Here is a 54908-nt window from a genome sequence, read left to right on the forward strand (position 1 = left end):
CAGGGTTCGCCACCGCACCCGAAAAGGATTGGAACGCATCTACTTCGTTACCCCGCCGTGACCTTCACCCCTCCCGATCTGGCTCATCCGGCGAGGAACTCGTCGGTGTCCGCGGCGATGCGGGTCGCCTGCGTGTGGTGCAGGTAGTGGTCTCCCTCGAGCGCGACGACCTGGCCGCGGACCACGCTCGCGGCCTGGTTCTCGTGCAACTCGAGCCAGCCGCCGGCGTCGGGGTCGGCGTCGTCCTGCGCGACGAAGAGGAGGACGGGAAGGTCCGCCGGGAACGTCCGTCCGCTGACCGACGCGAAGTTGCTCGCGGTGTGGTCCATCTCGTCGAGCAGGGTCGGAGCGGTCGAGTTCTTCGTGGTGAGGAAGCGCATCTGCTGTTTCGTGCCCTCGTCGTACGGCAGCCCCGCGTAGGCGTCGCCGGCGAGAGCGCTCGCCACGCGGAGCACACCGAGGCTGCGAAGCAAGGCCGTCCCGTCGGTCGGCACGGGGTCCTCCGCGCCGGGCTGGTCGGGGACGCTGCTGTCGATCCCGATGAACGCGGTGACCTCGCTCGCGAAGAGCCGGCTGTATTCGAGGGCGTAGACGCCCGAGATCGAGTGCCCCATGAGCGCGTAGCGGTCGATGCCCAACTGGCCCAGCGCCTCGTGCACCTCGCCCGCGATGTTCTCTGCCGTCCGGGGTGAGTCGGTCTGGTCGCTCAGCCCGGAGCCGAACGGCTCGACGGCGACGACGCGATGGGTGTCGTCGAGCTCGGAGACGAGCGGCCCGAAGTCCAGGCCGGGTGCCGCCGTGCCGAGGCCCGGCAGCAGGACGATCGTGTCCGCTCCGGACCCGCTGATGACGACGTTCATCTCTTTCCCGTCCACGGGCACGAGCTCGCCGTACGGCGTGATGGCGGCCAGCTCCGACCTCGTGGCGACCAGGTCGACGATCGACGTCGTCGTCAGCGTCAGGACGGGCACGGCCACGAGGGCGCCGACGGTCCACAGGGTCACCTTCAGGGATGTCCGCACGAGGTCCTCTCTCCGGGCGTTCGAGTCGGGTCCGAACGCTCCTCCGGAAGCACACCAGAGGGCGACGTCCTCGAGAAGTGCCGAGGCGTCACCACATCCCGTGACGGATGTCATCGACGGTCCTCTTCTCCCTCGCGGGTCGTCGCTCTCCGTTACTTTCGTGGGGTGATTGACTCCCGTGGCTCTCGTTCCCCCGACGGTCGTGGACGGACGGGTCTCGACTTGACCGGCCGCGATCTGACCCGCAACCCCGACGTCGTGGTCCGGGACGTCGAGGTGACCTCGGACGGGTGGCACGTGCTCCGCCGCACCACCTTCGACGTGAGGGGTCGTGACGGGCGGTGGTCGACCCAGCAGCGCGAGACGTACGACCGCGGCAACGGGGCGACGATCCTCCTGTTCGACCCGCATCGGGGCACGGTCCTCCTGACTCGGCAGTTCCGGTTCCCCGCCTACGTCAACGACCATCCCGACGGCATGCTGATCGAGACCGCCGCCGGCCTGCTCGACGAGGACGACCCCGAGACCGCGATCCGCCGCGAGGCGCAGGAGGAGACGGGCGTCGAGGTCGGTGACCTGATCCACGTCTTCGACGCCTACATGAGCCCGGGCTCGGTCACCGAGCGGGTGCACTTCTACGCCGCCCCCTACTCTGCGGCGGATCGCACCGGTGACGGGGGTGGTGTCGAGGAGGAAGGGGAGGACATCGAGGTGATCGAGCTGCCGATCCGGGACGCGCTCGACATGATCACCGACGGGCGCATCGTGGACGGCAAGACGATCATGCTGCTCCAGTGGGCCGCCCTGAACCCGGGCCGACTCGCCTTCCCGTCCTGAGCGGGTGGCCGCGGGTGGTCCGGATCACGTCTTCGGGAGCCACTCCCGGATCGTGGCCGCGACCAGATCGAGGTGTGACTCGAGCAGGAAGTGTCCACCGTCGACGAGCTCGACGCGAGCGTCCGGGGCGTCGCGGGTGAAGGCACCCGCACCGGCGGCATCGAAGATCTCGTCGTTGCGGCCCCAGATCGCGAGGACCGGGACGCGGGAGGCGCGGAGCCAGGAGTGAACGGCGGGGTACAGGGCGCGGTTGGTGGCGTAGTCGCGGAAGAGTGCCAGTTGGACGTCGTCCTGTCCCGGCCGGGCGAGGAGCGCGAGGTCGTGTTCCCAGGCATCGGGGTCGACGGATGTGGGGTCCGGCACGCCGTGGGTGTACTGCCATTCGACCGCCTCGCGGCCCAGGGCGGGTCGGAGCGCGTCGCGCGTCTCGGACGTCCGTTCGGCGGCGTCGGCCCAGATCGGGTCCCAGAAACTCGGCACGAAGCCTTCTCCGTACGCGTTGCCGTTCTGCGAGACGACAGCGGTGACCGCATCGGGCTCGGCCAGCGCGAGGCGCCACCCGACGGGGGCGCCGTAGTCCTGCACGTAGATCGCGTACCGCGCGACGCCGATGGTCGACAGGAAACGACCGGTCACCCGCGCCAGGGCCTCGAAGGTGTACTCGAACTCGTCGACCGACGGAGCGGAGGAGCGGCCGAAACCGATGTGGTCGGGGGCGATGACGCGGTACCGGTCGGCCAGAGCGGGGATGAGGTGGCGGAACATGTGCGAGCTCGTGGGGTAGCCGTGGAGGAGGACGAGAACGGGCGCGTCGGCGGGGCCGGCATCGCGGTAGAAGACGTCGAGCCCGTCGACAGAGGCGGTGCGGTGGTGGACGGTGACCATGTCTAACCCCTTTGGATTGTTTTAGTGGTTATCCCGACGGTAGCATGGTCGAGATGCGCCGGACGGTGCGAGAGAGCAGGGAGACGTGTTTCGCGACGAAGAGCTGCTCCTGGCCGTGCTGAACAGCGCACCGGTGGTCGACGGCGTCCCGACGGACGCCCTCGAGGGCGCGGCAGGGCGAGATCTGGTGCGGACCTGGGGTGGCACGGGCTCATCGGGCGAGGTCGCCCAGCTCAGGCGCGTGCGAGAGGCCCTGCACGCCGTCGTCCGCGGTGGCGACGACGGGGCCGTCGCCGAGCTCGCCGACGTCATGGACCGGACCGTGCAGATCCCGCGGACGACCCGGGACGGCGTCGTCTGGGAACTCCGGGTGCCCGGCGACGACCGACTCGCGGTCGCAGCCGTGTCGGCGTGGTCGAGCGTGACCTCGACGCTGCCCGGGCGCCTCCGTGCCTGCGCGAACGACGAGTGCAACCTGTTCCTGGTGGACCACAGCCGTCCCGGCACGGCGAAGTGGTGCTCCATGGCGACTTGCGGCAACCGGATGAAGGCGCGGGCCCACGCACGCCGCGCGAAGGACTGAGCGTGCCTCCTGAGGGCTGCGCGCGTAGCGTCGCCCCGGTGGATGCACCGGCCCTCGGCGCATCCCTCGATCGAGGGAGCGCGTCGTGAAGGTCGTCATCACGGGATCACGGGGCAAGGTCGGCCGTGCCGCCGTCGGGCGGTTCGTCGAGGCCGGGCACGACGTCCTCGGCGTCGACCTCGTCCGGCCCGTCTTCGACACGGGCGTCGACGAACCCGGCCGCTACGTGATGGGCGACCTGACCGACGCGGGGACCGCCTTCTCGGTGGTGGCAGGGGCCGACGTCGTCGTCCACGTCGCGGCCATCCCGCAGCCCACCGCGAACCCGGCCCACGTCGTGTTCCACACCAACCTGATGTCCACCTTCAACCTGGTCGAGGCGGCCGTGCGGTTCGGCGTGCCCCGCTTCGTCAACGTGTCGAGCGAGAGCATCGTGGGCAACTTCTTCCCCGAACGGCCCTTCCTGCCCGACTACGTGCCGGTCGACGAGGAGCACCCCCTCCACCCGCAGGACCCCTACGCCCTCTCGAAGGCGTTCGGCGAGCAGCTGATGGACGCCGCCGTCCGGCGTTCCGACCTGCGCGCGATCTCGATCCGCCCGAGCACTGTCCACGACGACGGCAACTACGAGGCCAACCTCGGCCCTCAGGTGCGCGAGGCTGATCCCGAGAGTGCGAACTTCGGCAGCTACGTCGACGCCGACGACCTCGCCGACGCGCTCCTGCTGGCCGCCGAGTCCGACCTGCCGGGTCACGAGGTCTTCTACATCGCCGCAGCCGACAACGCCGGCGGCCACGACGTCGCCGCCACCCTCCGAGAGCACCACGGCGACCGCATCGAACTGCGCGAGCTCGACCGGGTCGACGCGTCGGGCATCTCGACCGCCAAGGCGGCCCGCATGCTCGGCTGGAGGGCGAAGCGCTCCTGGCGGGACCACCTCGACACCGAGGGTCACGCCCTGCCGAAGGCCTGACCGCCGACGAGCGTCAGAGCAGCTCGGCCAGCAGCGCGAAGGTGCGGTCGGGTGCCTCGAGCTGCATGTCGTGGTGGACGCCCGGCAGGCGGCGGATCTGCCAGCCGGCCCGCTGGTAGCCCGACACGAGACGCTCGGGCAGGACGGCGGAGGAGTCGTCGGACAGCACGATGACCGAGGGCACCGTGGGCTCCGTCGTCGCGACGGGGTGGAAGGCGACGTCGCGGAACACGCCCACCGCCATGCCCGAGTCGAACCGGGCGTGGGCCTGATCCAAGGAGGCGCGGGTCGCGTCGTCGTACCCGGCGCGCAGTCGCGCGCTCTTCCGCGCCTGGGCGAGGGCCGCGACACCCATCGTCACGGTGGGGGCGGCCCAGAAGAGCCGGCCGGCGAGGCCCGTCGTCGGCAGGGCGAGGGAGAACCCGGGGTCGAGGTAGACGGCCGTGCGGGGCTGCAGCCGTTCGACGGCGCGGACGAGCGCGGAGCCGCCCAGCGAATGCCCGACGACACCGTGCAGTCCCTGGGGCAGGGCCGAGGCGACGTCGTCCGCGAACTCGTCGAGCCGGTACGACGACGCCCGGTCGCTCTCACCGTGACCCCGCAGGTCGAGGGTGGTGACCGTGTACGAACCGGTCGCGACGAACCGGTCGACGATCGGCTTCCAGGTCGCACCGTCGGCGCCGAGCCCGTGGACGAGGGCGACGTGGCGGTCGCCGTCGCCGATGGTCGTGACATCCAGGTGCATGACGACCATCCTGCCTGTCACCATGGGGCGTACGCCGACCCGACCGAGCCGACGCACGCACGAGAAGGGCACGATCATGGCCGACACCGGATTCAGCAAAGAAGAGAAGGCCGCCATGAAGCAGCGCGCCGCCGAGCTCCGGGCCGAGGCGAAGCGCCAGAAGTTGGCCGACAAGTCGGCCGCCGAGGCGCAGGACGCCGCGGACGCCATCGCGGCCATGACCGACGTCGAACGACCGATCGCCCAGATGGTGCACGAGGTCGTCGCCGAGCACGCCCCGAACCTCGCCCCCAAGACCTGGTACGGCTTCCCCGCCTACGCCCGTGAGGACGGCAAGGCCGTCGTTTTCTTCCAACCCGGCGCCAAGTTCGGCACTCGCTACTCGACCCTCGGGTTCCAGGACGGTGCCCAGCTGGACGACGGCACCCTCTGGCCGACCTCGTACGCGGTGACCGGCGCCGACGACGCGACCCGCGCCTCCGTCGCCGCCCTCGTCCGGAAGGCCGCCGGACTCTGACGCGTCAGTACGCGTCGGCCGACAGGGCGATCAGCGGGTAGGCGACCGGCCCGGCGAACGCGAGGAGCACCGCCAGGGTGACGGCGGTGATCGGCAGCCCCATCAGGCGCTGTCGGAGCGCGAGGGACAGCACACCGACGACGAGGGTCACGATCGCGAGGACCCAGCACAGCACCGACGCCACCGTCGCGACGCCGAAGGCGTGGATGCCGTACGCCGCCGCCTCGCCGCGGTAGGAGTGGATCATCGGCTGGAGGACGACGAAGGGGACGACCCCGGTGACGACCGCGAGCACCACCGAGGTGATCGGCAGGACGAGACGGGCGGGGTGAGGTGGCCGACGGCGAACCGGAGCCGGCGGGGGCGCCGGAGGTGCGGGTGGTGCGACGGGAGGCCGACTCATGCCGCCACCCTAGGCGGACCGATCGGTCGATGCCGCCGTGACCGTGACCCTCGGCCCGGCGCTATGATCGTCCCCACAACACACGGGAGTCCGGTGAGCCGGGCTGAGAGGAAGCGAACCACGCTTCGACCGTCGAACCTGATCTGGGTCATGCCAGCGCAGGGAGGAGAAGAACAGATGTCCACGTCCACGCCCGAAAACCGTTCCACGGCGGCTCGCGACAGCTCGACCGGCTTCACGCCGAAGGCCCCCATCACCCCCACCCGGCGCTGGCGCGTCGTCGACATCGTGATCGCCAGCGTCATCGGCGTCGCCGCCGGCGTCGTGTTCTGGGCCTGGGGCCTGGCCTACACGCCCATCGACAGCGTCCTGAGCTTCTCGGGCGGCTTCGAGGGCATCCTCAACGGCGGCTGGCTCTTCGCCGGCGTGCTCGGCGGCATCGTCATCCGGAAGCCCGGCGCCGCCGTCTACACCGAGGTCGTCGCGGCGGTCGTCTCGATGTTGATCGGCACCCAGTGGGGCTTCTCGGTGCTCATCTGGGGCATCGTCCAGGGCCTGGGCGCCGAGATCGTGCTCGCGGTCTTCCTCTACAAGTCGTGGCGGATCGGCACGGTGCTGCTCGCCGGTGCCGTCGCCGGCCTCGCCGTCGGCCTGATGGACACGAGCTTCGCCTCGGCGGCCGCCTACGCCGCCGGGTCGAAGACGATCTACGTCGTGACCTCGGTCGTCTCGGGCACCGTCCTCGCCGGTCTGCTCTCGTGGCTCGCCGCCCGCGGCCTCGCCCGCACGGGCGCGCTCTCGCGGTTCGCCTCGGGACGCTCGGCGGACGCCCGGGTCTAGGCGCGCCTCCTCGTGGTCCTTCCCGTGAGCAGGGCGAGCGGCGGACGGTGGGCGCCGGAGGACGGTGCCCGCGTCACCGCCCGGGGCTGGGGGTGGCGGCACGCCGGTCGTCGCCGGCCCGCCGTCTCGCAGCTCGACCTCGACGTCGCCCCCGGTGAGCGCGTCCTGCTGCTCGGCGCATCCGGTGCGGGCAAGTCGACGTTGCTCGCCGGTCTCGCCGGTGTGCTGGGCGGCGACGACGAGGGCGACGAGGCCGGCGACCTGCTCGTCGACGGCCGCGCCCCCGCCGAGCAGCGCGGACGGATCGGCCTCGTCCTGCAGGACCCCGACTCGCAGGTCGTCCTCGCCCGGGTGGGCGACGACGTCGCGTTCGGGTGCGAGAACCTGGGCGTGCCCCGCGACGAGATCTGGCGCCGCGTCGGCCACGCCCTCGATGCCGTCGGGCTCGACCTGCCGCTGTCCGCGTCGACCTCCGAGCTGAGCGGCGGCCAGAAGCAACGGCTCGCGCTCGCCGGGGCCCTCGCCATGCGGCCGGGCCTGCTGCTCCTCGACGAGCCCACGGCCAACCTCGACCCCCGAGGGGTCGTCGAGGTGCGCGACGCCGTGGCCCGCGTCGTCGCCGACACCGGGGCGACGCTCGTCGTCGTCGAGCACCGGGTGTCGGTCTGGCTGCCCGTCGTCGACCGGGTCGTCGTGCTCGACGCGGGCGGGGGAGTCCTGGCCGACGGCCGACCCGACGACGTGCTCCGCGCCGAACGCGACCGCCTCGTCGACGCGGGGGTGTGGGTCCCCGGTGCCGCGCCTCCTGCGCCCGTCCGGTCGCGCACGACCGGTGAGCTGCTGCTGACGGCCGGGGGCCTCGACGTGGGCCACAAGGGGCCCAAGGGTCGCGCGGTCGCCGCGGGGATCGACCTCACCGTCACCGAGGGGCGTGCCCTCGCGGTGACCGGCACGAACGGCTCGGGCAAGTCGACGCTCGCCCTCACCGTCGCGGGGCTGCTCGCCCCCGTCGCGGGCGCCCTCGAGGCCACGCCGTCGTTCGCCCACGGTGCCGGCCCGTCTCCGATCCGCTGGAAGCCCCGGCAGCTGCTCACCCGGGTCGGCACGGTCTTCCAGGACCCGGAGCACCAGTTCCTGACGGCGACCGTCCGCCGCGAGCTGGCGGTGGGTCCGGAGGCGCTGGGCGCGTCCCCGAGAGAGGTCGCGTCGCGCGTCGACCACCTCCTCGACCGGCTGCGGCTCGACCATCTCGCCGGCGCGAACCCCTTCACGCTCTCGGGTGGTGAGAAACGCCGACTCTCGGTCGCGACCGTGCTCGCCTCACGCCCGTCGATGCTCGTGCTCGACGAACCGACCTTCGGGCAGGACGCCCGCACCTGGCGAGAACTCGTGGCCCTTCTCGCCGAGCTGCTGGACGAGGGCCGGGCGGTCGTCGCCGTGACCCACGACGCCGAGTTCGCGTCGACCCTCGCCGACGACGTGCTCGACCTCAGTGCCCACGCTCGCCGCACCGACCCCGCCGAGCTGCGCCGATGAGCGTCCTCACCCCGGTCGTGGCGACCGGCGTGGTCGGGCGCGTCAATCCCGTCGCCAAGCTGCTCGCCGCCGTCGTGCTCGCGATCGCCCTGCTGCTCTCGATCGACTGGGTCTCGGCCGGCACCGCGCTGCTGCTCGAGGCCCTGCTGCTGCCCTTCGCCGGTCTGTCCGCCCGGCAGCTGCTCGCCCGCACGGCACCGCTCTGGATCGCCGCCCCGACGTCGGTCGTCGCCATCGCCCTCTACGGACGCGACGGCGGGGCGTCCGTGGTCGAGTGGGGGTTCCTCTCGGTGACCGAAGGGTCGCTGGCCCTCGCCGGGGCGATCGGCCTGCGCATCCTCGCCGTCGGCGTGCCCGGCATCGTGCTGTTCGCGACGACCGACCCGACCGACCTCGCCGACGGTCTCGGTCAGGTGTTGCGACTGCCGGCACGCTTCGTGTTGGGGGGCCTCGCCGGGCTGCGTCTGGTCGGGCTGTTCATGGACGACTGGCGGCAGCTCGCCCTGGCCCGTCGCGCCCGGGGCGTCGCGGACTCGGGCGGGCCGGTCGGGGCGCTGAGGCGGTTCGGGCAGCAGGCCTTCTCGCTGCTCGTGCTGTCGGTCCGACGCGGCAGCAAGCTCGCCACCGCCATGGAGGCCAAGGGCTTCGGCGGCGACGCCCCGCGCACCTGGGCTCGTCCGTCGTCGTTCGGACTGCGAGACGGCGTGCTCGTCGCCCTCGGCGTCGTCATCGCCGCCACCTCGGTGACCGCGGCCGTCCTGGCCTGCACGTGGGAGTTCGTCCTTGCCTGAGCAGGTCATCGTCGACGACGCCGTCGGGGCCCTGCTCCGCCGAGCCGAGGAGGCGCGGGTCGGGTCGCGTCGCGTGGTCCTGTTGATCGACGGCCGCTCGGGCTCGGGCAAGACCACGCTCGGCCGTGCGGTGGCCGCCGCGTGGCCCGTCGACCGGCTCGGACCCGTGCGCCTGGTGCACCTCGACGACGTCTACCCGGGCTGGCACGGGCTCGAGGCGGCGTCCCGCGCGGTCGAGACGTCCATCTTGTCGCCGGTCGACCCGGGATGGCGGCGGTGGGACTGGGAGCACGACCGCGCGGCGGCATGGGAGGTGCTCGACCCGGCCGTCTCGCTGATCGTCGAAGGGGCCGGGGCCTTGACCCGCGCCTCCTCGGCGCTGGCCGACGTCCGCGTGTGGCTGGAGCTCGACGCCGACACCCGTCGGCGACGGGCCCTCGACCGCGACGGTGCCGCCTTCGAGCCGTGGTGGGACGTCTGGGCTGCCCAGGAGGATCGGCACCTCGACCGGTGGTCGCCGACGGGCCTCGCCGACCTGGTCGTCGAGGCGCGGTAGCGCCCAGGCGTCAGAGCACCTGCCGAGCGCGCAGCAGGTCGCCCAGCACGGGCGAGACGGCGAGCGCGAAGGCCGTCGTGAGGTGCACGCGGTCCTCTTTCACGGGGACGGTGCCGACGAACGCCGGACAGAGGTCGCTCACGCAGGTCAACACCCGCAGGTCGACGAACGTCCCGCCGACCGCGTCGAGGACCTCGCGGTCGGCCGCCGCCCGGTCGAGCCACGTGCGGGACGTCCGCGAGATGCAGTCGACCGGGCTGCCGCCTCGCCGGAAGCACGACGCGATGTCGGCGTCGTCCGGTGGCGGGGTCAGGACCACGACCGACCCGGCGGCGGCGGCCGCGCGTCGAGCGTGGGCGCCGAACCCCTCGGACCATCGATCAGGTGTGATCGTGCCCGCTCCGTCCTCGGAGAGCGTCTGATAGGAGTTGGTCACGAGGACGACGTCGGGGCGCGTGTCGTCGATCAGGGCGAGGGTCTCGTCGTTGTGCGCGCGACAGGACTCGAGGATGCCGGCGACGTCGTTCTGGACGCGGATGTCGACGAACGGGCACGCGAACTTGGCCCGGTTGATCAGCGTGAATCCGCCGTCGGTCGACTCGGCGAGGGGGACGAGTGCATCGAGGTGGTGCATGGCCGTCGAGTCCCCGACGAGCAGGACCGTGGTGGTCGCGGTAGGGGAGGACCACGTGCAGTCGTCGGGTGTCCGCCCCTGGGCCTCGGCGTCCCCGCAGGCGAGGTGGGGGCTGCCGGGTCGCGTCCGGTCGAGGACGGACTCGATGCCGGGGTCGAGGTCGGGCCACGAGGTGGCCGAGAGGGCTCGTCCCACCTCGGCGGACCACTCGTCGAGTGCCGGCAGGTCGAGGTCGTCGGTGCCACCGGCCCCACCGGCGTCGCCGTCACCGTCGTCGACCCCGTCGTCGGGGCGTCCGTCGGCCGATGTGGCGGGCAGGACGGGAGGAGCGGCCGTGGGCCGCACGGCATCGACGGCCAGGGCGGTGGCCGTGACGGCGGCCACCGCGAGGAGCGCGACCCCGCCGCGCCGGTACGTCGACCGATGGTCTCGTCGCCATCGTCGCCAGGCGCGTCCGGGTGGTCCCGGCTCGAGGAGGGGGGAGGCGATGAACGGTCGCTCGACGAGGTGGTACGTCAAGGCCGACAGGACGAGTGTGGCGACGAAGACGGTCGGCCAGAGCCTGGCCGGATCGTCGCCCAGCAACGAGGTGCCGACCACGAGCACGACGAAGTGCCACAGGTAGATCGAGTACGAGAGGTCCCCGACGATCGTCACCGGTCGGCTGGCGAGGGGCCCGAGCCACGGTGTGCCGACGCAGCCCGTTCCCGAGGCGAGGACGAGCAGCGTGGCCGCCACGGGCAGCAGGGCTCCGGGAGCCGGGAACGGAACGGTGCTCGTCGTGACCCAGGCCGAGGCCACGACGCCGACGAGGCCGATCCACGCCAGGGCCGGACGGAGGACGACGGGGAGCCGGGTCATCGTGGGGGCCGCCGTCGCGAGGAGCGCTCCGAGGGCGAGCTCCCATGCGCGGGTCAGGCTCGAGAAGTAGGCGACGGTCGGCGATGCCGTGGACTGCTGCCAGGCCCAGGCGAGCGATGCCACCACGAGCACCAGCAGCAGCGTCCCCAGGGCCACCCTCGGGACGGCCGGGCCGGGCCGTCGCCGGGCGACGGCGACGGCGGCGACGACCACGAGGGGCCAGACGAGGTAGAACTGCTCCTCGACCGCCAGGGACCAGTAGTGCTGGAAGGGCGACTCGGGGCCCTGGGCCGCGAAGTAGTCGGTGCCGGTGGCCGCGAAGTGCCAGTTGGCCAGGGACGCGGCGGACCACAGGGCGTCCACCGCGGCCGAGGTGCCCCGGGCCGGGCCGACGGCGGACCAGGTGACGAGCGTCCCCACCAGGAGGACCAGGACGCTCGCCGGCACGATGCGGCGGACGCGGCGTCGCCAGAAGTCGGCGAGGGAGACCCGCCCGTGCCGGTCGGCCTCGCGCAGCAGCAAGCCCGTGATCAGGAATCCCGACACGACGAAGAACACGTCGACCCCGACGAATCCACCGGCGGGCCGACCCGTGACGTGCTCGACGACGACCATCGCCACGGCGAGGGCCCTGAGCGCCTGGACGTCGAGACGGTGAGCGCGGGCACGGGCGGGACGGCGCGGCGCGATGTTCTTGTCGATGGTGTGCACCCGATCTTCTGACGACATGTGGTGAGGCATATATTACCCACGCTCGTGTACCCTGACGCCATGACCGATCCCCTCGCCGAGACTCCGACCCGTTCGCGTCGCGGATTCCTGTTGGTCGGCGCGGCGGGCATCGCCGCGGCCGGTGCCGCGGCGGTCGCTCCCGCCGTCCGACCGGCTCGTGCCGCCGACGGGCCCTCCGCCGACGCGCCTCCCACCGACGGGGCCGGTGCGGCACCGGCAGCCGGTGTCGCGGCATCGGACGATCGCACGGGAGTCGACGTCCGTGACCACGGCGCGGTCGGCGACGGTCGGACCGACGACACCGCCGCGTTCGCCGGGGCCGTCGAGGCGGCCAGGGCGGTCAGGGGGCGTGTGCTCGTACCGGCCGGCACGTACGTCGTCGACTCGGTGACGGTGCCGCTGCTGGTGTCGATCCGGGGCACGGGGGCCGACGTCAGTCGGTACGGGGCCTCTACCGACGGCGGTGTCACCATCCGGCACCTCGCCCGATCGACGAAGCCGATGTTCGTCGTCGACGGCAACGGCGTCACCCTCGAGGGGCTGACGCTCCAGGGCAACGGCTCGACGGCACCCCTCGTGCAGGTCGTCAACGGTTTCGAGTCCCGTTTCGACCGGGTGCAGTTGGCCGGCGTGACCGGCACGGCCCTGCTCGTCGAGCGGGTCAACAACAATCTCTGGTCGGACCTCTTCGTCAACAACTGCGGGTCGGCCGACGCGGCCGCGGTCGTCGTCCGGTCCCCGGCCTCGGGTGGGTCGAACACGAACACGTTCACCTGCGTGAACCTCCACATCGAGGGCAGCGCGAACGTCGCGCTCGATCTCGCCTGGGGTTCGACCGCCGAGTACTTCGTCGAGTTCGTCCGGCTGATCGCCCCGCACATCGAGACGCTGCAGCGGGCGGGCTCGGGCACCGACGCGACCGTGCGCATCGGCAACGTCCGGCAGGTCGAGTTCGTCGCCCCGACGATCTACGGCGGGCCGGGACCGTTGATCGAGCACGACGAGAGACGACGTCGGGGCGTCGACCTCGACGGGGGCATCCGATTGCTCGGCGGTGCGCTGCTGGGGGCCGACCCCGCCCAGGTCGGTGCGTCGAGCGTGCTCGTGCGGCTCACCAAGGGCGACGACTTCGCCCTGGTGGGCACCCGTCTCGGTCGCTTCACCCAGGCAGGGGTCGAGTTGGGGGCGGGGTACGGCTCGCGGTTCGCCGTCGATCCGACGACGCGGATCGCCACGACCGGCTCGGCCGTCGACGTCGTCGACCGACGAGAGGTCGAGGCTCGGCCGCTCTGGGCCTGGGGTGGCGACCTCGCGGTCGGGCGTCGGTTGCTGGGGGCCCTCGGCGGCCCCTCGCCGGTGGCGTCGGCCATGGGGCGGAACGGCGACGGCGCACCGGCTCCCACCCTGGCGGGTTCCGATCTGAGGGGAACGGTCGGCTTCGGTTCGGGTCGGGCCCGTCGTTCCGGTACGCAGGTGCGGGTCCGGTATTCGAAGCCCTTCGCCACGGCGCCGGTGGTCTCCATCTGTCCGGCCTCGAACGCGGCGGCATCGGCCCAGTTCTTCGTCGTCTCGCGTCCCGACGCCTTCGACGTCGAGATGGTCGGCGACCTCGCGGACGGCCTCCCGGCCGACGCCTACCGGTTCACGTATCAGATCATCGGGTGACGGCGGCCTCCGTCAGGCCCAGCCGAGTTCGTGCAGTTGGTCGTCGTCGAGGCCGTAGCAGTGGGCGATCTCGTGGACGAGCGTGACGTGGATCTCGTCGGCGAGCTGGTCGAGGTCGTCCACGGCGGCGAGGTGCGGTTCGCGGTAGAGGATGATCCGGTCGGGTAGCTCGCCGAAGCCGTACTGGCCACGTTCGGTGAGGGCGACGCCGTCGTACAGGCCGAGCAGGTCGAGCGTGCCGTCCTCGGGGCGGTCTTCCGTGACGAACACGACGTTGTCGAGCCCGTCGACCATGTCGTCCGGCAGCAGGTCGAGTTGGTCGACGACCATCGCGTCGAACGCCTCGGCGCTCACCTCCGCCGGGTCGATCCCGGTCGCGTGTCGTTCGTCGGCATCCAGCGCGTCGTCGCCGTTCTCGGGGGAGTCGTCCACTCGCTCACTCTCGCACGCCCACACGGCCTGTCGCTGGGCGCTTCCCCGAGCCCCCTGCCGCGACGAGCGCAGCGATGTCGCACACCCCGCGATGCCGTGACCGCGACGAGCGCAGCGAAGTCCTGACCCTCGACGTCGTGGATGCGCTCGCGCATCCGCGACCAGAAGGCCCTGGAGCCCGATAAATCCCCTGCCCGTCGGAGGGCAGGGGTTTCCACTCAGGTGAGTAACGGGGCAGGAACCAGTCTGCGAGACTGCCCACCCCGCCCTCTTTCTCTTTTTAAACATGGCAGGCGGGCCGGCTGATGCTGCTGTGAGGGTAGGCCGAAAAGTGCCGAGAAACGCTGGCTTATGTAGCCGCGGCCACATTTAGCTACGCGCTCGCCGAGGCCTAGCCGGCAGCATCGGGGCCCTCGTTCACATCTTCCTGCCGGACCACTAGGGGCATCGTAATGCCCAGCTCGGGACGGGGCACGAACGCATCCATGAGCTCAATGTTGGACTGGTAACGGCCACGTCCTACCTCGCGGATGAGCTTTAACTCGAGCAGCTTCGAAATGTCGCGGCTGAAGAGTCGGTCGCTTGCTGTCGCGTACATGACGGCGATGTCCGCATTGAGGCGCTTGATGTCCCTCTTGGTGTACTCAACATCGGGGAGCAGAGCAAGAACAACGGCGCGGCGCCGTTTGGCGATCTCCGTCGAGGGCTCACTCTGAAAAGCCTCGTGGACATAGTTGATCCAGGCCACCCGTCTCTGCTGGGTCTGGACCTCTTCGATTTGCTCGCGGAGCTCATCGCGGAAGCCGATCGCGCTGTAGGCAATGAACCCAGGCAGGTCCATGGCGCGGGAAGCAGCTTCAAGGCGCTGGTAGTAGCGAGGCTTGGTCTTGTTGTAGTAGTTGGACAGGACCGTGGTGCTGACCCAGGGGACAGTACTGGAGTGCGCGAGGATTGCTGCCTCCACAAGCCTCGCCGTCCGGCCGTTGCCGTCGCCGAAGGGATGGATCCAGGCGATGTAGATATGAGCAAGCGTCGCCGCAAAGAAGCTAAGGAAGAACCGCTGGTCCAGGGTGCGACTCTTCTCGGCCTGCTCGATAATGCTGTTGATCCAGGTCGACATCTCCTCCATGAGGTAGGGCACATCCTCGGTCGGAGCGCCCTTGTAGGTGCCGACGCCAACAGCGACGGTGCGCAACTCGCCAGGGACAACGTGGTCTTCGAGTTCGAGGTCGCGCATCAAGAGGGCATGCTTGGACAGCATCCATTCTGTGGACAGTCGGAAGGTACCTGACGCGGTTATTTCACCTCTGACATCGATGAGAGCGTCGACGACGTTCCGCACTTCCTGCTCCTGGTAGCGCTGCGACTCAGGGAGCGAGCGATTGTTGACGAGGATGTCTTCGACTTGGTCCTCGTTCAAGGTGTTGCCCTCGATGGCGGCCGAGGCCAGGGCTCCGCGACGCAGGAAGACCTCGGACAGATGCATGGCAAGGGCAGGCTGCAGCGGCGTGCCGATCAAGTGCTGGCACTTGGAGAACGCCTCGCCGAGATGGGCCCAGGCAATGGAGCCGAGAGATTGCGGATCGAACTTGAAGGTCAGCCACTCATGCGTCGTCTGGTAGGTCCGGGTGGGGGTCATGGGATAAACACTACCTGTTTTTGTCCACATCCGTGTCGCGGAACGTGTCCAGGATTCCGTCCTCGAACTGGTGATTAAAGGTGCCGACTTCTAAGCGGTTGCATCTCGAGCGCTATCGCCCCCGGTTCCCTCGCCCGCCTCGGTCGAGCCGCTCGCTGATGCCCCGGCGGCACCCTTGGCCACGTCGCTCTTTGACGGCGTGTACAGGGTGGTGAAGGCCGCCGCCGTGATGACGGTAAGGAAGAGCGCCACGATGACTAAGACCGCCACGGAGACGACATAGAGCCAGGCTGGCCCATCTTCGCTGAGGCGCCGAACCCAGGTCCAGGTGTAGTAGATCGCCAGTGTGGTGCCGGCGAAGAGAATCAGCGTCAGTATTAAGTTGCCGACGTTCAGCTTGCGGCTGTGACGCCGTGCCTCGCGCTCGGCCAGCCATCTAACCTCATCTGCGAGGAGAGCCTGCATGCCGATCTCCGCGGCGCCAGAATCTTTGAGCTTCGCCAACAGATCCGCGTGGTGATCCACCCTCTTCGACAGCCGACTGGTTCCCTTGAACAGGGTGGCGATGACGCCAAGAAGAGGGACGGCGATGGCGCCAAGTGCTTGCCACATTCCGGTGGTCCTTTCAGTTCGCGGGCGCTCGCCGGTCAGGCGGCTATGAGGTTGAAGCGGTGGAGGTTCCAATAGACGCTGATCAAGCGGGTGGAGACTCCCATCTCGTGGGCCCACCTCGACGTACCGGGTGACCATCGCATGAGGTCGACCGAGTCGGGGTGGACGTACTGGTCGACCCAGTCGCGGAACGTGGGCCCGTCACCGGCGGAGGGCTGCCGGGCTTCCCACATGGCGAGCGCCGCAGCTGCGCCGACGCGGTCGATGAGGCCGCCGAATTGGCGTGCGCCGGCCTCGTGCTTGAAGGACTTCGATCGCATGGCGGCACCGAGTCGGAATTGGACCCGCCGGCAGATGCGTCCGTCCTTCATTCGACACGGTAAAACAGCGGCCAAGATGCCTCCAAGAGTGGGCATCCGCCGGGAACGAAACAAGCGGATGTAGCCCTAGCTAATGACCTTGGCTTACATCCGCTTGCTTTTTCGGGTGAGTAACGGGGCTTGAACCCGCGGCCTCCTAGACCACAACCAGGCGCTCTACCAGCTGAGCTATACCCACCATGCGCGACTGCCGAGGCGATCGCAACGAGAAGACTCTACTACAAGCGGGGGGCCCATTCGTCCACGACGGCCTTCGAGATCGCCTGGACGTCGTCGGTGGTGGGGCCGGGGTCGGCGACGAAGCCGGCGCGACGGTAGTACTCGAGTTCGCGGATGGATTCGAGGATGTCGGCGAGGGCGCGGTGGCCGCCGTGCTTCTGGGGGGCGTTGAAGTACACGCGGGGGAACCAGCGGCGGGCGAGCTCTTTGATGGAGGACACGTCGACGCTGCGGTAGTGCAGGTGGCCGTCGACGCGGGGCATGTACTTCGCGAGGAAGGCCCGGTCGGTGCCGATGGTGTTGCCGGCGAGGGGGGCGTGCTGCTCGGTGGGGACGTACTTGAGGATGTACTCCAGCACCTCGAACTCGGCCTCGGCGAGGCTGACGCCGTTCGGGATCTCGTCGATGAGCCCCGACGAGCGGTGCATCTCGGTGACGAACTCACCCATGTTGTCGAGGGCGGACTGGTCGGGTTTGATGACGATCGTGAAGCCCGGGTGCACGGGCGTCAGGTCGAAGTCCGTGACGACCACGGCCACCTCGACCAGTTCGTCGACCGAGAGGTCGAGCCCGGTCATCTCGCAGTCGATCCAGACCAGTCGGTCGTTGCTCGTAGCCATTGGGCGAGTCTAGTCCGGTGCCCTTCCGGCACCGCGCCTCCTGCGGTGGTCGGGTGCAGGAGGCGCGGTGGCGGTGGATCAGATCGCCTCGCCGGCTCCGATGGCCTCGGCTTCGACGCGAGCCGGTTCGGGGCCGTCGTCGACCCGGCGCAGGGCGCCGCGCGCGGCCACCACGACGACGAAGGCGACGGCGACGCTCGCGGCGGCGAACACGTAGGCGGCGCTCGGGGCGATCGTGTCGGCGAGCAGGGTCGCCACGGGCGGGGCCACGGCGCCGCCGAGGAAGCGCACGCCCGAGTAGGCGCTCGACGCGACCGAGCGGGGCAGGTCGGTGGCCTCCATGACGGACTCGGTCAGCACCGTGTTGAGCACACCGAGCACGAGGCCGCCGACCACCACGCAGACCACGAGGGCGGCCGGCGTCCGGACGACGACCGCGGCGGCGACGAGGTCGAGCGCGAGCAGGGGGAGGGCGATGCGCAGCACGGTCGTCCGACGCAGGCGTGCGGTCAGCAGCGGGGCGACCCAGACCGAGGTGATCGCGAGGCCGACGCCCCAGCCGAAGAAGGTGAAGCCGATGCCGAGCGCGCCGAAGCCGAGCGGGTAGGGCGTGTAGGCGAGCAGGACGAAGAAGCCGATGTTGTAGAAGAGCGCCGTCGCGGCGAGGGCACCGAGCGCCGGGTTGCCCAGGGCGCGGAACGGTGCCGAGAGTGCCGTCGGCGTGGGTTTCTCCGTGGCGCCGCCCTTCAGGAACAGCACGATCGCGATGAAGGCGATCGCCATCAGCGTGGTGACGCCGAAGAACGGGCCGCGCCAGCTGACCGAGCCGAGGAGGCCGCCGATCAGGGGGCCGATGGCGATGCCGAGACCGAGGGCCGCCTCGTAGAGGATGATCGCCGAGGCCGTGCCGCCGGACGCCGCGCCGACGATGGTCGCGAGGGCGGTCGAGATGAACAGGGCGTTGCCGAGCCCCCAGCCGGCGCGGAAGCCGATGATCGACCACACGTCGCCGCTGGTGGCGGCGAGCAGGGCGAAGACGACGATCAGGGCGAGCCCGATCAGCAGGGTGCGCTTGGCGCCGAGTCGGCTCGACACCCAGCTGGTGAAGAACATCGCGACGCCCGTGACGGCGAGGTAGCTGGTGAAGAGCAGCTCGGTCTGCGTCGGGCTGGCCTTCAGCGACTCCGCGATGGCGGGGAGGATCGGGTCGACGAGGCCGATGCCCATGAAGGCGACGACGCAGGCGAAGGCGATGGCCCACACGGCGGTCGACTGCTTCAGGATGCTCGGCTTCGGTTCGGGCGTGGTGCGGGCGGAGGCAGAGGCAGGCGCGCTCACGCGAACACCGCCTCGGCGGCGTCGAAGCGGACGTCGGCACGGGTGCCGACCCGCGAGGCCAACAGGCGGGTGGCGTGCTCGAGCACGGTCCACTCGCCGTCGTCGAGGTCGGCGAAGAGGCCGCCGAGCGAGTCGGCGAGTTGCCCCCGCCACTCGGTGAGCGCCGCCGTGCCCTTGTCGGTGATGGCGATGAGCCAGGCCCGGGAGTCGTCGGTGTCGGCGATGCGCTTGACGAGCTCGTCCTCGGCGAGGCCCCGGAGGAGCTTGGTCATGGTGGGCTGCGACACGCGGCTGGCCCGGGCGAGGTCGCCGACACGGAGTTCGCCGTCGGTCGTCAGGATCGAGAGCGTCCGCCAGACGGCGGGCGAGGTGGTGCGGCCGGTCTCCTGCGCGGCGATGCGCGTCAGGCGATGGGTCGACGTCAGGAGTGATTCCAGGATGTCTGTCGGCTGTGAAGTCATCCGTCGAGTGTATAGCCAAGCTATATAGCTTGGCTATGTTTTTCGGACCGGCGAAGCTGGGCGCCGACTCCGCGCCTCCTGGTAGACCTGTGGGCATGACAGACAGCAAGCCCACCGTGGCCGAGGGTTCCGAGTACGTCGTCTTCTTCGACGGCGGTCCGAGCGACGGCTCCACCGACACCCGCATCAGCACCGACGGCTCGTACGACGAGCAGATCACCGACTTCGTGTTGATCGACGGCATGGAGACCGGCATCGTCTACACCGCGACCGAGGCGAAGATGGTCGGCGAGCAACTGCAGGTGCACTACTCGCTCGACGCGAAGGACAGCGACCCCGTCGACGACCCCGAAGACCGCAACGACGACCGCGACAACTGACGTCGGCGGCTCCGGCCGCGACGACGCACGAGACCGCAGGAGGCGCGGGGGAAGTTTCCCCCGCGCCTCCTCGTTGTCCCCGGCATGATGCTCGAGCTGTACACGTCCGCCTTCTGCGGGCCCTGCCACGCGGCCAGGGCGGTCGTGGCCGAGGCGAGGGGACTCGTGCCCTCCCTCGTCGTCGACGAGGCCGACGTCGCCGCCCGGCCCGAGGCTGCCGAGCGGCGTGACGTCCGCAGCACGCCGACCATCGTGATCACCCGGGACGACGGCGAGGTCGTGTTCCGCTCGCCGGGAGTGCCGACGTTGGACCGCCTGCTCGGGGCCCTGTCCCTCGCCATCTGATCGCGGCGCCCCGTCATGGAAGGCTCATAGGATCTCCACGGCGTCGCCATCGACCGGTGCGAGGCCGCTGATGGCGTGGCGACCGATCGTGGTCCCATGCCTGACACCGACATCCTGCGTCTCGACATCGTGGTGCCCGTCTTCGACGAGGCCGCCACCCTCGAGGCCAGCATCACGAGCCTCCATGACCATCTGACCCGCCACGTCACCGAGACCTGGCGCATCACCGTGGCCGACAACGCCAGCACCGACGGCACGCCGGCCCTCGCCGACGACCTCGCCCGACGCCTGCAGTGCGTGACCGCCGTCCACCTCGCCGAGAAGGGCCGAGGCCGTGCCCTCAAGCAGGTCTGGGCGGCCTCGCCCGCCGACGTGCTGGTCTACCTCGACGAAGACCTCTCCACCGACCTCTCGGCGCTCGGCCCGCTGGTGGCACCGCTGCTCTCCGGCCACTCCGACCTCGCGATCGGCACCCGGCTGAGCCGATCGTCGCGGGTCGTTCGCGGCGGCACGCGAGAATTCGTCTCGCGAAGCTACAACTTCCTGCTGCGGCGCACGATGGGGGTCGGGTTCAGCGACGCCCAATGCGGCTTCAAGGCGATCCGGCGCGAGGCCGCCGAGCGACTGCTGCCCCTCGTCGAGGACACCGGGTGGTTCTTCGACACCGAACTGCTGATCCTCGCCGAGCGCTCGGGCCTGCGCATCCACGAGGTGCCGGTCGACTGGGTCGACGACCCCGACAGCTCGGTCGACATCGTCTCCACGGCCGCCGCCGACCTCAAGGGGATGCTGCGCGTGGGCACGGGCATCGCCCGGGGCGCGATCCCGGTCCAGGCGGTGTACGACGCGATCGGGAGGCGCCCGTTCGAGCCGCCCGCGCCTCCGACGTTCTTCTCGCAGGTCGTGCGGTTCGGGGTCGTCGGGGTCGCCTCGACCGCCGCGTACGCGCTGCTCTACCTCGTCGCGCAGCAGGTGATGCCGGCCCAGGCGGCGAATTTCGTGTCGTTGCTCGTCACGGCCGTGGTCAACACGGCCGCCAACCGGCGGTTCACGTTCGGGGTACGGGGGGCGTCGGGCGTGGCGCGACACCAACTGCAAGGGCTGATGGTCTTCGTGCTCGCCTGGGTGCTGACCTCGGGGTCGCTCGTCGTGTTGCACGCCGCGGCTCCCGCGGCCGGCGCGCAGGCCGAGCTGCTGGTCTTGACGGCCGCGAACCTCGTCGCGACCGTCCTGCGCTTCGTGCTCTTGCGCGTCTGGGTGTTCCGGTCGGAGGCGACGCACGTGACGCCGGGACCGGCCGACGAGCGGGGCGGTGTCGCCGACCCCGTGTCCGACCTCGCCACCCGCGTCGCCGCCGTGGCCGGCGACGACGACGTCACGGTGGTCGGTCGATGAGCGCCGGGACCACGCCGGTGCCGCTGACCGATCGACGCGCGCCGTCCGGGTCGGCCGGCCCGCGCCTCCGTTCGCTCGCCCGTCGCCTGGTGCGCGGGCGTGAGGACGCGGCACGGTGGGAGCGACCGGCGTTCCTCGCGCTGCTGGTCGCCACGGGGGCCTTCTACCTGGTGAACCTGTCGGCGAACGGCTGGGCGAACTCGTTCTACTCGGCCGCGGTGCAGGCCGGTTCGCAGAACTGGGAGGCGTTCCTCTTCGGTTCGTCCGACGCCGCCAACTCGATCACGGTCGACAAGCCGCCCGCGAGCCTGTGGATCATGGCGTTGTCGGTCCGGGTGTTCGGGCTGTCGTCGTTCAGCATCCTGCTGCCCGAGGCGCTGATGGGCGTCGCGACCGTCGGACTCGTCTGGGCCACGGTGCGGCGGCACTTCTCGGGCGTCGCCGCGTTCGTCGCCGGTGGAGTCCTCGCCCTGACCCCGGTCGCCGTGTTGATGTTCCGCTTCAACAACCCCGACGCGCTGCTCGTGCTGTTGCTGACCCTCGCCACGTACCTGACGCTGCGCGGCGTCGAGACGGGCCGCGTCCGCTGGGTCGTCTGGGCCGGCGTGGCGATCGGCTTCGGCTTCCTGACCAAGCAACTGCAGGCGTTCGTCATCCTGCCCGTGCTGGCCGGGGTGTACCTCGTCGCGGCGCCCGTCCTGCTGCGCCGGCGGGTGCTGCACCTGCTGGCCGCGCTCGGTGCGGTCGTGGTGTCGGCCGGCTGGTGGGTCGCCCTCGTCGAGCTGGTGCCCGCGAGCATGCGGCCGTACGTCGGTGGCTCGCAGACCAACTCGTTCCTGGAGTTGACCTTCGGCTACAACGGCCTCGGACGGCTCACGGGTGACGAGACCGGCAGCGTGACGGGCGGGGGCGGCGGCACCGGCGCTGCCACGACGGGCATGTGGGGCGAGACCGGCATCACCCGGCTCTTCACGGGCGAGTTCGGTGGCCAGATCACCTGGTTGCTTCCCGCCGCCCTCGTGATCGGCGTCTCGGCACTCGTGCTGCTCGGCTGGCGACACCGGACCTCGGCCCGTCGGGCGACCCTGTTGCTGTTCGGTGGCTGGACGGTGCTGACCGCCCTCGTCTTCAGCTTCATGTCGGGCATCTTCCACGCGTACTACACGGTGGCGCTCGCCCCGGCCGTCGCGGTCACCCTCGGGGCTGCGGCCGACGTGTTGTGGCGACGACGGACCCGGTTGTGGGTCCGGATCGTGCTGGCCGCGTCGGCTCTGCTCACGGGCGTCTGGGCCTGGGTGCTGCTCGGTCGGGCGGAGTCCTGGCAGCCGTGGCTCCGGTACGTCGTCGTCGCGCTCGCCGTCGTGGGCGCCGTGCTCGTGCTGCTGCCGCGACGGGGTCGGACGCTCACGGCGGCGACCCTCGCCGTGCTGCTCACGGGCGGCCTGCTGGCTCCGGCGGCCTACTCGGTCGAGACCGTGTCGACGGCCCACACCGGTTCGATCGTCACGGCCGGCCCGACCGTGTCGGGTGGCACGGGCGGGTTCGGCGGTGGTGGCGCAGGCGGCGCCGGTGGCTTCGGCGGTCGCGGTGGAGCCGCTGGTGGCGGGCCCGGTGGCGCGGCTGGCGGAACGCCCCCGCAGCTGCCGGGCGGCACCGGCGGGGGAGCGGGCACCGGCACCGGCACCGGAGCGGGAACCGCGGGAGGCGCGGGTACGGCCACGCGCGCACTCCCCGGTGGCGGGGGCGGAGCCGGCTCGCTGCTCGGCTCGGGCTCGGTCAGCGACGAGCTCGCCGCCGTGGTCGGCGCGGACTCGGACCGCTACACCTGGGTCGCTGCGGCCGTCGGGTCGAACAGCGCGGCGGGCTACCAGCTCGCGACCGGCGACCCGGTCATGGCGGTCGGCGGGTTCAACGGCAGCGACCCGTCACCGACCCTGGCGCAATTCGAGCAGTACGTCGCCGACGGGCAGATCCATTGGTTCGTCGGAGGGACCGTCGGGCAGTCGAACGGCGGCAGCTCGTCCTCGAGCGAGATCGCGGCCTGGGTCGAGGCGAACTTCTCCTCGACCGAGGTCGACGGGGTCACGCTGTACGACTTGACCAGCTGACCGACCGGACGACGCCACCGGTCCGCCCGGCCGTCCCGCACCTCCGGGGCGCGCGAGACACCGGGTTTCGTGCACCGCACCGCGACGAGTCGGGGCGCGGTGCACGAAACCCGGTGCGGAGCCTAGGTGGACCGCTACCGGGACGGAGGGGCGGGCACGGTATCGTGGACGGGTTCGCCCCCGTAGCTCAGCGGATAGAGCAGGAGCCTTCTAATCTCTTGGTCGCAGGTTCGATTCCTGCCGGGGGCACCACGCCACCGATGATCTACGCGGTGCTTCTCGTCTCTTCGTACATTGTCGGTACCGGCTTAGCTGCGATGCCTGACACCACTGCAGTCCCGAAACTTCAATCTGTCCACTAGGTTGTCGAAGGCGGCTCAGTTTTATGGATGCTGCGCAATGTCTATTAAGACCACTCACAAGCCGGGGGGCTTCATGGCTCAAATAATTTCGATGTTTAACCACAAGGGTGGCGTGTCGAAAACCACGACAACGTTCAACCTTGCGTGGATGCTGGCAAACAAGGGGAAACGCGTCCTCATGGTCGATGCTGATCCCCAATGCAACCTCACGGGCGTAGTGCTTGGGCTTAATCCAGAGTGGCCCGACGATGACCTTGAGGACGGCTTAGGGCTCCTCGAAGGGGACGAAGAGAGCGAGGATTTCGACAAGACTCAGTCAGCAGCAGAGGACTTTTGGACTACGAACTTTGAGAAGACCCTATTTGGGGCATTGAAGCCTGCGTTCGACTCAGAGCCGAGAATGTTGGAGGCTGTCGACTGTATTCCCGTAGAGGGTCGAGATGGCCTATTCCTCCTGCCGGGGCATCTGCGCCTTGGGGAATATGAAGTGTCACTTGGAATTGCACAAGAGTTGGCGGGATCGATGCCAGCCCTTCGAAACCTTCCCGGAGCTATGCACTACTTGCTGACGCAAACGGCAGAAAAACTCGACATCGATTACGTCGTGATCGATATGAGTCCTAGCCTTGGTGCCCTTAATCAGAATCTCGTGTCGATTAGTGATCAGCTAATCGTTCCAACGTCACCAGATTTCTTTTCGATAATGGCGCTCCAATCGCTGGCCCGCGTATTGCCTCGATGGGGCCGATGGGCAAAAACAGCCAGCCAGAACGAGGTTCTGGGCGAAGCTTCGTACCCCTTCCCTGAGCCGCGACTCAAGCTAGGCGGCCTAGTCATTCAGCGCTACCGGCTCTACCGATCCGCAACTGACGATGAACCGTATGGAACTCCCACGGGCCCATTCCAATCGTGGATTGAAAAAGTAGAGGAGGCTTCTCGAGATCAGTTTGTACCCGCGTTGGCTGCATCTGGATTAACATTTGACATGGATGCTTATGAAGCAGCCGGTATTCCGTCCTCTCTTGTCTTAGCCCAAGTTCAAGAATTCAACAGCCTCCTACCGAAGTCGCAAGACTTCCACGTGCCTGTCTACGAGTTGTCGGACGTTCAGCTTGGCCAGGCCGGAATCGTTCTCGAAGGGTCGAGAGCGCAAATCGAGTCCCTAAACAGAATTTTTTCCCAGTTTGCGGATCGCGTACTGGAACTTCTAAGTAGGGAGTCCTAGGTGTCTGCTGAGGCACTAGGCGTCTTCGAGCGCCTGATGGCTCAGGTAGAACAAGTTGAGGAGGCGGCCCTTCGAGCGGAGCGAGATGGGTACTTAGAGTCTGCGCCCATCCTGCGTAGAAGCGCGTTTGTTCTGGCCGTGGCCAGTGTAGATACGTACTTCCACGAACGCGTGGTGGCGATGTTGTCGTCTCGCATCCGCCGGGGCCCGGACGAAGTGACCGCCATTGTTAGTTATCTTCGCCGTGGTACTGATCAGGAGCTTTCAGGATCAGACGGGCTGGGGCACATCCGGCTTGCTCTTTCGTACAAGACTCTGGTATCCCCGGACATGATTGATAAGGCTCTACTGGCCGGAGGTGTCGATCCGCAAGCCATTTGGTTGAGTGCTGCTCTCAAGATCGGCTCCAGACCAGATCGAATTCGGCTACAGCTCCAGTTGTATTACGACCGTCGCAACCAGATCGCGCATGAGGGCGATTGGGACGCTATCCAGCTCGAGTTTCGTGCCATGCAACAGGCGCATCTTGAGGACTGTACGAAACAACTTGCAATGATCATTAGAGCTGTTGAAGACGCATTAGCTTTGGCGGAACGGAGCTAAGGCGTGTCATAAGACGCGTGCACCCGGAGGGACGCGTCGAACAAGAAGGTTGTATAGCCCCGAATTGATCAGGCTCGATTATCTTGCGACAGTTCGGGTGCCGTGCGGCGGCGGACCTGGCTCGCACTGACCGGCTGCTCGTAGCGCTCGTCGTCCATCGGGTCGTCACGCGTGTCGTCGTGGGAGGCGTCACCCGACGTGACGGCGGGTGCCTCGGGCGCGGACATCGGCGACGGTCCGGTCAGCGGGGCGGGAGCCGTGGGTGCTCGGTAGGCCTCGTCGCCACCCCGGACCGGGGCATCGTCGAGGGCCGCGGGGCGGAGCGTCGCCGAGGGGGCGGCACCCGTGGGCGCGGAGGCCTCGGTGCGTCGCTGCTCGGTCGCCGACGCGGCGCGCTGCTCGGCCTCCCAGGCTTTCTGCTTCGCGGCCGTGTCTCGGTCGACGTCGGCCTCTTCGTACTTCCAGCGGGCGAGATCGTCGCGGAAGAGCTTCTTGGCCCGGCCGGGGCGGTTCTGCCACTCGACGAGGCGGTCGCGGAGTTCACCGAGCGTCTGCTCGGACTGGAAGCTGAAGGACGCCGAGTTGCGCTTGATCTCGGCCAGTTCGTGAGCCGCCCAGTCGGCGGCGAGGGTGCTGCCGGTCGCGGGCAACAGCCGCAGGCGGACGTCGGCTTCGTGGCCGAGGTGATCGGCGTAGGCACGCTCCTCGACCCCGAGCGAGGTGTAGACGGCACCCTTGCGGGCCGCCGAGACGAGGGCCGCGACGGCCGCGGCTTTCGCCTCGTCCTCGTGCGACGACACGACTCGCCGCGTGCTCGCCCGGCCGATGAGGGCTGCGACGACGCCGGCCACGACGATGGCGACGAAGGGGATCACCGCATCGGTGACGACACGCCACCCGTTGTCCGAAGAGAGCCATTCGACGAGATCGTTCCACCACTGCATGGGGCGAACACTACAGCCGAGGTCGAAGGTTGGACGGCTGCGACATGCTGTCGGGGAGGCCGTCACGGTGCCCGGGCGGAGGCATCGGGATCAGGCGAACCGGAAGCAGTCGGTGGCGTCGTCGCGACTCCAGAACTCACCGATCTCGACGAAGCGACGCTGACGGGGCAGGAACCGCTTGGCGCGGTAGCGATCGCCCTGCGGGTCGTCGAAGCGCTCGACGTAGCCCACGATCTCACCGCCGGGTCGGGTCACCCGAGCGAGGTCGTCGTGCACCTGGACGAGGTGCAGGCCGCCCCGGGTCGAGCGCAGGGAGGGCAGGGGAACGCCTGCGTGAGCGTGCGGGGCAGACGGGACGATCGCGTGGTCGAGGGTGCTGCTGGTCATGAGGTGCTCCTGAGGTCATCCGGCCGATGCTGTCGAGAACACCCTTGACGCTAGGGGTGACCACCGACATCGACCTCGGGCACCTCGGACCTCGGAGAGCGCGGTGCCCCGTCGGCACCGCGCCGTCCGGTCAGCGGCCCGTGCCGTCGACCGCCAGCGGCTCGATCGCCGCGAGCTCGTCCTCGGTCAGCTCGGCACCGTCGAGGGCGTCGAGGCTGTCGTCCAGCTGGGCCACCGACGAGGCGCCGATGAGGGCGCTGGTCACGGCGGGCTGACGCAGCACCCAGGTGAGCGAGAGCTGCGCGAGCGACTGGCCCCGCGCCTCCGCGATCTCGTTCAGGCCGCGGACGCGCGAGAGGTAGGTCTCGTCGAGGGCGTCCTCGGAGAACCACCGGCCCTCGGCCGCGCGCGAGCCCGCGGGAGCACTGCCCGAGAGGTAGCGGTTCGTCAGGAGGCCCCCGGCCAGGGGCGAGAACACGATCGAGCCGACGCCGCGGGTCAGCAGGGTGTCGAAGAGCCCCCGCTCGGGCCGGCGGTCGAACATGTTGTACCGCGGCTGGTGGATCAGCAGCGGCACGCCCTCTGCCGCCAGGGCGTCGATCGCGGCCTCGGTCTGCGCCGGGTCGTAGTTGGAGATGCCGGCGTAGAGCGCCTTGCCCTGCCGGACGGCCGTCGCGAGCGCCCCCATCGTCTCGTCGATCGGGGTCTCGGGGTCGGGGCGGTGCGAGTAGAAGATGTCGACGTGGTCCATGCCGAGCCGCCCGAGGCTGGCCTCGAGCGAGTTGAGCAGGTACTTGCGCGACCCCCCGTCGCCGTACGGCCCGGGGGTCATGTCGTAACCCGCCTTGGACGACACCACGATCTCGTCGCGGTAGGGGCGCAGGTTCGCCGCGGCGATGCGGCCGAACTGTTCTTCGGCCGAGCCGTAGGGCGGGCCGTAGTTGTTCGCCAGGTCGAAGTGGGTGACCCCGCGGTCGAACGCGCGGAGCACGATGTCGCGCTGGGTCTCGAGTCCGCGGTCGGAACCGAAGTTGTTCCAGAAGCCCAGCGAGATGCGGGGCAGCTTGAGCCCGCTGCGGCCCGTGCGGACGTAGTCGAGTCGTGAGTACCGTGCGTCGTCGGCGACGTAGGGCGTGAAGGGTGATCTCATGCGGTCAGCCTAGGGCGGGGCCCCGAGTCGGGAGTAGGTTCACGGGCATGACGACATTCGTTCTCGCCGGCGGTTGCTTCTGGTGCCTCGACGCGGTCTACCGCACCCTCGACGGCGTCACCGAGGTGGTCTCGGGCTACACCGGCGGAGACACCGTGGAGCCGAGCTACGACGACGTGTGCACCGGCCGGACGGGGCACGCCGAGGCCGTCGCGGTCACCTTCGACCCCGAGAAGATCCCCGCCGACGTCGTCCTCGACGTCTTCTTCACCCTGCACGACCCGCGTCAGCTGAACCGGCAGGGCGCGGACGTCGGCACCCAGTACCGTTCGGCGATGTTCTCCGCCGACGACGAGCAGGCGGTGCTCTTCCGGGCGGCCCGCGACCGCGCCTCCGAGGCCTGGGACGGCGGTGTCGTCACGACCATCGAGCCGCTGCCCACCTGGTACGACGCCGAGGAGCACCACCAGGACTTCTTCGCCAAGAACCCCGGCCAGGGCTACTGCACGGCCGTCGCTCTGCCGAAGGTCACCAAGATCCGCAAGTCGTACGCGAAGTACGTGCTCGCCTCGTAGACGGGCCGCGCCGACCGGCGCGACCGACCGAGAGAAGAGGAAAGGGGCGCTCGACGATGAGTGACCAGAACACCTTGCACCGACAGACCTGGGTGGCCGTGGGCCCGGCAGGCGCGGTCGGCACCATCCTGCGGAGCGACGGCGACTTCACCGTGCGCCTCTCCGCGAAGGGGACCGACGGCGGCGTCTATCCGACCCTGGCCGTGGCCAAGAGCGCCCTGTTCGCGGCGTTGGGCCCGGGAGCCGAGTACCCCGAGTTTCACGAGCACTGAGGCGTCCGCGGACGACCTCGCGTCGCGTCGTCCCCCGAGCGGCCCCCGCCGTCCTTCTCCACAAGGAGGCGCGGGTGCCGTCCCGGGGGAGTCCCGCCTTCGCGAGACTCCCGTCATGACAGACACCATCACCCTCACAGGGATCATCGCGACCGACCCCCGGGCCCTCGTGACGCAGTCAGGCCTCTCCATCTCGAGCTTCCGGCTCGCCTCGTCGCAACGCCGCTACGACCGCGTCAAGGGCGAGTGGGTGGACGGCGAGACGAACTGGTACACCGTCACGGCCTTCCGCCAGCTCGCCGACAACGTGCTCGCCAGTCTCCGCAAGGGGCAGCGGGTCGTCGTCACCGGGCGGGTCCGCATCCGCTCGTGGGAGTCCGGTGAACGCAGCGGCATGACGGTCGAGGTCGACGCCGACGCGATCGGTCACGACCTCGTCTGGGGAAGGTCGACGTTCGAACGACGGGTCGCGTCCGCCCCGGCCGTCGGACCGGTGGCGCCGACTGCCGCGGGTGGTGACGACCCGGCCGCGACCTCCGGCCTGGACGGGGTGGCACCCCGGACGGAGGGCGACGGTGGGGTCGGTCACGGAGGTCCCTCGGACGGTTCCGCCTCGGATGCGTCCTCGTCGGACCCCGACCGGGTGGCGGTCCCGGACGAGGGTGCGGACTGGGGTGCTCCACCGGCCATCGGTGCCGACGAGGCGCCGGCCCCGTTCTGAGCTCCGGAGCGCCCCGTGCTCCCGGCCCGCGGGTCGGCACGCCGTAGACTCGACACGGCTCGCCGACCCGCGGCCGCCACCCGCGACGAAGGGCACCTGTGCACGGTTCGAGACCCCCACGCGGCCTGGGGCTCGCCGCGATCCTGCTGGCCGTGGCGGTCCCCCTCGCGGGCTGCACCTCGTCCCCCGAGCCGACGCCGACGACGCAGCCCACGGCGACGTCGACGGGCGCTCCGGCGTTCTCGTCCGAGTCGACGACGGCCGAGGCGCTGGCCCACTTCGACGAGGTGAACGCGGCGACCGTCGCCGCGAACGCCCGCCCGGGCGGGCGCGCGGTCGTCGACGCGCTCGTGGCTGCGGGCTTCGACAAGTCGTCGATGCAGGTCACCGCCGACACGACCTCGATCGGCCGCGACGCCGACAGCGTGCAGTTCTCCGTGCTCTGGGGTCAGGACTGCCTGATCGGGCAGGTCTCGGGCGCGGGGTACACGAGCCAGACGGCGCCGGTGCTCGGCACGGGCGCCTGCCTCGTGGGGTCGACCCGAGCCATCGACTGGTGACGTCGGGGGCGGGGCCCCGCCCGATAGACTCGCTGCCATGGCCGAATACATTTACTCGATGGTGCGCGCCCGCAAGGCGGTCGGCGACAAGCTGATCCTCGACGACGTCACCATGTCGTTCATCCCGGGGGCGAAGATCGGTGTCGTGGGGCCGAACGGCGCCGGCAAGTCGACGATCCTCAAGATCATGGCGGGGCTCGACACCCCCAGCAACGGCGAGGCGAAGCTCAGCCCCGGTTACTCGGTCGGCATCCTCATGCAAGAGCCCGAGCTCGACGAGACCAAGACCGTCCTCGAGAACGTCCAAGAGGGCGTGGGGCCGATCAAGCAGAAGCTCGACCGCTTCAACGAGGTCTCGGCCGCCATGGCCGAGCCCGACGCCGACTTCGACGCGCTGCTCGCCGAGATGGGCACCTTGCAAGAAGAGATCGACGCCGCCGACGCGTGGGACCTCGACTCCCAGCTCGAGCAGGCCATGTCGGCCCTGCGCACGCCTCCGGGTGACGCCGAGGTCGCGAACCTCTCCGGCGGTGAGAAGCGCCGCGTCGCGCTGTGCAAGCTCCTGCTGCAGAAGCCCGACCTCCTGCTCCTCGACGAGCCCACCAACCACCTCGACGCCGAGAGCGTGCTCTGGCTCGAGCAGCACCTCAGCAAGTACCCCGGCGCCGTGCTCGCCGTGACCCACGACCGGTACTTCCTCGACCACGTCGCCGAGTGGATCGCCGAGGTCGACCGCGGCCGTCTCTACCCCTACGAGGGCAACTACTCGACCTACCTCGAGAAGAAGGGCGAGCGCCTCCAGGTCCAGGGCAAGAAGGACGCCAAGCTCGCGAAGCGCCTCGCGTCCGAGCTCGAGTGGGTCCGAAGCAACGCCAAGGGCCGCCAGGCCAAGTCGAAGGCGCGTCTGGCCCGCTACGAAGAGATGGCGAACGAGGCCGAGCGCACGCGCACCTTGGACTTCGAAGAGATCGTGATCCCCGTGGGCCCGCGCCTCGGCTCGCAGGTCATCGACGCCAAGAAGCTGCACAAGGCGTTCGGCGAGCGGGTGCTCATCGACGACCTGTCGTTCACCCTGCCCCGCAACGGCATCGTCGGCGTCATCGGCCCGAACGGCGTCGGCAAGACGACCCTCTTCAAGACGGTCGTCGGCCTCGAGCCGCTCGACGGCGGAGAGCTGAGGGTCGGCGAGACGGTCGACATCTCGTACGTCGACCAGAGCCGTGGCGGCATCGACCCGAACAAGAACCTGTGGGAGGTCGTGTCCGAGGGGCACGACTACATCCAGGTCGGCAAGACCGAGATCCCGTCGCGGGCCTACGTGTCACAGTTCGGCTTCAAGGGTCCCGACCAGCAGAAGAAGGCCGGCGTGTTGTCCGGTGGTGAGCGCAACCGTCTCAACCTGGCGCTGACCCTCAAGCAGGGCGGCAACCTGCTGCTGCTCGACGAGCCCACCAACGACCTCGACGTCGAGACCCTGGGCAGCCTCGAGAACGCGCTGCTCGAGTTCCCCGGCTGTGCCGTGGTCATCACGCACGACCGGTGGTTCCTCGACCGAATCGCGACGCACATCCTCTCGTGGGAGGGCCTGAACGACGACGGCACCCCCAACTGGTACTGGTTCGAGGGCAACTTCGAGGCGTACGAAGAGAACAAGGTCGAGCGCCTCGGTGCCGACGCGGCGAAGCCGAGCTCGGCCACGTACCGCAAGCTCACGCGCGACTGACCGGCACCCCACCGTCATGACCCGCCTGCACGTGCCGACCCGAGTCCGCTGGAGCGATCTCGACGGGTACCGACACGTGAACAACGCGTCGATGCTGCGCCTCCTCGAGGAGGCGCGCATCGACGCGTTCTGGTCGGCCGACGGGGCGATCGACGAGCGGTCGTCGGCCGCCGTCCTCGACGGCAGCCCGAACGCCACGACGATGACGCTCATCGCCCGTCAAGAGCTCGAGTACCTGATCCCCATCCCGTACCTGCGGGCCCCACTCGACGTGCAGATCTGGGTCGGACGTCTCGGCGGAGCGAGCCTCGAGGTCTGCTACGAGGTCTGGTCGCCCGAGGGCGTCGAACCCCGGCAGCTGTTCACGAAGGCCGCCACCACGATCGTGCTCGTCGACTCGGCGACCGACCGGCCACGACGCATCTCGGACGTCGAGCGCGACGCCTGGTCACCGTTCGTCGAAGAGCCCCTCGCCTTTCGCCGGCGCTGACCCGGCACGCGTCCCGTCAGCCTCGCGGCACCCGAACCATGCCCTCTTGCGCGACGCTCGCCACGAGCGTGCCCGCGCGGTCGTAGATGCGACCGAGCGAGAGCCCGCGGCCACCGACCGCGTTGGGGCTCTCTTGCACGTAGAGCAGCCACTCGTCGACCCGCGCGGGGCGGTGCCACCACATGGCGTGGTCGAGGCTCGCGACCTTGAGGCCGGGGGTGACGAACGCGACGCCGTGGCGGCGGTAGATCGGTTCGAGCAGGGTGTAGTCGCTGGCGTAGAGCAGGGCGGCGCGGTGGAGGTCGGCGTCGTCGGGCAGCGGTCCCGTCGCCTTGAGCCAGACGGCCTGGTGGGCGACGTGGTCGCCCTCGACGCTGAAGAACACGGGCGACGGCACGTGACGCATGTCGAACGGGCGCCGCGCCCACGACTGGGCGACGGGGTTGTCGACGGCCGACAGCAGTTCGGCGTCGCTCGGGACGTCCTCGGGGTCGGGCAGCCCGGTGGGCATGTCGACCTGGTGGTCGAGCCCCTCGTCGGGGGTCTGGAAGGACGCGATCATCGAGAAGATCGGCACCCCGTCCTGCGAGGCCTGGGTGCGCCGGGTCGCGAACGAGCGGCCGTCGTGGATGCGGTCGACCGTGAACGTGATGGGGATGGTGAGGTCGCCGGGCCGCAGGAAGTACGAGTGCAGCGAATGGACGTCGCGTCCACCGCCGACGGTGCGCTGGGCGGCCACGAGGGCCTGTGCCGCGACCTGTCCGCCGAACACGCGACCGAGCGGCTCGGGTTGTGACCCCCCGGTGAAGACGTCCTGCCCGCCGACGTTGCCCGCTGGCGAGAGGTCGAGGGTGGACAGCAGGCTCTGCAGCGGATCGACGGTCACCCGATGTAGTTTAGGGGGCCGATGAACGACGCATTCACCCTCCCCGACTCCCTGTCCCTCAGCGATCTCGCGACCTATCTCGGGCGTGCGGGCCGGGTCGAGGACGGCTCGGTCCGGCTCATCGCCGGCTCGGGCGTCCTCGCCGTCTACGTCGCCGTCTTCTACCCGATGGGGCTGCTCGACTCGAGCCCCACGGTGCTCGGACTGCGCACCTTCCAGCTCGACGACCGTCCCGAGTTCGACGCCGTGGTGCCGGTCCGGTCGTTGAAAGAGCGCCTCGTGCGCCTGCAGAACGACGTCGTCGACCCGACCGCGCCCGTCACCGTGTCCGTGCCCGCCACGGTCAACACGGTGACCTGGGCGGCCATCTCACCGCCGCGGGGCGGCTGGGCACGGCTCGAACCGATCGAGTCCGACCGCCTCCGCTCGACGGCCGAGGCGGGCATCGCCCGCGTCGCCGAGGCGATCCCGACGGGCACGGGCGAGCAGATCGTGCACCGGGTGAGGGCCGACGTGTGGTCGGCACCCGTCGAGGGCGCCGAGGGAGTCCCCGCCGGTGCCGGCTTCGGTGCGCTCAGCCTCGGCTTCCTCGACGGCGAGGACGAGGTCGCCGTCTTCGAGACGGGCACCTGGACGCGCCTCACGACGCCCAAGGGCCACGTCCTCGTCAAGCGGCGGTCGTCCCTGCTCTGACGCGGTCCGCGGTCGTCAGCGCTCGAACGTGTTGACCATGGCCTGGGCGGCGCGGTCGAGGTAACCCCAGAGCATCGCGTCGTCGAGGGGTGCGAGTTCGAGTTCGTCGACGGCCACCCGCATGTGCTGCAGCCAGTGGTCACGCGCCTCGGGCGTCACCCGGAACGGCATGTGCCGCATGCGCAGGCGGGGGTGCCCGCGCTCCTGGCTGTAGGTGGTGGGCCCACCCCAGTACTGCTCGAGGAACCCCGTCAAGCGCTGGATCGCGCCCTCGAGATCGGCCTCGGGATACATCGGCCAGAGCACCTCGTCGGTCCGGACGCCCTCGTAGAAGCGACGGACCAACTTCTCGAAGGTCGGCCGCCCGCCGATCTGCTGCCAGAAGTTGCCCTGGGCGGCGTCGTCACCGAGACCCCGCCGGACGGTGACCGGCACGGCCGACGGCGGGGGAGTCACGGGCTGCGCGGTGGACGGGCGTGGCGTCAGCGGGATGTCGGTCACTTGCGCTTGCTCCGCGGCACGTGGGGCGTCGGCACCGTGCGCGGCGCCCGGGCGCCCTGGACCGAGGAGGCGCTGTCGAAGCCGGTCAGGACGACGCTCGTCAACGAGGGCAGCACGATGTCCATGGCGTCCAGGGTCTTCTTGAGGCGCGACCGCAGCTCGCGGTCGACGTTGTCGCGATCGGAGGACCTGGTCTTGGCGACGATGCGGATCACCACGTGTTCCTCGGAGATCGACTGGATGCCCCAGACCTCGGGCTGGTCGATGATGGCGCGCTTCCACTTGGGGATCGCCGCGAGCTCGTTGGCCGTGTTCAGCATGGCGTCCTGCACCTGGTCGACGTCGGCGGAGTACGGGACGGCGAGGTCGATGACCACCCGCGTCCAGCCCTGCGACATGTTGCCCACGCGCAGGATCTCGCCGTTGCGCACGAACCACAGCACGCCGTTGACGTCGCGGACCTGCGTGACGCGGATGCCGACGGCCTCCACGACACCGGCCGCGGGCCCGACGTCGACGACGTCGCCCACCCCCAGCTGGTCCTCGGCGACCATGAAGATGCCGTTGAGCATGTCTTTCACGATGTTCTGGGCACCGAATGCGAGACCCGCCCCCACGACCCCGGCGGCGCTGACGATGGCGACGGCGTTGAAGTTGAGCTCGCCGAGGATCAAGACGAGCGCGATGCCCGCGACGACGACCGTGACCACGTTGTTCAGCACGCTGCCGAGCGTGCGAGTGCGCTGCACGACCCGGACCGCCTGGAGGGGAGAGGCCATGAGGGCCTGCGTGTCGTCGACGTTCTGCTTGCGTTTGATGCCGTTCACGACCTGGTCGACGACCCGACGGATCGTGAAGTGCAGGGCGACGCGCAACAACACCGCGACGAGCAGGATCGCGACGATCCGGATGGGAACGCGCCACATCGTCCAGAACGCCTCCCAGTCGAAGGCGATCGGGGCGGCGGGGTCGGTGGCAGCTGCGAGGAGGAGGTCCATATGAGCGACAAGTCAAGCACGCCGCCGCGACCCCACCCGGGAGGCGCCTGGACGCCGGAACGGCGGGCCCTGTGAGAGGGCCCGCCGTCCGGGTCGTTCGTCGGGTCGTCGTGCGACCCGGGGCGCGACTACTGCTGGTCGACCGCCTGCACCCGCAGGGCCCGCTCGACGCCCGCGACGCTCTCGCTCACGATGCGGCGCAGGGCCGGCGTCTCGGGGTTCGCCTCGAGCCACGCGTAGGACGCGTCGACGAGCGCCTGGTCGGCGAGGCCGGCCGGGTACAGCCCCGAGACGAGGGTGTCGGCGATGTGGTAGCTGCGCGACTCCCAGATGCCGGTGAGCGACGAGAAGTAGCGCTCGACGAGCGGCTGCAGGATCGCCGGGTCGTTCGTGTGCTGGTACCCGAGGGTCGTCGCCCGGACGATGGCGTTGGGCTGTTCGGCGCTGTCGACGACCGACGCGAAGGCGGCGAGCTTGCCCTCGGTGGTCGCGATCGTCGCACGGGCCCGTGCGGCCGCCTGGGCACCGTTCGCCGTGTTGTCCTCGGCGAGGGCGGCGTCGATCTCGGCCTCGCCGGCACCGCCGACGAGCACGAGGCCCTCGAGCAGCTGCCAGCGCAGGTCGGTGTCGACGGTGAGGCCCTCGAGGGCGAGCGATCCGTCGAGTAGACCGGCCAGCGCCTCCTCGTGCGCCTCGGTGGACGCGATCGCGGCGAAGAAGGTGACGAACTGGAACTGTGCGTCGGATCCGGCCTCGGCGCCTTGGGCCAGGGCCCAGAGGCCGTCGCCGACCTCGGTGATCGTGGAGGCGCGGCGTGCGGGTGCGACGTAGCTGCGGGCGGTCTGCAGCAGCTGCGAGAGCGTGGTGCGGATCGTCGTCGACTCGGTCTCGGTCGCGATGTTGTCGAGCACGAGTCGCACGTAGTCCGAGGCCGAGGTCTCGGCGTCGCGCGTCGCGTCCCAGACCGAGCCCCAGACGAGGGCACGGGCCAGCGGGTTCGAGATCGTCGACAGGTGCGCGATCGCGGTGGCGAGCGACACCTCGTCGAGGCGGATCTTCGCGTAGGCGAGGTCGTCGTCGTTGATCAGCACGAGGTCGCCGCGCTTCAGGCCGACCAGCTCGGGCACCTCGGTGCGGGTGCCGTCGACGTCGATCTCGACGCGGTCGGTGCGCACCAGGGCGTCGCCCTGCAGAGCGTAGAGGCCGATGGCGAGGCGGTGCGGGCGGATGGTGGGGTGGTCGGCCGGGGCCTCTTGCAACACGGCGAACGACGTGATGACGCCGTCGTCGTCGACGTCGAGCTCGGGACGCAGCGTGTTGACGCCCGCGGTCTCGAGCCAGAGCTTCGACCAGCTGGTCAGCTCGCGGCCCGAGGTCGCCTCGAGCTCGACGAGCAGGTCGCCCAGCTCGGTGTTGGAGTGGTGGTGCTTCTTGAAGTACGCGGCGACGCCGGCGTAGAAGGCGTCGATGCCCACCCAGGCGACGAGCTGCTTCAGCACCGACCCGCCCTTCGCGTAGGTGATGCCGTCGAAGTTGACCTGCACGTCTTCGAGGTCGGTGATCGTGGCCACGACGGGGTGGGTCGAGGGCAGCTGGTCCTGGCGGTAGGCCCAGCTCTTCTCCATCGCCTGGAAGGTGGTCCAGGCCTCGGTCCACTCGGTCGCCTCGGCGGTCGAGATGGTCGAGGCCCACTCGGCGAATGACTCGTTCAGCCAGAGGTCGTTCCACCACTTCATCGTGACGAGGTCGCCGAACCACATGTGGGCGAGCTCGTGCAGGATCGTGACGACGCGGCGTTCCTTGATGGCGTCGGTCACCTTGCTGCGGAAGACGTAGGTCTCGACGAAGGTGACGGCACCCGCGTTCTCCATGGCGCCGGCGTTGAACTCGGGCACGAAGAGCTGGTCGTACTTCTCGAACGGGTACGCGTAGTCGAACTTGTCCTCGTAGTAGGCGAAGCCCTGACGGGTCTTCTCGAAGATGTAGTCGGCGTCGAGGTACTCCGTGAGCGAGCGACGCGTGAAGATGCCGAGCGGGATCGTGCGGCCGTCGGAGCTGGTGAGGTCGCTGCGGACGACGTCGTACGGGCCGGCGATGATCGCCGTGACGTAGCTCGAGAGCACGGGCGTGGGCGAGAACGTCCAGGTGCCGGTCTCGCCGTCGACGACGGGGTCGGGGGTGGTCTGGTTGCTGACGACCTGCCAGCGTGCGGGCGCGGTGACCGTGAACTGGAACGTCGCCTTGAGGTCGGGCTGCTCGAAGACCGCGAAGACGCGGCGGCTGTCGGGCACCTCGAACTGCGAGTAGAGGTAGACCTCGCCGTCGACCGGGTCGACGAAGCGGTGCAGGCCCTCGCCGGTGTTGGTGTACTCGGCGTCGGCGACGACCTCGAGCACGTTGTCGGCGGCCAGCTCGGCGAGCTGGATGCGGACGCCGTCGGAGACCGCGTCGACGTCGAGCGCGGTGCCGTTGAGGGTCACCGAGTGCACGGTGCGGGTGAGCGCGTCGATGAACGTCGACGCGCCGGGGGTGGCGGTGAAGCGCACGGTGGTCGAGCTGCCGAACACCTCGTCGCCACGGGTCAGGTCGAGGGCGATCTCGTACGACTGGACGTCGACGACGCTCTTGCGCTCTTGCGCCTCGACGCGGGTGAGGTTCTCTCCGGGCACGCTGGCTCCATCCGTCTGGGGGGTGAGGGGGGACTCGTGGTCCGCTGAGAGCCTAGACCGGCTGTACGACACCGGGGTGTTGACTGAGGGCATGACCGACACCCCCGTCCCCGCGCCCCACACCGTCGTCGACTTCTGGTTCGACCCCTCGTGCCCCTGGGCCTGGATGACCAGTCGTTGGGTCGACGAGGTCGCGAAGCACCGCGACCTCGACGTCACCTTCCACGTCATGAGCCTCGCGGTGCTCAACGAGGAGAACGACGTCAGCGACGAGTACAAGGCGAACTTCGCCCGCATGCTGCGCTACACGCGTCTCGTCACGGCGGCGGGCGAGCTCCACGGTCAGCAGATCGTCAAGCCCCTCTACGACGCCCTGGGCGCCCGCATCCACCACGAGGGCGAGAAGGACGGCGACGTCGTCATCGCCGGTGCCGTGGCCGAGGTCGGACTGCCCGCCGAGTTCGCGCGGTACGCCGACGGTGACGAGTTCGACGAGCAGATGCGCGCCAGCCACTTCGACGGCATCGGCCGCGTCGGTCAGGACGTCGGCACCCCCGTCATCGCCGTCGACGGCGTGGCCTTCTTCGGCCCCGTCATCTCGCCCGCGCCGAAGGGCGACGAGGCCGTGCGCCTCTGGGACGGCGTCGTCGCCGTGGCGTCGTACCCGGGGTTCTTCGAGATCAAGCGCTCTCGCACGGTCGGGCCGATCTTCGACTGAGGACCCGCGCCTCCTCGGGCCCCGACGACGGACCACGAGGAGGCGCGGTGCCGGTCGGCCCCGTCGTGGCCCGGTTCTAGGATGGTCACCATGCGCATCCACGTGGCGACCGATCACGCCGGCCTCGACTTCAGCACGACCGTCATCCAGCACCTCACCGACGCGGGCCACGACGTGACCGACCACGGTCCGACGAGCTACGAGCCGCTCGACGACTACCCCTCGTTCTGCATCGCGGCGGCGCGGGCGACCGTGCGTGACCAGCGTGCCGGTCACGAGGCGCTCGGAGTCGTCTTCGGCGGCTCGGGCAACGGCGAGCAGATCGCCGCGAACAAGGTCGAGGGCGTCCGGGCGGCCCTGGTCTGGAACGACTCGACCGCGAAGCTCGCCCGCCAGCACAACGACGCCAACGTCATCGCGATCGGTGCACGTCAGCACACCGAGGCCGAGGCGCTCGCGTTCATCGACGCCTTCGTCGCCGAGCCGTTCAGCCACGACGAACGCCACGTGCGCCGCATCGCGCAGGTCGGCGAGTACGAGACCACGGGCGCGATCGCCGGTCACCCGGTCGACTGACGACGTAACGTCGAGAGCGGCGGGACCCCGACCGGGGCCTCGCCGCTCCGTCGTCTCCGCCGTCGAGCGCAAGACCGACACACCGACCACCAGAGAGGTGCCGCCGTGCCCGAGGGCCATTCCGTCCACCGCATCGCCAACCAGTTCGAGCAGAGTTTCGTCGGCCACCGCGTCGAGGTGAGCTCGCCCCAGGGCCGGTTCGCCGACGGTGCGACCCGGCTCGACGGCGCCACGATGGTCGACGCGAAGGCCGTCGGCAAGCAGATGTTCCTCGAGTTCGACAACGGGCTCTGGCTGCACGTGCACCTGGGGCTCTACGGCGCCTGGGACTTCGCCGGCGACATCGCCACGGGCCACTCGATGGCCGAGTCGCGGACGCGCCGGGCGGCGACCCGCAAGGCCGAGAACGCTCCCGACGACGACGGCGAGGACTCGATGGCCAGCATCGGTGCTCCTCGCAGGACGCGCGTGCGCATGGCCGAGCAGGAGAAGACCGAGGACGACATCGAGTCGTTCCCGCCCGAGCCCGTCGGGCAGGTGCGCGTGCGACTGCTGACCGACACCGCCGTCGGCGACCTCCGTGGCCCGACGAAGTGCGAGGTCCTCGATGCGGCCGGGGTCGACCTGGCGATCTCGAAGCTCGGCCCCGACCCCTTGGTCGACTCGCCCAAGAAGGGCAGCGACCGCTTCGTCACGACCGTCCGCAAGAAGCGCACCCCGATCGGCCTGCTGCTGATGGACCAGAGCGTGGTCAGCGGCATCGGCAACATCTACCGCGCCGAGTTGCTGTTCCGGGCCCGGCTCGACCCGCACACGCCCGGCAACCAGGTGCCCGAAGAGGTGCTGCGTGCCCTCTACAAGGACTGGACGAAGCTGCTCAAGAGCGGCGTCGAGCTCGGCCAGATGATGACCATGGACGGCCTCACCAAGGCCCAGCACGCCAAGGCACTGCGCAGCCGAGCCGACCGACACTGGGTCTACCACCGTGAGGGCCTGCCCTGCCGGGTCTGCGGCACGAACATCGTGATGGAGATGGCCGCGGGCCGCAAGCTCTACTGGTGCCCGACCGACCAGGTGTGACCGGGCCGCCGTGTCACGTCCCCGTCACGGCTTCCGGTCGCGGCTGAAACCTGTGCCAGGGTGACACCATGCGGCACACCCCCACGTTCGTCCTGTCCGACGTCGACGAGGTCAAGCGGTTGATCCGCGAGAACCCGTGGGCCACGATCGTGTCCCACACGGCCGCGGGACTCGTGGCGTCGCACTACCCGGTCGTGCTCGAGCAGGACGACGACGACCCCGACGCCATCGTGGTCGTCAGCCACGTCGGCCGCCCGGACGAGCGCTCGCACGAGCTCGGTGAGCACGAGGTCATGGTGATCGTCCAGGGCCCGCACGGCTACGTCTCGCCCGGCTGGTACCCGGCCGAGCAGATCATCCCCACCTGGAACCACGTGACGGCGCATCTCTGGGGCACGCCAGAGATCCTCTCCGACGACGAGAACTTCCGCGTGCTGGGCGAGCTCGTCGACCACTTCGAGCGCGTCATGCCCGAGCCGTCGACGCTCACCCTCGACGAGGCAGGCTCGCGACGGGTCGCGAAGGGCACCGTCGGCATCCGCCTGCGCGTGACCCGGTTCGACGCCCGCGCCAAACTCAGCCAGAACAAGGCGCCCGAGGTCGTCGACCGCATCGTCGACGAGCTCGAGCACGGCGACCACTACGCGCAGCCGGCGCTCGCCGCCGAGATGCGCCGGGTGCGCGACCGATGACGGTCGGCGGCGGCACCCCGGCCGAGGAGGCGCAGCGCACGCTGCTGAGGGACGTCCGTCTGGTCGGTGGCGGGCCCGCCCCCGTGGACGTCCTGCTCGACGGCGGCCGCGTCGTCGCGCTCGCGTCCGGTCTCGCCCCCGACGGTGCCGAGGTCGTCGACCTCGACGGCCGCTGGCTCGCCCCGGGCCTCTGGGACTCCCACGTCCACATGGACCAATGGGCGCTGGTGCGCCGTCGCCTCGACCTGTCGCGGGCGAGGTCCGCCGCCGAGGCGGCCTCGATCGTGGGGGAGCGCCTGCGCGACGAGCCGGTCGAGGCGGGAGGCACCCTCGTCGGCTACGGCTTCCAGGACGCGCTCTGGCCCGACGCCCCGAGTCGGGCGCTGCTCGACTCGGTGGCGGGCGACGTGCCGGTCGTCCTGGTCAGCAACGACCTGCACTCCGTCTGGCTCGACTCGGCAGCCCTGGCCCGTCACGGTCACGCCGACCATCCGACCGGTCTGCTGCGTGAGCAGCCGGCCTTCGACGTCAGCGCCGCCGTGAGCGTCGTGCCGGACGAGCAGCTCGACCGGTGGGTGGCCGAGGCCGTCGACGCGGCCGCCGCGCGCGGGGTCGTCGGCGTCGTCGACCTCGAGATGACGCTGTCGCTCGACCGCTGGAGCCGCCGCGTGGCCGGCGGGACCCGCGGGCTGCGCATCCGTCCCGGGGTCTACCCGCGCGATCTCGACGCCGTCGTCGCCCGCGGGCTGCGCACCGGCGACGAGATCCCGGGCACCGACGGGCTCGTCACGATGGGGCCGTTCAAGATCATCACCGACGGCTCCCTCGGCACCCGCACCGCGTGGTGCCACGACCCGTACCCCGGGCTCGAGGACGACCCCGCGGCCCGGGGGCTGCGCATCTACGAGACCGACGAGCTCGTCGGGTGGCTGCGCCGCGCCTCCTCGGCGGGGTTCGTGCCGGCCGTGCACGCGATCGGCGACGCCGCGAACGCCCAGGCGCTCGACGCCCTCGAGGAGGTCGGCTGTGGCGGCAGCGTCGAGCACGCGCAGTTGCTCGACGCGCGCGACGTCGAGCGGTTCGCGCGCCTCGGCATCGTGGCCAGCGTCCAGCCGGAGCACGCCATGGACGACCGCGACGTGGCCGACCGCTTCTGGGCCGGTCGCACCGGTCGCGCCTTCGCCTTCGAGAGCCTCGTCGCCGCCGGCGTCCGCCTGCAGCTCGGCTCGGACGCCCCCGTGGCGCCGCTCGACCCCTGGGTCGCGATGGCCGCGGCGATCTCACGCTCGCGTGACGGACGCGAGCCGTGGCACCCAGAACAGCGACTGGTCGCCTCGGCGGCGCTCGCCGCGTCGACCGGCGGCCGGGCACGGGTCGAGGTGGGGTCGGTGGCCGACCTCGTCGTCACCGAGGTCGACCCGCTCACCGCGACGGACGACCAGCTGCGCCGGATGCCCGTCGTCGGCACGGTCCTGGCGGGTCGGTGGACGCACCGCACGCTCTGACGGGGCGGTGTCGACCCGACACGGCGAAGGCCGCCACCCCGGGCGGGGTGGCGGCCTTCGTCCGTCTGGCGAGGGGGTCAGCCGGCGACGTGCGCGGCGAGGAACCAGCGGTCCTTCTCGAGGCCCCGCGAGATCTCGATCGCGACGTCCTGGCTCGAGGCGTCGAGCTCACCGAGCTCGTCGATGGCCTCGCGGACGGCGACGAGCGAGGCGTCGATCTGGGCGACCAGCTCGGCGATGGTGACGTCGATCTGGTTGAAGCCGGGGGAGGTCGGGGGGATGACCGTCTTGGCGGCGACGGTCTCGATGCGTCCGTCGACCGGCAGGCCGAGGGCGACGACGCGCTCGGCGGCGAGATCGGCCCATTCGCGGGCGTGGTCGACGACCACGTCGATGAGTTCGTGGACGGCGACGAACGCGATGCCGCGCACGTGCCAGTGGGCCTGCTTGCCGTTGACCGACAGGGCCGTCATGTCCGTGACGATCTGGCTGAGGAACTGGGCGACGCCGGCGGCGACGTCGGGGTCGACGGAACCCTGGGGGACGGTGCGGGTGATGTCGGTCATGACGTGGTCCTTTCCTAGACGATGGAGGCAACGCTAGACGTCTGGGAGAATTCCGCAAGCAAGCTGAGGCTCGGCTCACCTAGGCCAGCCTCACCTCACCCCGCTCGTGAGGGGGGATAACCCCACCGGCGTTCCGGGCGCTGGCACCATGGGGTGGACGCCCCGCGCAGACCAGGCTCGAAGGCATGATCCAGGAGACCACCATCACCGCCGCGAACCCCTACCTCTCGCCCCCGTCCCGCCCCGGCGGCTACCGACGACGCTGGCGCGAGTTGCCCCGCGAACTCGGCTACGTCGCGCTCTCGGCCGTCCTCGTCGTCATCGTGACGGTGGCCGCCTCGTTGTTCCTGCACACGGTCAGCGGGTCGAGCGACTCGTTGTTCACCCTCGTCTTCCTCGCGATCGTCGTCTTCGGCGCGCTGTGGATCGCTCGGTGGTTCGGCACCTTCGAGGTGCTCCGCCTGGGCTGGGCCAGCGACCGTCCGATCCGACCCGTCGACTGGACTCCCAACACCGCATGGGGTCGGTCCACGAACCGCTTCGTGCGGGCGGTCTCGGTCTTCGCCAACCCGCACTACTGGCTGTACCTGCTCTACGGCGTCGTGGTCTTCCCGATCGTCGCGGGCTTCACGACCTTCGTCCTCGTGAGCCTGCTGGCCGGCCCGGTGCTCGCGGTCCTCGGGGTCGTGCTCGTCTTCCAGGCGTTGCCGCCGTTCGACACCTTCAACTGGGCGTCCGCGATCGGCAACGGCGGAGGCGCGGTGCTCGTCGTCCTCGCGCTCGCCCTCTTCGCCGTGGTCGTCCTGGTCTACCCCTACGTCGTGCACGGGTTCGTCGTCATGCACCAGGCGATCGCCGGCGTGATGCTCGGCGGGTTCCGCAGCGAGCAGCTCGAGGTCGAGCTCGCCGACCGTGAGATCTCGCGCACGGCCGCCCTGTCCGCCGAGGGCACGGCCCTCCGCCGGCTCGAGCGCGACATCCACGACGGGCCCCAGCAGCGCCTCGTGCGCCTGCAGATGGACCTCGCGGCGGCCTCCCGCGCCGTCGACACCGATCCCGAGAAGAGCAAGTCCCTCATCGAGGAGGCGCGGGTGCAGTCCCGCGAGGCCCTCGAGGAGCTGCGCGCCCTGTCCCGCGGTTTCGCGCCTCCGTTGCTCCTGGACCGCGGCCTGGTCGCGGCACTCGAGTCGCTCGTCGACCGCTCGGTGGTTCCGACCACGATGCTCAACCGGGTGCCCGCGCACGTCGCGATCCCGAGCGACATCGAGCGCAACGCGTACTTCATCGCGTCCGAACTGGTGACGAACACGGGCAAGCACGCCGAGGCGGCCAGCGCCGACCTCGTGCTGCGCACGCGCCAGGCTCCCGACGGCATCGGCACGCTGCTCGAGCTCGTCGTGACCGACGACGGACGCGGCGGTGCCGGCCTGCGCGACGGCCACGGTCTCGCCGGGGTGCAGGAGCGCCTCGTGGGCCTCGGCGGCTTCCTCGACATCAGCAGCCCGCAGGGCGGGCCGACCATCGTCACGGTGAGCATCCCGATGACGATCGAGGTGCCGAGCAACCCGACGATGCCGCTGCCGACCGAGCCGCTGCCGCCGTTCTCCTCGACGGCCGTGACCGAGCCGCTGCCCGACGGGGCGCTGCCCGACGGGCCGCTCGACCCGCCGGCCGGGCCGCCCGCGCGACCGTAGTCCGTGGGCCGCGCCCGTAGTCTGGACGCGTGAGTCTCGAGAGCCCCTCCCGTCAGCCCCTCCGCGTCGTCGTCGCCGACGACTCGGTGCTGCTGCGGGAGGGGCTCGTCCGACTCCTCGACGAGATCGGGGTCGAGGTCGTCGGGGCGTACGGCGACGCCGACTCCTTGCTGGCCGACCTGGACGAGGTCCGTCCCGACATCGCCGTGCTCGACGTCCGCATGCCGCCGACCCACACCGACGAGGGCGTCCGGGCCGCGATCGAGGCGCGACGCCGTCGGCCCGACCTCGGCATCCTGCTGCTGTCGCAGTACGTCGAGGTGGCCTACGCCCGCGACCTGCTCGAAGCGGGCTCGGGCGGCGTCGGCTACCTGCTCAAGGACCGCATCGCCTCGTTCGACGAGTTCCGTGACGCGCTCGGGCGGGTGTCCGACGGCGGCACGGTCCTCGACCCGCAGGTGGTCTCGCAGTTGCTGGGTCGTCGCAGCGACCCGCTCGCCGCGCTCACGCCGCGTGAGCGAGAGGTGCTGACGCTGATGGCCGAGGGGCGCACGAACGCCGCCATCGCGGCCGAGCTGGTCATCGGCACGGGTGCGGTGGAGAAGAACGTCACCTCGATCTTCCAGAAGCTCCTGCTCGAGGACAGCGGCACCGACCACCGTCGGGTGCTGGCGGTGCTCGCCTTCCTGCAGCGCTGAGTCGGCTCGTCCCCGGTTCGGTGGAGCTCCGGCGACCGGCTGACAGAGCGCCGGACGGGTGTCGTCAGCTGGTCGTGCCCGGCGCGCCGTCGGCCGGGTCGGCGGGGGAGTCCGCCTGAGGGGCGACGGCCCGCGGGCCCGCCACGTCGAGGACGGCGTCGCGCAGCGCGTGGCCGAGGGCCTCGTAACCGGCTGTCGTGGGGTGGATGCCGTCGACGGTCGTGCCGGCGGCGAAGACGTCGCCCGCCCGGGCGAACCCCCAGGGGTCGGTGAAGGTCCAGCCCTTGTCGGCGACGTAGCGCTCGAGTTGCCCCTCGTACCGCGCCGCGGCCCGCGGTGCACGGTCGTAGGGCGGGATCGCGGCCACGACGACGTGCTCCGGCCGGATCGTGTCGACGATGGCGTCGTAGGACGCGGCGGACTCGGCGAAGCTCAGCCCGAGGCGCACGTCGTTCGTGCCGGACATCAGCACGAGGACGTCGACGTCGGCGACCGGGCGCACCGCCGCGGCCTGCTCCTGCACCGTCGAGCCGCCCTTGGCGTAGCCACCCACGTAGTCGATGCCGTCGCCCTGGGCGTAGGTCATCCAGGTGTCGGCGGTGAGCCCGGCGCTCAGCAGACGACCGCCCCCGGCGGTCAACGAGTCGCCGACGATCGCGACCCGCACGCCCCCCGAGCTCGGAGCGACGGCCACGCCGGGCCCGGCCGCGGCCTGCGCGATCGCGCCGGACCCTGAGGCGCGGGTCGCCTCGGTCGGAGGGGCGGCGCATCCGGCCGCGAGGGTGGCCACGACCGCACCGACCAGCGCGACCCGTGCGAACGTCGCGCGTCTCATGTGGCCATCTTGGGTCACGTCGCGCCGAGAAAAATCATCCGCCAGCACGACTTCCCGCCGAGCCGCCCGAGAGACCCCTGAAGAGCGCCGACACCGACGTGCAAGGCCCGGAGAACATTTCATTGAAGGCGCCCCCGGCGCCGGACGCCTGCGTGCAAGGCGCGAAGAAGATTTCATTCAAGGCGCCTACCGGCGCCGACGCCTGCGTGCAACGTGCGGAGAAGATTTCATTCAAGGCGCCCCCCGGCGCCGACGCCGGAGGCGTCGAACAAACACAGAGGGGATGACGGGAATCGAACCCGCGTGATCAGTTTGGAAGACTGAGGCTCTACCATTGAGCTACATCCCCGTGAGCGGCCGAGCCGCACGGGTGAGACCAGCATAAGGCATCCGACGAGGTCGCTCAGTCACGGGCCCTCGGCGTCGGCTAGACTCGACGCGGCCTTCACGTACCCGACCTCAACGGGGCTCACGCGTGCCGGCCGGTTCCAGGCTGATACACGGGGCGTAGCGTAGTGGCTAGCGCGTCCGTTTTGGGGGCGGAAGATCGCAGGTTCGAGTCCTGTCGCCCCGACGATCGTCTACCTGCTGTCTCGGATGTGAGTTCAGCGCCACCAACACAGGAGAAGCCCCACATTGGTCCAGACCACGGTTGAGAAGCTCAGCCCCACGCGCGTCAAGCTCAACATCGTCGTCACCCCCGACGAACTCAAGCCCAGCGTCACGCACGCCTACGGTCACATCGCCGAGTCGGTCAACATCCCCGGGTTCCGCAAGGGCAAGGTGCCGCCGCCCATCATCGACCAGCGCGTCGGTCGTGAAGAGGTGCTCAACCACGCCGTCAGCGAGAGCCTCGACAAGTTCTACCGCGAGGCCGTGACCGAGACCGAGATCCGCGTCCTCGGCCGTCCCGAGGCCGACGTCGTCGAGTGGCCGAACGTCAAGGACTTCTCCGGCGACCTGAAGATCGCCGTCGAGGTCGACGTGCGCCCCGACTTCGACCTGCCCGAGTACGACGGCCTCGAGCTGACGGTCGACACGGTCGACATCACCGACGACGAGATCGCCGAAGAACTGACGAACCTGCGTACCCGTTTCGGCACGCTGGTCACCGTCGACCGTCCCGCCACCACGGGTGACTTCGCGCAGATCGACCTCACGGCGACCATCGGCGACGACGTCGTCGACACCGCCAAGGGCATCTCGTACGAGCTCGGCTCGGGCGAGCTGATCGAGGGCATCGACGAGGCCCTCGAATCGCTCACCGCCGGTGAGAGCACCACCTTCGAGTCGAAGCTGCTCGGCGGCGATCGCGAAGGCGAGACCGCCCTCATCGCCGTCGACGTCACGGCCGTCAAAGAGCGCGAGCTGCCCGAGGCCGACGACGACTTCGCTCAGATCGCCAGCCAGTTCGACACGATCGACGAGCTCAAGGGTGACCTGAAAGAGCAGCTGGCCAAGTCGAAGACCTTCGGTCAGGGTGCCCAGGCACGCGACCAGGTCGTCGAGAAGTTGCTCGAGGCCGTCGAGATCCCCGTCCCCGAGAAGCTCGTCGAGGACGAGGTGCACCGTCACCTCGAGCAGGAGAACCGCCTCGAGGACGACGAGCACCGCGCCGAGGTGAAGGAGAGCAGCGAGAAGGCCTTCCGCAACCAGATCCTCCTCGACGCCATCGCCGAGAAAGAGGCCGTCAAGGTCGAGCAGGACGAACTGACGCAGTACCTCATCCAGGGTGCGGCCCAGTACGGCATGGAGCCCGGCGAGTTCATCAAGGTCCTCGACCAGAACGGCCAGATCCCCGCCATGGTCGGCGAGGTCGCTCGCAGCAAGGCCCTCGCGGTCGTGCTCAGCAAGGCCAAGGTCGTCGACGGCAAGGGCGACTCGGTCGACCTGTCCGCCTTCACCGCGACCGCGGGTGTCGGCGGCGACGACGACCACGCGGGTCACGACCACGCGTAAGCAACAGCGGCGGGTCGGCTGACCCGTCACGTCGAGAGGGCCGGGTGCGAGTGCACCCGGCCCTCCGTCGTTCCCGGCGCCGCGCCTCCCGGGCTCTCGGGCGTGCCCCGCGTGGCCGTGGAGGCGCGGTATCTGCCGTGGGCGAACAGCCCGGAACCCGTGCGTTGGCTCCGATAGATTCGACGACAAGCGACAACGAATGGGAGCTCCACCATGGCCGACGTGACACTGCCCAACAGTGTTTTTGACCGACTGCTCAAAGACCGGATCATCTGGCTCGGCTCTGAGGTCCGCGACGAGAACGCCAACGAGATCGCCGCGAAACTGCTGCTGCTCGCTGCGGAAGACAGCGAGAAAGACATCTACCTCTACATCAACTCGCCCGGCGGGTCGATCACGGCGGGCATGGCGATCTACGACGCCATGGAGTTCGTGCCGAACGACATCGTCACCGTCGGCATCGGCATGGCCGCGTCGATGGGCCAGCTGCTCTTGACGGCCGGCACCAAGGGCAAGCGCTACATCACACCGAACGCTCGCGTCCTGCTGCACCAGCCGCACGGTGGGTTCGGCGGCACCTCGTCCGACATCCAGACGCAGGCGCAGCTCATCCTCTCGATGAAGCGTCGACTGGCCGAGATCACGGCCGCGCAGACGGGCAAGACCGTCGAGCAGATCAACGAGGACGGCGACCGCGACCGCTGGTTCACCGCCGAGGAGGCCCTCGAGTACGGCTTCGTCGACCACATCCGCGGCTCGGCCACCGACGTCGTCGGCGGCGCCGGCACCGACCAGGCCTAGGCCCTTCGCCCCTTCGTCAGAACGAGAAAGAGAAGAACTCATGGAACTCCCGATGATGGGTGGCGCGGGTCGAGTGCAGACCCCCAGCTCCCGGTACATCCTGCCCAGCTTCGAAGAGCGCACGGCGTACGGCTACAAGCGCCAGGACCCCTACGCGAAGCTGTTCGAAGACCGCATCGTCTTCCTCGGCGTGCAGGTCGACGACGCCTCGGCGGACGACATCATGGCCCAGCTGCTCGTGCTCGAGAGCATGGACCCCGATCGCGACATCACGCTGTACATCAACTCGCCCGGTGGCTCGTTCACGGCCATGACGGCCATCTACGACACGATGCAGTACATCCGTCCCGAGATCCAGACGGTCTGCCTCGGCCAGGCCGCCTCGGCCGCGGCCGTCCTGCTCGCCGCGGGTCAGCCCGGCAAGCGTCTCGCCCTGCCCAACGCCCGCGTGCTGATCCACCAGCCCGCGACCGGTGGCAGCAGCGGCGGCCAGGCCTCCGACATCGAGATCCAGGCCGCCGAGGTGCTCCGCATGCGCACCTGGCTCGAAGAGACCCTGTCGAAGCACTCGAACAAGACGCCCGAGCAGGTGAACCGCGACATCGAGCGCGACAACATCCTGGGTGCCCAAGAGGCGCTCGAGTATGGACTCGTCGACCAGGTCCTGGGTTCGCGCAAGAACCAGCCGGCGGCGCTGACGCGCTGACCTCGGCATGACGACGAAGGCCCCGGGCTCCCGCCCGGGGCCTTCGTCGTGGTGATCGCCGGGTCGTCGGCACGGCGTCCTCCGACCATCCCCGTCGGATGTGCTCGAACCACCCGGGTCGGTCCGTGAGGGTCGGCGGATCGGGTTAGGCTCGGTGCACACGACGACCGGTCCCGGTCGATGACCTCAGCCAATCAGGGAGGCCGAGCATGGCGCGCATAGGTGAGAGTGCCGATCTGCTCAAATGCTCGTTCTGCGGCAAGAGCCAGAAGCAGGTCCAGCAATTGATCGCCGGTCCCGGCGTGTACATCTGCGACGAGTGCGTCGAGCTCTGCAACGAGATCATCGAAGAGCGCCTCGCCGAGGCCGGTGACGAACCCGCGAGCGAGTTCGACCTGCCCAAGCCCCGCGAGATCTACTCGTTCCTCGAAGAGTACGTGATCGGGCAGGACGCGGCGAAGCGTGCCCTCTCGGTGGCCGTCTACAACCACTACAAGCGCATCCGCGCCGCCTCGACCCTCACCGCCGCCGAGTCGCTCGCCGACGAGGTCGAGATCTCGAAGTCGAACATCCTGCTGATCGGCCCGACCGGCTGCGGCAAGACCTATCTGGCGCAGACCCTGGCCAAGCGGCTGAACGTGCCGTTCGCCGTCGCCGACGCCACGGCCCTCACCGAGGCCGGCTACGTCGGCGAGGACGTCGAGAACATCCTGCTCAAGCTGATCCAGGCCGCCGACTACGACGTCAAGCGGGCCGAGACCGGCATCATCTACATCGACGAGATCGACAAGATCGCCCGCAAGGCCGAGAACCCGTCCATCACGCGCGACGTCTCGGGCGAGGGCGTGCAACAGGCGCTGCTCAAGATCCTCGAGGGCACCGTGGCCTCGGTGCCGCCGCAAGGTGGCCGCAAGCACCCCCACCAAGAGTTCATCCAGGTCGACACGACCAACGTGCTCTTCATCGTCGCCGGGGCGTTCGCCGGGCTCGAGGACATCATCTCGAACCGCGCAGGCAAGCGCGGCATCGGTTTCGGTGCCCCGCTGCACAGCAAAGAAGACGAAGCAGCCCTCTTCAGCGAGGTCCTGCCCGAAGACCTCCACAAGTTCGGTCTGATCCCCGAGTTCATCGGTCGTCTGCCCGTGGTGACCACGGTCACGCAGCTCGACCAGCCCGCGTTGATGCAGATCCTCACCGAGCCGAAGAACGCGCTCGTGCGGCAGTACCAGCGCATGTTCGAGATCGACGGGGTCGAGCTCGAGTTCGACCGCGGCGCCCTCGAAGCGATCGCCGACCTGGCCGTCCTGCGTCAGACCGGCGCCCGCGGGCTCCGCGCCATCCTCGAAGAGGTCCTCGGTCCGATCATGTTCGACGTCCCGTCGGACGACACCGTCGGGCGAGTCGTCATCACACGGGCCTCGGTGCTCGAGAACGCCGCGCCCACGATCGTGCCGCGCCTCGTCGAACAGCGCACCGAGAAGTCCGCCTAGCAGCGACGTCAGAACGCCCCGGCCGGTTCGGCCGGGGCGTTCTCGTGTCAGGCGAGGCCGCGGCGCGCGAGCAGGGGCTCGACCCGGGCGTCCCGACCACGGAAGTCGCGGTAGGCCTCGAGTGGGTCCTTCGAGCCGCCGACGCCCAGCAGGCGTGAGCGGAACCGGTCACCGTTCTCGCGGGTGAGCCCGCCGTTCTGCTCGAACCACTCGACCGTGTCGGCGTCGAGCACCTCGCTCCAGATGTACGAGTAGTAGCCGGCGTCGTATCCGCCCGAGAAGGTGTGGGCGAAGTACGTGCTCGAGTAGCGGGTGGGGACCGACCCGAGGTCGAGGCCCACCGCGGCCAGCGCCTCCTGCTCGAACGCCTCGACGTCCGTGATCGCCGCGGCCTCGGCCGACGACACGGTGTGCCACGCCTGGTCGAGCAGCGCCGCGGCGAGGTACTCGCTCGTCTCGAAGCCCTGGTCGAACCCCTGCGAGGCGATGAGCGCGTCGACCAGCGGCTGGGGGAGGCGTTCGCCGGTCTCGTGGTGCACGGCGTAGTTCGCGAGCACCTCGGGCCAGAGCATCCACATCTCGTTCACCTGGCTGGGGAACTCGACGAAGTCGCGGAAGACGTTCGTGCCCGAGAAGCTCGGGTAGGTCACCAGGGCGACGAGACCGTGCAGGGCGTGACCGAACTCGTGGAAGAACGTCGTCACCTCGTCGAGCGTCAGCAGGGTCGGCCGGCCGGCCGGTGGCTTGGGCACGTTGAGGTTGTTGACGACCACCGTCGGCAGTCCGGTCAGGGCGGACTGCGAGACGAGCGGGTTCATCCAGGCACCGCCGCGTTTGCTGTCACGCGTGTACAGGTCGAGCACGTAGAGGCCGACCTCGCGGCCGTCGGCGTCGGTCACCTCGAAGACCCGCGCCTCGGGGTGGTAGGCGACCAGGTCGGGGCGCTCGGCGAACCGCAGGCCGTAGAGCTGCCCCGCGGCGAAGAAGACGCCGTCGTGCAGCACGCGCTCGGCCTCGAAGTACGGCCGCATCGCGGCCGTGTCGACGTCGTGCTTCTCGGTGCGGACCCGTTCGGTGAAGAAGGCCCAGTCCGACGCCCGGATCGTCCGGCCGGCGACGCGCTCGAGCTCGGCCTGCTCGGCGCGCGCGTTTCGGGCGGCAGGAGGCGCGAGTCGCCCGAGCAGGTCGGCCACCGCCTCGGGCGTGCCCGCCGTCTCGCCCGCCGTGACGTAGGCGGCGTGCGACCGGAACCCGAGCAGCTCGGCCCGCTCGGCGCGCAGCCGGGCGATCTCGAGCACGAGCCCGCGGTTGTCGTGGTCGCCTCCGCGGCGTCCGCGCGAGAGCGACGCCTGCATGATGCGCTCGCGCAGCGCCTGGTCGGTCAGGCTCGCGAGGTAGGGGTGGCCGCTGAACAACACGAGGGTGATGACGTAGCGCCCCTCGAGTCCACGCTCTCGGGCCGCCTCGGCGGCGGCGGCGATCGCCCCGGCGTCGAGTCCGTCGAGTTCGGCGACGTCGTCGACCACGACGGCGAGGTCGTTCGTGTCGGCCAGCAGGTTCTTCTCGAACCGCGTGGTCAGGGTCGAGAGCCGGCCGTTGAGGTCGCGCAGGCGGTCTTTGTCGTCGTCGCCGAGGGCGGCCCCCGAGCGAGTGGCCTCGGCGACGAGTCGTTCGACGAGGTATCGCTGCTCGGCGGTCAGGTCGAGGGCGTCCCGGCGCTCGTGCACGCTGCGGAGACGGGCGAAGAGGCGCGGGTCGAGCCGGATGGCGTCGGCGTGTGCCGCGAGCCGCGGGGCCAGCTCGAGTTCGAGGGCGTCGGTGGCCTCGGTCGAGTCCGACGAGGTCTTGTTGAAGAAGACGTGCTCGACGCGGGTGAGGATCGCGCCGCTGCGTTCGAGGGCGGCGACCGTGTTCTCGAAGGTCGGCTCGTCCGGGTCGGTCGCGATCGCCTCGACCTCGGCCAGCTGTTCGGCGAACCCGGCGTCGAACGCGGGGCCGTAGTCGTCGTCGGTGATGCTCGCGAACGGCGGCAGCGAGTACGGCAGCGTGCTGGGGGAGAGGAACGGGTTCGTCATCAGCCCACACTAGGAGGCGCGCTAGGGTCGCCACATGAGCGAACGCCCCGAGACGCCCGCCCGGTACACCCACGGCCACCACGAGAGCGTGCTGCGCAGCCACTCGTGGCGGACGGTCGAGAACTCCGCCGCGTACCTCGAGCCGCACCTCGTGCCCGGGGTCAGCGTCCTCGACGTCGGGTCGGGGCCGGGGACCATCACCGTCGACATCGCCGGCCGCGTCGCGCCCGGTCGCGTGATCGGCATCGACGCCGCGGCCGCCATCGTCGAACAGGCGACGTCCCTCGCGGTCGAGGCCGGCCTGCACAACGTGCACTTCGAGACCGCCGACCTCTTCGCCCTGCCGTTCGACGACGACGCGTTCGACGTCGTCCACGCGCACCAGGTGCTGCAGCACGTGGGCGACCCGGTGGCCGCCCTGCGCGAGATGCGTCGGGTGACCCGCCCCGGGGGAGTCGTGGCCGTCCGCGACGTCGACTACCACGGCTGCGTCTGGGCTCCCGAGAACCCCGGGCTCGACCGGTGGATGGACGTCTACCAGGCCGTGCACCGCGGAAACGGCGGTGAACCCGACGCCGGGAGGCGCCTCAAGGGCTGGGCGCTCGAGGCGGGCTTCGTCGACGTGGCGAGCAGCGCCTCCGTGTGGTGCTTCGCCTCGGACGAGGACCGCACCTGGTGGGGCGACAGCTGGGCGACCCGCGCGACGGAGTCGGCGTTCTACGCCGACGCGATCGACAAGGGCGTGGCCACGCACGACGAACTGCACGCGATCGCCGACGCCTGGCGCGCCTGGCGCGACGCCCCCGACGGCTGGCTCATCATGCCGCACGGCGAGCTGCTCGCCCGCGCCTGACCGTCAGCACCGGGCGGCGAGAGCTCGAGAAGAGACGACATGCCGCTCACCGTCGACGGTGAGCGGCATGTCGTGACATCTCGGCCGACGTGGCGTCAGTCGTCGTCGCCCTCGGCGTCGTCACCCTCGGTGTCGACGGGCTCGTGGATGCGGGCCTCACCGGTGACGGCGTCGACCCGGACGACCGTGCCGTCGTCGAGCTCGACGACGGGACGGTGCTCGAGCCAGGTCAGCGTCCAGCGCCACGAGGTCGCGTCGACTCCTTGGTCGGAGAGCTCACGCTCGACCTGGGCGACCGCCCCGAGGACGGGAGCAGGCAACTCGGCCGGGGCCGCGCCTCCCACGCTCCACCGCGTGCCGAGCTGCATCAGGCACCCGCCGTCGTGACAGGA

The 54908-nt window shown here is 70.0% G+C and carries 58 protein-coding genes, 4 tRNA genes and 1 riboswitch (1 of these 63 running past the window's edge); of the genes, 36 read left to right on the forward strand and 26 right to left on the reverse strand.

The features are described 5' to 3' along the window. Positions 1-83: 83 nt before the first annotated feature. Positions 84-1022, reverse strand: a complete 939-nt coding sequence (locus SZ60_RS14155; protein WP_043596959.1) for an alpha/beta fold hydrolase — start codon at positions 1020-1022, stop codon at positions 84-86. A gap of 165 nt (positions 1023-1187) precedes the next feature. Here SZ60_RS14155 and SZ60_RS14160 point away from each other — a divergent pair, with 165 nt between their 5' ends. Further along, a complete protein-coding gene (locus SZ60_RS14160) occupies positions 1188-1859 on the forward strand; it encodes an NUDIX domain-containing protein (RefSeq protein WP_197073579.1) in 672 nt (223 codons plus the stop codon). Positions 1860-1883: 24 nt separating this feature from the next. Here the strand turns inward: SZ60_RS14160 and SZ60_RS14165 are convergent, their stop codons facing one another. Further along, the gene (locus SZ60_RS14165; RefSeq protein WP_043596961.1) at positions 1884-2744 is read right to left on the reverse strand and encodes an alpha/beta fold hydrolase; all 861 of its coding nucleotides are present in this window, start codon (positions 2742-2744) and stop codon (positions 1884-1886) included. 85 nt (positions 2745-2829) lie between these two features. Between SZ60_RS14165 and SZ60_RS14170 the strand changes: the two genes are divergently transcribed. Continuing rightward, entirely contained in the window at positions 2830-3327 is a 498-nt protein-coding gene (locus tag SZ60_RS14170; RefSeq protein WP_043596963.1) for a CGNR zinc finger domain-containing protein, read from the forward strand. Positions 3328-3412: 85 nt separating this feature from the next. Continuing rightward, entirely contained in the window at positions 3413-4300 is an 888-nt protein-coding gene (locus SZ60_RS14175) for an NAD(P)-dependent oxidoreductase (protein ID WP_043596964.1), read from the forward strand. 13 nt (positions 4301-4313) lie between these two features. Here the strand turns inward: SZ60_RS14175 and SZ60_RS14180 are convergent, their stop codons facing one another. Beyond that, a complete protein-coding gene (locus SZ60_RS14180) occupies positions 4314-5045 on the reverse strand; it encodes an alpha/beta fold hydrolase (RefSeq protein ID WP_043597105.1) in 732 nt (243 codons plus the stop codon). Between the two features lie 76 nt (positions 5046-5121). On the opposite strand from SZ60_RS14180, the gene SZ60_RS14185 reads away from it, so the two are divergent. Next, positions 5122-5562, forward strand: coding sequence for a hypothetical protein (locus SZ60_RS14185; protein WP_043597108.1), 441 nt, complete (start codon positions 5122-5124; stop codon positions 5560-5562). 4 nt (positions 5563-5566) lie between these two features. Here SZ60_RS14185 and SZ60_RS14190 read toward each other — a convergent pair whose 3' ends face one another. Next, positions 5567-5965 (reverse strand): hypothetical protein, encoded by a 399-nt coding sequence (locus SZ60_RS14190; RefSeq protein ID WP_156155625.1) that lies wholly within the window; start codon positions 5963-5965, stop codon positions 5567-5569. 73 nt (positions 5966-6038) lie between these two features. Then, positions 6039-6147: riboswitch (TPP riboswitch) on the forward strand. Here SZ60_RS14190 and SZ60_RS14195 point away from each other — a divergent pair. The 4 genes from SZ60_RS14195 to SZ60_RS14210 all read left to right on the forward strand — a co-directional run bounded on the left by SZ60_RS14195 (position 6143) and on the right by SZ60_RS14210 (position 9688). Next, entirely contained in the window at positions 6143-6805 is a 663-nt protein-coding gene (locus SZ60_RS14195; RefSeq protein ID WP_082060182.1) for an ECF transporter S component, read from the forward strand. Its footprint overlaps the riboswitch before it by 5 nt. Positions 6806-6829: 24 nt before the next feature. Beyond that, positions 6830-8341: an ABC transporter ATP-binding protein gene (locus SZ60_RS14200; protein ID WP_043596971.1), complete on the forward strand. Its 1512-nt coding sequence runs from the start codon at positions 6830-6832 to the stop codon at positions 8339-8341. Further along, positions 8338-9132 carry an energy-coupling factor transporter transmembrane protein EcfT gene (locus SZ60_RS14205; protein ID WP_043596973.1) on the forward strand — a complete coding sequence of 265 codons (795 nt, stop codon included), beginning with the start codon at positions 8338-8340 and terminating at the stop codon, positions 9130-9132. Before SZ60_RS14200 ends, SZ60_RS14205 begins: the two co-directional genes overlap by 4 nt. Next, a complete protein-coding gene (locus SZ60_RS14210; protein ID WP_231567178.1) occupies positions 9125-9688 on the forward strand; it encodes an ATP-binding protein in 564 nt (187 codons plus the stop codon). The genes SZ60_RS14205 and SZ60_RS14210 overlap by 8 nt, the downstream gene beginning before the upstream one ends. Before the next feature lie 10 nt (positions 9689-9698). Here the strand turns inward: SZ60_RS14210 and SZ60_RS14215 are convergent, their stop codons facing one another. Continuing rightward, positions 9699-11912 (reverse strand): acyltransferase family protein, encoded by a 2214-nt coding sequence (locus SZ60_RS14215; protein ID WP_197073580.1) that lies wholly within the window; start codon positions 11910-11912, stop codon positions 9699-9701. A gap of 42 nt (positions 11913-11954) precedes the next feature. Between SZ60_RS14215 and SZ60_RS14225 the strand changes: the two genes are divergently transcribed. Continuing rightward, positions 11955-13580, forward strand: a complete 1626-nt coding sequence (locus SZ60_RS14225) for a glycosyl hydrolase family 28-related protein (protein WP_052505431.1) — start codon at positions 11955-11957, stop codon at positions 13578-13580. A 12-nt stretch (positions 13581-13592) separates the two neighbouring features. On the opposite strand, the gene SZ60_RS14230 is transcribed toward SZ60_RS14225, so the two are convergent. The 8 genes from SZ60_RS14230 to SZ60_RS14265 form a co-directional block, all read right to left on the reverse strand. Beyond that, a complete protein-coding gene (locus SZ60_RS14230; RefSeq protein WP_043597117.1) occupies positions 13593-13910 on the reverse strand; it encodes a metallopeptidase family protein in 318 nt (105 codons plus the stop codon). A gap of 493 nt (positions 13911-14403) precedes the next feature. Next, positions 14404-15651, reverse strand: a complete 1248-nt coding sequence (locus tag SZ60_RS14235) for a Fic family protein (protein ID WP_082060184.1) — start codon at positions 15649-15651, stop codon at positions 14404-14406. Positions 15652-15741: 90 nt separating this feature from the next. Beyond that, positions 15742-16263: a hypothetical protein gene (locus tag SZ60_RS14240; RefSeq protein WP_043596981.1), complete on the reverse strand. Its 522-nt coding sequence runs from the start codon at positions 16261-16263 to the stop codon at positions 15742-15744. A gap of 35 nt (positions 16264-16298) precedes the next feature. After that, a complete protein-coding gene (locus tag SZ60_RS14245) occupies positions 16299-16583 on the reverse strand; it encodes a hypothetical protein (RefSeq protein ID WP_156155627.1) in 285 nt (94 codons plus the stop codon). A gap of 165 nt (positions 16584-16748) precedes the next feature. Beyond that, a tRNA-His gene (locus SZ60_RS14250) sits at positions 16749-16821 on the reverse strand. A gap of 40 nt (positions 16822-16861) precedes the next feature. Then, positions 16862-17482: an oligoribonuclease gene (orn, locus tag SZ60_RS14255; RefSeq protein WP_043596986.1), complete on the reverse strand. Its 621-nt coding sequence runs from the start codon at positions 17480-17482 to the stop codon at positions 16862-16864. A gap of 78 nt (positions 17483-17560) precedes the next feature. After that, positions 17561-18766 carry an MFS transporter gene (locus SZ60_RS14260; protein ID WP_231567182.1) on the reverse strand — a complete coding sequence of 402 codons (1206 nt, stop codon included), beginning with the start codon at positions 18764-18766 and terminating at the stop codon, positions 17561-17563. A gap of 50 nt (positions 18767-18816) precedes the next feature. Next, positions 18817-19281 carry a MarR family winged helix-turn-helix transcriptional regulator gene (locus SZ60_RS14265; RefSeq protein ID WP_043596989.1) on the reverse strand — a complete coding sequence of 155 codons (465 nt, stop codon included), beginning with the start codon at positions 19279-19281 and terminating at the stop codon, positions 18817-18819. Between the two features lie 95 nt (positions 19282-19376). Here SZ60_RS14265 and SZ60_RS14270 point away from each other — a divergent pair, with 95 nt between their 5' ends. From SZ60_RS14270 to SZ60_RS17305, 7 genes are all read left to right on the forward strand, one after another. After that, on the forward strand, positions 19377-19661 hold the full coding sequence (locus tag SZ60_RS14270) for a hypothetical protein (protein ID WP_043597121.1): 285 nt from the start codon (positions 19377-19379) through the stop codon (positions 19659-19661). A gap of 84 nt (positions 19662-19745) precedes the next feature. Next, a complete protein-coding gene (locus SZ60_RS14275) occupies positions 19746-20006 on the forward strand; it encodes a thioredoxin domain-containing protein (RefSeq protein WP_043596991.1) in 261 nt (86 codons plus the stop codon). Between the two features lie 96 nt (positions 20007-20102). Then, a complete protein-coding gene (locus SZ60_RS14280) occupies positions 20103-21401 on the forward strand; it encodes a bifunctional glycosyltransferase family 2/GtrA family protein (protein ID WP_043597122.1) in 1299 nt (432 codons plus the stop codon). Beyond that, a complete protein-coding gene (locus tag SZ60_RS14285; protein ID WP_082060185.1) occupies positions 21398-23509 on the forward strand; it encodes a glycosyltransferase family 39 protein in 2112 nt (703 codons plus the stop codon). The genes SZ60_RS14280 and SZ60_RS14285 overlap by 4 nt, the downstream gene beginning before the upstream one ends. A gap of 176 nt (positions 23510-23685) precedes the next feature. Then, positions 23686-23761: transfer RNA gene (locus tag SZ60_RS14290), tRNA-Arg, on the forward strand. 147 nt (positions 23762-23908) lie between these two features. After that, positions 23909-25096: a ParA family protein gene (locus SZ60_RS16990; RefSeq protein WP_197073581.1), complete on the forward strand. Its 1188-nt coding sequence runs from the start codon at positions 23909-23911 to the stop codon at positions 25094-25096. Next, positions 25097-25699, forward strand: coding sequence for a hypothetical protein (locus SZ60_RS17305; protein ID WP_156155628.1), 603 nt, complete (start codon positions 25097-25099; stop codon positions 25697-25699). Between the two features lie 68 nt (positions 25700-25767). Here the strand turns inward: SZ60_RS17305 and SZ60_RS16675 are convergent, their stop codons facing one another. The 3 genes from SZ60_RS16675 to SZ60_RS14305 all read right to left on the reverse strand — a co-directional run bounded on the left by SZ60_RS16675 (position 25768) and on the right by SZ60_RS14305 (position 28180). Then, the gene (locus SZ60_RS16675; RefSeq protein WP_052505433.1) at positions 25768-26643 is read right to left on the reverse strand and encodes a hypothetical protein; all 876 of its coding nucleotides are present in this window, start codon (positions 26641-26643) and stop codon (positions 25768-25770) included. Positions 26644-26733: 90 nt separating this feature from the next. Next, a complete protein-coding gene (locus SZ60_RS14300; protein WP_231567179.1) occupies positions 26734-27030 on the reverse strand; it encodes a hypothetical protein in 297 nt (98 codons plus the stop codon). A gap of 130 nt (positions 27031-27160) precedes the next feature. Further along, the gene (locus SZ60_RS14305; RefSeq protein WP_043596993.1) at positions 27161-28180 is read right to left on the reverse strand and encodes an aldo/keto reductase; all 1020 of its coding nucleotides are present in this window, start codon (positions 28178-28180) and stop codon (positions 27161-27163) included. A 47-nt stretch (positions 28181-28227) separates the two neighbouring features. Here SZ60_RS14305 and msrA point away from each other — a divergent pair, with 47 nt between their 5' ends. The 6 genes from msrA to SZ60_RS14335 all read left to right on the forward strand — a co-directional run bounded on the left by msrA (position 28228) and on the right by SZ60_RS14335 (position 32521). Next, the gene (msrA, locus tag SZ60_RS14310; RefSeq protein ID WP_043596995.1) at positions 28228-28755 is read left to right on the forward strand and encodes a peptide-methionine (S)-S-oxide reductase MsrA; all 528 of its coding nucleotides are present in this window, start codon (positions 28228-28230) and stop codon (positions 28753-28755) included. Between the two features lie 56 nt (positions 28756-28811). Continuing rightward, complete coding sequence (locus SZ60_RS14315; protein WP_043596997.1) at positions 28812-29027, forward strand: hypothetical protein; 216 nt, start codon at positions 28812-28814, stop codon at positions 29025-29027. A gap of 115 nt (positions 29028-29142) precedes the next feature. Beyond that, a complete protein-coding gene (locus SZ60_RS14320; RefSeq protein WP_043596999.1) occupies positions 29143-29748 on the forward strand; it encodes a single-stranded DNA-binding protein in 606 nt (201 codons plus the stop codon). Positions 29749-29900: 152 nt separating this feature from the next. Further along, positions 29901-30308 (forward strand): hypothetical protein, encoded by a 408-nt coding sequence (locus SZ60_RS14325; protein WP_231567180.1) that lies wholly within the window; start codon positions 29901-29903, stop codon positions 30306-30308. Positions 30309-30345: 37 nt separating this feature from the next. Next, entirely contained in the window at positions 30346-32031 is a 1686-nt protein-coding gene (gene ettA, locus SZ60_RS14330; RefSeq protein WP_043597003.1) for an energy-dependent translational throttle protein EttA, read from the forward strand. 16 nt (positions 32032-32047) lie between these two features. Further along, a complete protein-coding gene (locus SZ60_RS14335; RefSeq protein ID WP_043597007.1) occupies positions 32048-32521 on the forward strand; it encodes a thioesterase family protein in 474 nt (157 codons plus the stop codon). Between the two features lie 16 nt (positions 32522-32537). On the opposite strand, the gene SZ60_RS14340 is transcribed toward SZ60_RS14335, so the two are convergent. Continuing rightward, on the reverse strand, positions 32538-33407 hold the full coding sequence (locus SZ60_RS14340) for an acyl-CoA thioesterase II (RefSeq protein WP_043597010.1): 870 nt from the start codon (positions 33405-33407) through the stop codon (positions 32538-32540). Positions 33408-33428: 21 nt separating this feature from the next. Between SZ60_RS14340 and SZ60_RS14345 the strand changes: the two genes are divergently transcribed. Further along, on the forward strand, positions 33429-34100 hold the full coding sequence (locus SZ60_RS14345; RefSeq protein WP_043597013.1) for a hypothetical protein: 672 nt from the start codon (positions 33429-33431) through the stop codon (positions 34098-34100). A gap of 15 nt (positions 34101-34115) precedes the next feature. Here SZ60_RS14345 and SZ60_RS14350 read toward each other — a convergent pair whose 3' ends face one another. The 3 genes from SZ60_RS14350 to pepN all read right to left on the reverse strand — a co-directional run bounded on the left by SZ60_RS14350 (position 34116) and on the right by pepN (position 38268). Beyond that, complete coding sequence (locus tag SZ60_RS14350; protein ID WP_043597127.1) at positions 34116-34535, reverse strand: globin; 420 nt, start codon at positions 34533-34535, stop codon at positions 34116-34118. A 62-nt stretch (positions 34536-34597) separates the two neighbouring features. Then, positions 34598-35599 (reverse strand): mechanosensitive ion channel family protein, encoded by a 1002-nt coding sequence (locus SZ60_RS14355; protein WP_052505434.1) that lies wholly within the window; start codon positions 35597-35599, stop codon positions 34598-34600. A 128-nt stretch (positions 35600-35727) separates the two neighbouring features. Then, a complete protein-coding gene (gene pepN / locus SZ60_RS14360) occupies positions 35728-38268 on the reverse strand; it encodes an aminopeptidase N (RefSeq protein ID WP_043597015.1) in 2541 nt (846 codons plus the stop codon). A gap of 91 nt (positions 38269-38359) precedes the next feature. Here pepN and SZ60_RS14365 point away from each other — a divergent pair, with 91 nt between their 5' ends. The 5 genes from SZ60_RS14365 (at position 38360) to SZ60_RS14385 (ending at position 42839) form a co-directional block, all read left to right on the forward strand. After that, positions 38360-38986: a DsbA family protein gene (locus SZ60_RS14365; protein WP_043597018.1), complete on the forward strand. Its 627-nt coding sequence runs from the start codon at positions 38360-38362 to the stop codon at positions 38984-38986. 90 nt (positions 38987-39076) lie between these two features. Then, positions 39077-39562: a ribose-5-phosphate isomerase gene (locus tag SZ60_RS14370; protein WP_043597130.1), complete on the forward strand. Its 486-nt coding sequence runs from the start codon at positions 39077-39079 to the stop codon at positions 39560-39562. A gap of 105 nt (positions 39563-39667) precedes the next feature. Then, entirely contained in the window at positions 39668-40642 is a 975-nt protein-coding gene (locus tag SZ60_RS14375; protein WP_043597021.1) for an Fpg/Nei family DNA glycosylase, read from the forward strand. A gap of 68 nt (positions 40643-40710) precedes the next feature. After that, the gene (locus SZ60_RS14380; protein ID WP_043597022.1) at positions 40711-41334 is read left to right on the forward strand and encodes an FMN-binding negative transcriptional regulator; all 624 of its coding nucleotides are present in this window, start codon (positions 40711-40713) and stop codon (positions 41332-41334) included. Further along, positions 41331-42839 carry an amidohydrolase gene (locus tag SZ60_RS14385; protein WP_043597024.1) on the forward strand — a complete coding sequence of 503 codons (1509 nt, stop codon included), beginning with the start codon at positions 41331-41333 and terminating at the stop codon, positions 42837-42839. Before SZ60_RS14380 ends, SZ60_RS14385 begins: the two co-directional genes overlap by 4 nt. A gap of 77 nt (positions 42840-42916) precedes the next feature. On the opposite strand, the gene SZ60_RS14390 is transcribed toward SZ60_RS14385, so the two are convergent. Next, complete coding sequence (locus tag SZ60_RS14390; protein ID WP_043597026.1) at positions 42917-43405, reverse strand: Dps family protein; 489 nt, start codon at positions 43403-43405, stop codon at positions 42917-42919. A gap of 185 nt (positions 43406-43590) precedes the next feature. Between SZ60_RS14390 and SZ60_RS14395 the strand changes: the two genes are divergently transcribed. Further along, positions 43591-45099: a histidine kinase gene (locus tag SZ60_RS14395; RefSeq protein ID WP_052505435.1), complete on the forward strand. Its 1509-nt coding sequence runs from the start codon at positions 43591-43593 to the stop codon at positions 45097-45099. A gap of 29 nt (positions 45100-45128) precedes the next feature. Further along, positions 45129-45797, forward strand: coding sequence for a response regulator transcription factor (locus tag SZ60_RS14400; RefSeq protein WP_043597028.1), 669 nt, complete (start codon positions 45129-45131; stop codon positions 45795-45797). A 64-nt stretch (positions 45798-45861) separates the two neighbouring features. On the opposite strand, the gene SZ60_RS14405 is transcribed toward SZ60_RS14400, so the two are convergent. Continuing rightward, positions 45862-46632 (reverse strand): SGNH/GDSL hydrolase family protein, encoded by a 771-nt coding sequence (locus tag SZ60_RS14405; protein ID WP_043597030.1) that lies wholly within the window; start codon positions 46630-46632, stop codon positions 45862-45864. Positions 46633-46910: 278 nt separating this feature from the next. Then, positions 46911-46981, reverse strand: a tRNA-Gly gene (locus SZ60_RS14410). A 152-nt stretch (positions 46982-47133) separates the two neighbouring features. Between SZ60_RS14410 and SZ60_RS14415 the strand changes: the two genes are divergently transcribed. From SZ60_RS14415 to clpX, 5 genes are all read left to right on the forward strand, one after another. Next, positions 47134-47206 (forward strand) — tRNA-Pro (locus SZ60_RS14415). 62 nt (positions 47207-47268) lie between these two features. Beyond that, on the forward strand, positions 47269-48591 hold the full coding sequence (gene tig, locus SZ60_RS14420; protein ID WP_043597032.1) for a trigger factor: 1323 nt from the start codon (positions 47269-47271) through the stop codon (positions 48589-48591). A 213-nt stretch (positions 48592-48804) separates the two neighbouring features. After that, positions 48805-49392: an ATP-dependent Clp protease proteolytic subunit gene (locus SZ60_RS14425; protein WP_043597035.1), complete on the forward strand. Its 588-nt coding sequence runs from the start codon at positions 48805-48807 to the stop codon at positions 49390-49392. Between the two features lie 40 nt (positions 49393-49432). Beyond that, complete coding sequence (locus SZ60_RS14430) at positions 49433-50098, forward strand: ATP-dependent Clp protease proteolytic subunit (protein WP_043597037.1); 666 nt, start codon at positions 49433-49435, stop codon at positions 50096-50098. 209 nt (positions 50099-50307) lie between these two features. Then, entirely contained in the window at positions 50308-51588 is a 1281-nt protein-coding gene (gene clpX, locus SZ60_RS14435; RefSeq protein WP_043597039.1) for an ATP-dependent Clp protease ATP-binding subunit ClpX, read from the forward strand. Positions 51589-51635: 47 nt separating this feature from the next. Here the strand turns inward: clpX and SZ60_RS14440 are convergent, their stop codons facing one another. Further along, positions 51636-53663: a M3 family metallopeptidase gene (locus SZ60_RS14440; RefSeq protein ID WP_043597041.1), complete on the reverse strand. Its 2028-nt coding sequence runs from the start codon at positions 53661-53663 to the stop codon at positions 51636-51638. Between the two features lie 34 nt (positions 53664-53697). On the opposite strand from SZ60_RS14440, the gene SZ60_RS14445 reads away from it, so the two are divergent. Further along, the gene (locus tag SZ60_RS14445) at positions 53698-54516 is read left to right on the forward strand and encodes a methyltransferase domain-containing protein (protein ID WP_043597042.1); all 819 of its coding nucleotides are present in this window, start codon (positions 53698-53700) and stop codon (positions 54514-54516) included. A 95-nt stretch (positions 54517-54611) separates the two neighbouring features. On the opposite strand, the gene SZ60_RS14450 is transcribed toward SZ60_RS14445, so the two are convergent. Then, positions 54612-54884: a hypothetical protein gene (locus SZ60_RS14450; protein WP_043597045.1), complete on the reverse strand. Its 273-nt coding sequence runs from the start codon at positions 54882-54884 to the stop codon at positions 54612-54614. After that, a protein-coding gene (gene valS, locus SZ60_RS14455) for a valine--tRNA ligase (protein ID WP_043597047.1) crosses the window boundary here: on the reverse strand, positions 54884-54908 show its 3' end. The gene runs 2621 nt beyond the window's last position; only the last 25 of its 2646 coding nucleotides appear in the window; the start codon falls outside the window, past its right edge; it ends in the stop codon at positions 54884-54886. Before valS ends, SZ60_RS14450 begins: the two co-directional genes overlap by 1 nt.

Source organism: Frigoribacterium sp. MEB024 (assembly GCF_000878135.1).
Taxonomy (GTDB): Bacteria; Actinomycetota; Actinomycetes; order Actinomycetales; family Microbacteriaceae; genus Frigoribacterium.

Excerpts from the sequence above, each read along its gene's own strand:
- SZ60_RS14165 (WP_043596961.1), bottom strand. The coding sequence starts at position 2,744 with ATGGTCACCGTCCACCACCGCACCGCCTCTGTCGACGGGCTCGACGTC.
- SZ60_RS14180 (WP_043597105.1), bottom strand. The coding sequence starts at position 5,045 with ATGCACCTGGATGTCACGACCATCGGCGACGGCGACCGCCACGTCGCC.
- SZ60_RS14185 (WP_043597108.1), top strand. The coding sequence starts at position 5,122 with ATGGCCGACACCGGATTCAGCAAAGAAGAGAAGGCCGCCATGAAGCAG.
- SZ60_RS14190 (WP_156155625.1), bottom strand. The coding sequence starts at position 5,965 with ATGAGTCGGCCTCCCGTCGCACCACCCGCACCTCCGGCGCCCCCGCCG.
- SZ60_RS14195 (WP_082060182.1), top strand. The coding sequence starts at position 6,143 with ATGTCCACGTCCACGCCCGAAAACCGTTCCACGGCGGCTCGCGACAGC.
- SZ60_RS14205 (WP_043596973.1), top strand. The coding sequence starts at position 8,338 with ATGAGCGTCCTCACCCCGGTCGTGGCGACCGGCGTGGTCGGGCGCGTC.
- SZ60_RS14215 (WP_197073580.1), bottom strand. The coding sequence starts at position 11,912 with ATGTCGTCAGAAGATCGGGTGCACACCATCGACAAGAACATCGCGCCG.
- SZ60_RS14225 (WP_052505431.1), top strand. The coding sequence starts at position 11,955 with ATGACCGATCCCCTCGCCGAGACTCCGACCCGTTCGCGTCGCGGATTC.
- SZ60_RS14230 (WP_043597117.1), bottom strand. The coding sequence starts at position 13,910 with ATGGTCGTCGACCAACTCGACCTGCTGCCGGACGACATGGTCGACGGG.
- SZ60_RS14235 (WP_082060184.1), bottom strand. The coding sequence starts at position 15,651 with ATGACCCCCACCCGGACCTACCAGACGACGCATGAGTGGCTGACCTTC.
- SZ60_RS14240 (WP_043596981.1), bottom strand. The coding sequence starts at position 16,263 with ATGTGGCAAGCACTTGGCGCCATCGCCGTCCCTCTTCTTGGCGTCATC.
- SZ60_RS14245 (WP_156155627.1), bottom strand. The coding sequence starts at position 16,583 with ATGCGATCGAAGTCCTTCAAGCACGAGGCCGGCGCACGCCAATTCGGC.
- orn (WP_043596986.1), bottom strand. The coding sequence starts at position 17,482 with ATGGCTACGAGCAACGACCGACTGGTCTGGATCGACTGCGAGATGACC.
- SZ60_RS14265 (WP_043596989.1), bottom strand. The coding sequence starts at position 19,281 with ATGACTTCACAGCCGACAGACATCCTGGAATCACTCCTGACGTCGACC.
- SZ60_RS14270 (WP_043597121.1), top strand. The coding sequence starts at position 19,377 with ATGACAGACAGCAAGCCCACCGTGGCCGAGGGTTCCGAGTACGTCGTC.
- SZ60_RS14275 (WP_043596991.1), top strand. The coding sequence starts at position 19,746 with ATGATGCTCGAGCTGTACACGTCCGCCTTCTGCGGGCCCTGCCACGCG.
- SZ60_RS14280 (WP_043597122.1), top strand. The coding sequence starts at position 20,103 with ATGCCTGACACCGACATCCTGCGTCTCGACATCGTGGTGCCCGTCTTC.
- SZ60_RS14285 (WP_082060185.1), top strand. The coding sequence starts at position 21,398 with ATGAGCGCCGGGACCACGCCGGTGCCGCTGACCGATCGACGCGCGCCG.
- SZ60_RS16990 (WP_197073581.1), top strand. The coding sequence starts at position 23,909 with ATGTCTATTAAGACCACTCACAAGCCGGGGGGCTTCATGGCTCAAATA.
- SZ60_RS16675 (WP_052505433.1), bottom strand. The coding sequence starts at position 26,643 with ATGCAGTGGTGGAACGATCTCGTCGAATGGCTCTCTTCGGACAACGGG.
- SZ60_RS14300 (WP_231567179.1), bottom strand. The coding sequence starts at position 27,030 with ATGACCAGCAGCACCCTCGACCACGCGATCGTCCCGTCTGCCCCGCAC.
- SZ60_RS14305 (WP_043596993.1), bottom strand. The coding sequence starts at position 28,180 with ATGAGATCACCCTTCACGCCCTACGTCGCCGACGACGCACGGTACTCA.
- msrA (WP_043596995.1), top strand. The coding sequence starts at position 28,228 with ATGACGACATTCGTTCTCGCCGGCGGTTGCTTCTGGTGCCTCGACGCG.
- SZ60_RS14315 (WP_043596997.1), top strand. The coding sequence starts at position 28,812 with ATGAGTGACCAGAACACCTTGCACCGACAGACCTGGGTGGCCGTGGGC.
- SZ60_RS14320 (WP_043596999.1), top strand. The coding sequence starts at position 29,143 with ATGACAGACACCATCACCCTCACAGGGATCATCGCGACCGACCCCCGG.
- ettA (WP_043597003.1), top strand. The coding sequence starts at position 30,346 with ATGGCCGAATACATTTACTCGATGGTGCGCGCCCGCAAGGCGGTCGGC.
- SZ60_RS14335 (WP_043597007.1), top strand. The coding sequence starts at position 32,048 with ATGACCCGCCTGCACGTGCCGACCCGAGTCCGCTGGAGCGATCTCGAC.
- SZ60_RS14345 (WP_043597013.1), top strand. The coding sequence starts at position 33,429 with ATGAACGACGCATTCACCCTCCCCGACTCCCTGTCCCTCAGCGATCTC.
- SZ60_RS14355 (WP_052505434.1), bottom strand. The coding sequence starts at position 35,599 with ATGGACCTCCTCCTCGCAGCTGCCACCGACCCCGCCGCCCCGATCGCC.
- SZ60_RS14365 (WP_043597018.1), top strand. The coding sequence starts at position 38,360 with ATGACCGACACCCCCGTCCCCGCGCCCCACACCGTCGTCGACTTCTGG.
- SZ60_RS14370 (WP_043597130.1), top strand. The coding sequence starts at position 39,077 with ATGCGCATCCACGTGGCGACCGATCACGCCGGCCTCGACTTCAGCACG.
- SZ60_RS14380 (WP_043597022.1), top strand. The coding sequence starts at position 40,711 with ATGCGGCACACCCCCACGTTCGTCCTGTCCGACGTCGACGAGGTCAAG.
- SZ60_RS14385 (WP_043597024.1), top strand. The coding sequence starts at position 41,331 with ATGACGGTCGGCGGCGGCACCCCGGCCGAGGAGGCGCAGCGCACGCTG.
- SZ60_RS14390 (WP_043597026.1), bottom strand. The coding sequence starts at position 43,405 with ATGACCGACATCACCCGCACCGTCCCCCAGGGTTCCGTCGACCCCGAC.
- SZ60_RS14395 (WP_052505435.1), top strand. The coding sequence starts at position 43,591 with ATGATCCAGGAGACCACCATCACCGCCGCGAACCCCTACCTCTCGCCC.
- SZ60_RS14405 (WP_043597030.1), bottom strand. The coding sequence starts at position 46,632 with ATGAGACGCGCGACGTTCGCACGGGTCGCGCTGGTCGGTGCGGTCGTG.
- SZ60_RS14425 (WP_043597035.1), top strand. The coding sequence starts at position 48,805 with ATGGCCGACGTGACACTGCCCAACAGTGTTTTTGACCGACTGCTCAAA.
- SZ60_RS14430 (WP_043597037.1), top strand. The coding sequence starts at position 49,433 with ATGGAACTCCCGATGATGGGTGGCGCGGGTCGAGTGCAGACCCCCAGC.
- clpX (WP_043597039.1), top strand. The coding sequence starts at position 50,308 with ATGGCGCGCATAGGTGAGAGTGCCGATCTGCTCAAATGCTCGTTCTGC.
- SZ60_RS14440 (WP_043597041.1), bottom strand. The coding sequence starts at position 53,663 with ATGACGAACCCGTTCCTCTCCCCCAGCACGCTGCCGTACTCGCTGCCG.
- SZ60_RS14445 (WP_043597042.1), top strand. The coding sequence starts at position 53,698 with ATGAGCGAACGCCCCGAGACGCCCGCCCGGTACACCCACGGCCACCAC.
- SZ60_RS14450 (WP_043597045.1), bottom strand. The coding sequence starts at position 54,884 with ATGCAGCTCGGCACGCGGTGGAGCGTGGGAGGCGCGGCCCCGGCCGAG.